The organism is Streptomyces sp. NPDC023573, from assembly GCF_055559735.1.
Genome location: NZ_JBVHKB010000003.1, coordinates 684,349 through 742,019, shown reverse-complemented (window position 1 = coordinate 742,019; position 57,671 = coordinate 684,349). Strand labels below are relative to the sequence as shown.

Below are 57,671 nucleotides of genomic sequence, written 5' to 3'. Positions count from 1 at the left end.
TGCGATATTTCATCGAAAGCGTCACCTTCGCCGCACCCGAGGAGATTCTCACCGCCCTACGTGAGGTGCTGGCGGAGGATTGGATGGCGATGCCGGTCTGGGCCCGGAATCTCGCTTACCGGCTCGTCTGCTTGCAGCGCCCGGACGATGCCGAACTGCTACGCGAAGCAGCAGCCGACCTGCTCTCCTTCGGTCCCGACTGGGACGAAGCCGCGGAAGAGCTGCGAGCTCGGGCAACCCGACTGGAAAGCTGACTCGATACGAGAAATCCCGGCCGACATCACACGCCGGGCAAGAGGACATCGGCGCTGAAGGGCCTACTGGTGGCTCAGCCCAGCGGGTTGTCGCAGGCGACCGTTGCCCCGACCATGGGAAGGCATGCCGCCACACTGACGGGAGGGGTGAGTTGACGGATCCCTGGGTGGCTCCGGCCGCCGACGCGGACGCGCGCCCCGGCGTCCGGCTCGGTGAGCTGCGTCGCGCGCACGAGGTGTTCACCTCCGACGGGCGGCTGGTGACGCCGGTGCGCTCCGTGGTCGGCCAGTCGTGGCGTCGCTCCGCCCGGGCGCGGGTCAGCCCTGACGGCGCGGCGCTGGTCGAGCTCGGCGCCGACGAACTCGGGCCGTACCGGGACACACATCCCCTGGCTCACGTCATGCCCGTGATTCGTGAACTCATGGGCGCCTACGCCATGGACGGCGAACATCTGCTCGCGGTCTGCGACGCTCACGGCAGGCTCCTCTGGGTCGAGGGGCATGCGCGGGCGCGTCGGCGCGCGGAGCGGATGAACTTCGTGGAAGGCGCCCGCTGGGCCGAGTCGGAGGCCGGGACGAACGCACCCGGCACGGCACTCGCGATCGACCGCCCCGTCCAGGTGTTCGCCGCCGAGCACTTCCTCCGGCCGGTCCAGCAGTGGACCTGCGCGGCCGCCCCGCTCCACGACCCGCACACGGGCCGGGTGCTCGGTGCCGTCGACATCACCGGCGGGGACGGGCTCGCGCATCCTCACAGCCTGGCGTTCGTACAGGCTGTGGCGCGTGCCGCCGAGTCCCAGCTGGCTCTCGTCGCCCCGCGGCCCGCCGACGGACCGGCGCGGCTCTCCGCGCTCGGCGGCGACGAGGCTCTTTTGGTGCTGGGCGGGCGGCGGATCCGGCTGAGCAGGCGGCACAGCGAGATCCTGGTGACGCTGGCCCTCCATCCGGAGGGGCTCGGCGGTGACGCCCTGCTGATCGAGCTGTACGAGAACGAGTCCGTCCCCCCGGTGACACTGCGGGCCGAACTCGCGCGGCTGCGGCGGCTTCTCGGGCCCGAGCTGCTGCACTCGCGTCCGTACCGGCTGGGCGTGCCGGTGGATACCGACTTCGACACCGTCACGCGCAGGCTGGAGTCCGGGGCGATGGCGGCTGCGCTCGGCGCGTACGCGGGCCCTCTGCTGCCGCGTTCGCAGGCACCGGCTGTCGTCCGCCTCCGACGCCGGATCGCCGGGCAGCTGCGGGCCGCGCTGATCGCGCGGGGCGACCCCGGGCTCCTCGCCGACTGGGCGTACAGCCCGTGGGGCTCGCAGGACCTCCCTGTCTGGCGGGCCCTCGCCGCGGCGGCGCCCCCGGAGCGGCGGGCCGCACTACTGGCGAGGGCGCAGGAAATCGACGCGGAGCAGCGCTCATAGGGTGGTTCACCGGGGCGGGCAGGCCGTGCAACGGGGTTGCAACGTCGCGCTGCCTAGCCTCACGACCCGAGGGCCGTCCAACGGCGGGCGGCACCGGATCCGGGAGGCCACAGAGATGACCCGTTACGCTGCGCCGGGCACCGAGGGCGCCATCGTCTCGTACGAGTCCCGTTACGACCACTGGATCGGCGGCGCCTATGTCCCGCCGGCCCGTGGCCAGTACTTCGAGAACCCGAGCCCCGTCAACGGCCGCCCCTTCACGGAGATCGCCCGTGGCACCGAGGCGGACGTGGAGCGTGCCCTGGACGCGGCCCATGCGGCGGCCCCCGCCTGGGGTGCCACGTCCGCGGGTGACCGTGCGGTCGTCCTGAACCGGATCGCCGACCGGATGGAAGAACATCTGGAGGAGCTGGCGGTCGCCGAGAGCTGGGAGAACGGCAAGCCGGTGCGCGAGACGCTGGCCGCGGACATTCCGCTGGCCATCGACCACTTCCGGTACTTCGCGGGTGCGCTGCGCGCGCAGGAGGGCTCACTCAGCGAGATCGACGACGACACGGTCGCGTACCACTTCCACGAGCCGCTCGGTGTGGTGGCTCAGATCATTCCGTGGAACTTCCCCGTCCTGATGGCCGTCTGGAAGCTCGCCCCCGCGCTGGCAGCCGGGAACGCGGTGGTCCTCAAGCCGGCGGAGCAGACCCCCGCGTCGATCCATGTGTGGATGAGCCTGGTCGCGGATCTGCTTCCCCCCGGCGTCGTCAACATCCTCAACGGCTTCGGCGCGGAGGCGGGGAAGCCCCTCGCCTCCAGCCCGCGGGTCGCGAAGATCGCCTTCACCGGGGAGACGACTACGGGGCGCCTGATCATGCAGTACGCCTCGGAGAACCTCAAGCCGGTCACGCTGGAGCTGGGCGGCAAGTCGCCGAACCTGTTCTTCGACGACGTGTGGGCGCTGGACGACGACTTCCGCGACAAGGCGCTGGAGGGCTTCACCATGTTCGCCCTCAACCAGGGCGAGGTGTGCACCTGTCCGTCACGGGCGCTGATCCAGCGCGGACACTACGGCGAGTTCCTGGAGGCGGGCATCGCCCGTACCGAGAAGATCGTGCCGGGGCACCCCTTGGACACCGACACCATGATCGGCGCGCAGGCCTCCACCGAGCAGCTGAAGAAGATCCTCTCGTACATCGAGATCGGACAGCAGGAAGGCGCGAAGGTCCTGACGGGCGGTCAACTCGTGGAGTACGGGGGCGAGCTGGCGGGCGGCTACTACGTCCAGCCCACGATCTTCGAGGGCGACAACCGTATGCGGATCTTCCAGGAGGAGATCTTCGGCCCGGTGGTCGCCGTGACGTCGTTCTCGGACTTCGACGAGGGCATCAGGACGGCGAACGACACGCTGTACGGGCTCGGCGCGGGCGTGTGGACCCGCGACACGAACACCGCCTACCGTGCGGGCCGGGCCATCAAGGCAGGCAGGGTCTGGACGAACTGCTACCACGCCTACCCGGCGCACGCCGCCTTCGGCGGATACAAGCAGTCGGGCATCGGCCGGGAGAACCACAAGATGATGCTGGAGCACTATCAGCAGACGAAGAACCTCCTGGTCTCCTACAGCCCCAGGAAGCTCGGGTTCTTCTAGGGCCGGAAGCCGGTTGCCTGGGGCGTTGTCGCGCTCCGGGCAACCAGTTCCCGGGACCGCTCGGTACGTCGGGAGCATGGAGGAACTTCGACGGCTCAGCGATGTCGAACAAGCCGCCTGCGGTCACGGGCCGTTGATCCGGGCCGCCCGGGGACAGGACGGCGGGAGCCTGGGCCCGGGAGGTTCACGCATACACCTTCACCTTCCTGAAGTGACGTGACGAGCCCAACGCCGCGCCGGTGCCGGTCCGCGCTGCGGGAGATGTCGTGCTCGTCCTTCATCCACCCGAGTCCCACTCCGGCTTGGAGACGGCCGTCGCTGAGCACGTCGAGCGTGGTCAGCATCCGGGCCGGATGCGGGGGCTCCCAGTAGAAGGTGCTGAGGGTGCCGGCGTTCAGCCGCACCCGGCTGGTAGCCGTCGCGGCGACGGTCCACAGCAGCACCGGGTCGAGGTAGCGCTTCATCTGCGGTGGGTAGGGCTGCTCCCTGCCCGGATAGGTGCTGTGCGTGTCGACCGGCTGGACCAGGCGATCACCGCCCCCCAGCGTGTCGTGGCCAAGGTCCAAGTGTGAAACCGAGCTTCGTGGCAAGCCCCTTCGGTGTTCCGTGAACCGTTCGGTCAGACGGGAAGCTCGATGACGCCGAGGGCGAAGTCCAGGTTGCCCACCCCGTGGTTGGCGAGGCCGACGGTGACCACGCCCGCTCCTTCCAGCCAGTGCGCCATCGTCAGGCCGCCGACGTCCAGCGGGCGCATCCCGAGGCTCTCGACGAACGCTTCCACCCGTGCCTTGGCCTGCGCGTCGTCGCCGGCGAGGAAGACGTCGGGCCCGCCCTTCTCCAGGACGTGGCGGAAGACGGTGTTGAACGCCTTCACCACGCCGGCGCTCGCGGGGGCCGCCTTGGCGACTTCCTGCGCGATCGAGGTCTCCCCGCGGTGGGCCAGCCCGTCGAACGTGGAGTTGAAGGGATTGCTGATGTCGACGATGACCTTGCCCGCGAGAGCGGCTCCGTAGTGGGCGACGGCCGGCACGACGCCGTCGTGCAACAGGGCCACGATGACGATGTCCCCGGCCGGGGCGGAGCCCCATTCTCCCGTCGTGGTGCCGCCGCCGAGAGTTCTGGCCAGGTCGGTCGCCTTGGACCGATCGCGGCCCATGATCTCGACGGTGTAGCCGCCCGTTATCGCCCGTGCTCCGATGGTGCGGGCCATGTTCCCGGTGCCGATGATGCTGATGTTGCTCATGAGGTGTCCTGTCCCTGGTCTTGGGTGTGGGTAGCCCGGTTCAGAGGGCGGTGGTGCCGCCGTCGGCGACGAGTTCCATGCCGTTGACGTAGCTGGAGTCGTCGGAGGCGAGGAAGAGGGCGGCGGTGGCGATTTCGTCGGGGCTGCCCATCCGGCCGCGGGGGATGAGGGACTCGAACTGGCGCTTGGTGGCCTCGTCGAAGAGTTCTGCCTGCTTGGCGGTGGCGACCTGGCCGGGGGTCAGGACGTTGACGCGGATGCGTCGGTCCTTGAGTTCGTTGAGCCAGACGCGGGCCCAGGCCTGCTGGACGGCCTTGCTGCCGGCGTAGACGCTCCAGCCGGGGAAGGCGCCGAGAGAGGCGTTGGAGCCGGTCATGAGGATGGAACCGCCGTCGTTGAAGAGCGGGAGGGCCTTCTGCACGGTGAACAGGGTGCCGCGGGCGTTGAGCCCGAACCAGGTGTCGAACTGGGCCTCGGTGATCTCGCCGAGCGGGGCGGGCTCGCCGCCGCCGGCGCTGGCCCACAGCACGTCGAGGCTTCCCTTCTCCCGCTTGACGGTGTCGTACAGGCGGTCCAGGTCGTCCAGGTCGGCGGCGTCGCCCCGGACACCGGTGACGTTGCGGCCGATCTGCTCCACGGCCTCGTCCAGGGCCTCCTGGCGGCGGCCGGTGATGAAGACGTGTGCTCCCTCGTCGACGAACAGCTTCGCACCGGCCAGCGCCATGCCGGTGGTGCCGCCGGTGATGACCGCGACCTTGCCGTCGAGCTTTCCCATAGTCGTTTCCTCGGGTCGGTGGTGCCCTGTGGTCCTGGCGTGACGGGGTTATGTAAACCGCCCTGTGTGCTTACGGTACGGGGCGGGTAGCCGGGGCGCAACTATGTACACCGACCGTTACCTGCCTGCGGTAGGATGAACCCATGACGGAGATGGAGAAGGGCCCCACGGGCCGCCGCCGCGGCCGGGGCGCCCGCGAGCGCATCCTCGGCGCGTCCCAGCAGCTGTTCCGCGAGCAGGGCATCAACCGCACCGGCATGAACGAGCTCTGCGCGGCGGCCGAGGTGTCCAAGCGCACGGCCTACCAGCACTTCACCGGCAAGGACGAACTCGTCGCCGAATACCTGCGCCGGTTCGACCCCTCCGTTCTGTCCGAGGTGTTCGACCGCACCGACCTCACACCCCGCGAACGACTCCTCGCCGCATTCGACATCCCGCCCACGACACCCCTGTGCCCCTACATCGCCGCCGCCGTCGAGCTCCACGACCCCCAGCACCCCGCGTCCCGGTACGCGCGCGACTACAAGAAGGCCGTCGCCGCGCGGCTCGCCGACACCGCCCGCGAAGCCGGAGCCGCCGACCCCGAACAGCTCGGCGAGCAGCTCGCACTGCTCATCGACGGCGCCGCGGCCCGCACCCGGGTCCTCGACGCCGACGCCTTCCCCACCGCCGCCGCGATCGCCGCCGTCCTCATCGACAGCGCCATCCCCGCCACAGTCGGCCACAACCGCCGACGGGACGAAGCGTCGAGTTGACCTGGCACTCCGGCCGGGTGGCAGAAGCCGCCGGGAGGCCGGCGACCGTCGACGATCCGCCTCCGTGGCCGGCCGGACAGATGCCGGCCCAGCACGCTGCGGTAGTGGTTGAACAGCTCGGCGTTCTGCCGGACAGATCGATGGTGCCCGGCGGCTGCGCGTGGCTCCGGCGCACCGGGCGTCGTTGACCGGCTCCGCGACCGGTCGGGGCCCGTCCCGGAGCCGCCGCGTGGAACCGGTCCGGTCAGCGGCTTCCGCCCCTTGGTCCCACCCGTGGGTTCACCACGCGTTCCATTACAGTGCGCCTTGATGAACGCGCGAGGACCCGAAGGCACCAGCCCAGCAGCGCCGGTGCTGCGTCTGCGCCTCTTCGGTGGGTTCCGGGCGACCCGCGACGGCGGCCCCGCGCTCGCCGAGCGGTGGCCGCGACCCGGTGCGAGCGCCCTGGTGAAGCTCCTCGCCGTCGTCCCAGGACACCGCCTCCACCGCGAACAGGTCATCGCCACCTGCTGGCCCGACGCCGATCGGCGGACCGCCGCGGGCAGTCTGCGCGTGGCTCTGCACAGCGCTCGCCACACCCTGGAACCGGAACTCCTCCCCCGCGCCGCCTCCTCGTACCTGATCTCCGACGGCGCGTTCCTCCGACTCGACCCCGCGACCGTGCGTATAGACGCGGACGAGGCCGAGTCGTCGGCACGGGCGGCACTCGCCGACGGCGGACCGAACGAACTGACGGCCGCCCTCGGACGGTTCACCGGTGAGTTGCTGCCGGAGGACCGCTACGCACGCTGGGCCGACGACCGGCGCGGCCGGCTCGCCCTGCTGCGCGAGCAGTTGCTGCTCCGCCTCGGCAGGGAGCACCTGGACCGGGGGGCCGCGGCCGACGCGGTCGCCGTCGCCGAGCAGGTCCTCGCGGCCAGTCCTGCCGAGGAGCTGGCCCACCGCATCCTCATCGACGCCTGGCTGCGCCAGGGACTGCGCCGGCGTGCCGTGCAGCAGTACCACGTGTGCCGCGAGGCCCTCGACACGGAGCTGGGGGTCCGGCCGGGGCCGGAGACGGAGCGGTTGCACAGGGCCGCCCTCGCCTCCGCTCCCGCCCCCGGCCCTGCCGCCCCTCTTCTCCCGGCCCCGCTCCGGGCCGGGGGCTCCGCGCCGCCGTTGCGTGGCCGCGATGCTGTGCTCGACCGGCTCCTCGCGGAGACCGGTCCTCCGGTCACGCTGCTCACCGGCGAGGCTGGTGTAGGAAAGACCCGCCTGGTGGGTGAGGTGGCGCGGCGGGCCGTCGCGGCCGGGACGGCCGTGCTGTGGGGCGGCGGCCAGGACGCGGAGGGGCAGACGCCGTACGGGGCTTTCGCGGAGGCGCTCGAGGGCTGGCTCGCCGGGCACACCGCTGCCGAGCGCGCGCGGGTCGGTGCCGAATACCCCGAACTGGCCGCGTTCCTCCCTTCACTCGGGCAGGTGGGGGCGACCGGTGAACGCAGCCCGGAGGAGGAGCGGGACCGGCTGTTCCGGGCAAGCACGGCGCTGCTCGGCGACCTTGCCGCGGTGCGCCCGGTCCTGGTGGTCCTCGACGATCTGCACGCCGCCGACAGCGGGTCGTACCAGCTGCTCGGCCATCTGGCCCGGCGGTCCGTGGAGCGGGGGACGGCGCTGCGGTTCCTGGTGACGTACCGCGAGGAGGAACTCCCCGAGGGTGACAGGCGCCGCTCGGTCGTGGCGTCGCTGCTCCGCCAGCGTCTGTGCGTCCGCGAGGAGCTGGGCCGGCTCGACGAGGAGGCGTGTCTGGCGGTGGTCCGCGACGCCGCCCCGGGACCGGCGCGCGCGGAACACGTCCGTCGCGTCTGGGAACTCTCCGTCGGCAACCCGTTGTTCGCCGTCGAGCTCGCCCGTGACCTGTCTGCCGGCGGCACCGGCGACCTCGCCCCCGAGGGGGTGCGGGAACTGGTTTCCGACCGGCTCGTACGGATCGACGCGGACGCCCGCCGCGTCGTCGAGGCGCTCTCCGTGGCCGGGGGCGAGGCCGCGCTGTCGGAACTGCTCGATGTCGCCGAACACGGGCTCCGGCCGCCGGTGTCCGGCGCCGCGGCGGCCGACGCCCTGGAGCGGGCCATCGCCGCCTCGCTCGTCGAGGAACGGCAGATCGTGGTGGCCGGGCGCCCCGTGGCCGGGGTGGCCTTCCGCCATCCGCTGGTCCGGCTGACGTGTTACGAACAGCTGACCGTGGTCCGCCGCAGGCAGCTGCACGCCGCGTTCGCGCAGGCCGTCCAACGACGCCGCCCCGACGCCGTGGACACCCTGGCCTCGCACTTCGCCCGCGCCGACGATCCGCGCGCCGCGGAGTACCTGCGCCGGGCGGCCGAGCGGGCCGCGGCCCTGTACGCCAACGACACCGCCGACCGCTACTACCGGGATCTCGTGGACCGGCTGGACATCGACGCGGCCCGGGCCCGGCTCGCTCATGCCCATGTCCTGCGGCGGATGGGCCACTTCGTCCAGGCGGCCGACACCGTGCGTCTCGCCCTGGCGGAGTTCGAGCGACGCGGCGAGCACGACGACGCGGTTCTCGCGGCGGCGCTGCTCGCCGAGACACTCGTCAAGGCGAGCGCCCCCCGGTCCGGCCGCAGGGCTCTGCGCGAACACCCGGTGACCGAGTACACCGCCCCCGAACCGGCCGCCGGCCACTTCCTGGCCCTGTCCGTCGTCCGGTGCGTCCAGGGACGGTACGCGGCCGGAGCAGAGGCTGCCCGGAGAGCTCTGGCGGCCGCGCGCGGCGTACCGGGAGCACGCGGTCAGGGGCTCGTGGCCCGCGCGTTCGCGCTGCAGGCCGCCAACCTGGGGCTGGCCGGCCGCTTCGACCAGGCGCGCGAGGCGGGTGACGAGGCACTGGCACCGGCCGAGGCGTACGGGGACCCCACCTTGCTCGGCTCGGTCCTGTCGACGCTGCGTGAGAACGCGCGGCGGTCGGGCAGGCTGCGCCAGGCCGTCGAGATCGGTGCCCGTGCGCTCGGGCTGGCCGAACAGTCCGGTGATCCGACCGCGGCGGCGTTCGAGCGGACGAACCTGGCCGAGCTGCGGCTCCTGCTGGAGGAGCCCGAGCCGGCCGGTGTCCTCGCCGAGCAGGCGGTCGCGGGCGCGGAGGCGTACGACGCGTGGTGCTTCCCCTACACGCTCGCGACGATGGCACGCGTACGGCTCTTCTCGGGAGAGACGGCGCAAGGCGTGGCCCTCCTGGACCGCGCCGAACGGGTCGCGGCGGCGCACGGAGACCGGCAGGCGGAGCACGAGGTACGCACGGCGCGTGCCGAACTGGCGCTGTACGCCCGCCGTCCCGACGACGCGCTGCGCGCCCTGGACGGGCACGCCGACGACGCTCCGGTACTGATGGCCTGGGCGGAGCTCCTGTCGGGGCGCACCGGCGCCGCGGTACGGCTCGCGCGCGCCGAGGTGGCGCGGGCCGAGCGCACCGGGGAGCGCCTCGCGGAGGTGGAGGCGCGGATCGTGCTCGGAACGTCCCTGTCCTGGCTCGCGCCGGCGCCGGAGGGCGCCACGGAGCTGACACGGGCCGAGTCGCTGGCCGGAGCACTGCCGTATCCGGCCGGGACGCGCCGGGCGATGTGGGCGAGGAGTCTGATGGACGAGACGCGGCATCGCTGAGCGCGTCGCAGCAAGCGCCGGCCCGTCCCTGTCGGCGAAGCGCCGGGATGCCGGAATGCTGCGTCGACAGTCACGACGAGGCATCCGGCATGCCACGCCTCCCCGCGAGGTCAGCGGTGCCTGGCGTCCCGTACCGTACAGCTGTCCGTGTCGGCCGGGCACCAGTGTGTCCGGCCCCCCACCAGGTGCAGTTCGAGGTCGGCGTCCGCCATTCCGTCGCGGTCGAGGGCGGAGCGCAACGCGCTGGGAGCGGGCTGCGGCGGGAGCCCAAGGACACCGATGACGACGGTGCCGTTCCGGGCCTCGACCGAGGCGAGCTGCCATTTTCCCGCCGCCGCCCACCTTTCGGCGACAGGCCTGGCGTCAGCGGCGAGCGTGCGATCCCGCGCGACGCTCACCGTGCCGCTCGTCAGGGGCACCGAGACCAGCAGGACGACGATCGCGACGGCCACCAGGGTCCATCCGCGGAACCGGCCGACTCGCAGCCCCGATTCCTGAGCCGCGCCCCGGATTCCGTAGAGCAGGAAGACGACTGTTCCGGTCGCCACGATGGCGGCCACGTTGGTCCCGAACAGCAGGGCGGCCTCGGCGGCGTCGTGGTACCGGCCGACCGTGATCAGCAGTCCGGTCACCGCGAGGGGCGGAACCAGCGAGATGGCGATCGCCACTCCGGGCAGGGTGTCGGAGATGTCGGCGCGGACGAGCGCGAAGGCGCCGACCGTCCCCGTGGCCAGAGCGGCGAGCAGGTCGATGAGGCGGGGGCTGATCCGCGAGGACACCTGGCTGTTGGAGGAGAAGGCGTCCGGCGGGGAGACGATCCAGCCGAGCAGCATGCCGATCACCACCACCGCCAGCGCCCCTCCGAGCACCAGCAGCACGCACCGTACGACCTGCGGCCGGTCGGCGAGAACGAGCGCGAGCGCGCTGCCGAGAATGGGGGTCATCAACGGAGCCACGATCATCGCGCCGATGACCGTGGCCGTCGAGTCCCCGACCACTCCGGCGCTCGCGATGACCGAAGCCAGCGCGAGCAGTCCCCAGAACCGTGTCGAGCTCGGGCTCCGCAGCGACCGGTCGATGAACAGGGTCTCCGTCATGCGGTGGACCGCGGTCACATCGACTGACGCCATGGCCGGTCCCCTCTCAGTGAGTCGGTCTCCGTCGAGCCGGCGCGAAACCGCTCCCGGAGACCTCGGGTCAGGGAGTGACGATCGGGAAGTCCTGGTCGCCCCCGTCGAGCACGGCGGCGAGCCGGCCGAGGACGGAGGCGTCGCCGTCGACCTGGATGCCCGCGTCGGCGAGCCGCTCCGGGGACAGGCCGCCGAGGGCGAGCGCCGGCAGGGCGCGGGCGGCAGTCCTCAGGGTGACGTCCGCGGTACCCTTCTGTTCCGCCGCGGAGTAGGTGAGTACGCCGTTGGCCAGACGGAGCCGGTACCGCTCGCCGGAGTCGGTGATGTGGACGTCGATGCTGAGAGTCTCCTCCCACGCCCTGGGGCCGTCGATCTGGATGGCGATCGCGTCGAACAGCATGGGCGGCGTGAGATTCGCGATGACGTCCGGCGACGCCGCGACCGTGGGGGTGCCGAACTGTCCCTGACGCAGCTCGGTGGCGCCGGACAGGTAGAAGTTGCGCCACGTGCCGTTCTCCGAGCCGTAACCGAGCTGCTCGTAGGTGTCGGCGAGCAGTTCGCGCGCCGCGGTGTGGTCCGGCTGGGCGAACACGACATGGCTCAGCACTTCGGCGGCCCACCGGAGGTCGCCCTGCTCGAAGGAGCCGCGCGCCTTGTCGACGACCGCGTCCGCGCCCCCCATGAAGTCCACGTACCGCTTGCCTGCCTCGACAGGAGTGTGCTGCCACAGGTGCGCCGGGTTGCCGTCGAACCATCCCATGTAACGCTGGTAGACGGCCTTGAGGTTGTGGCTCACCGAGCCGTAGTACCCATGGGTGCTCCACGCGTTCTCCAGCGCCGGCGGCAGCTGGAGGTGCTCGGCGATCTCGGTGCCCGTCCACCCCTTGTTGATCAGGCGCAGTGACTGGTCGTGCAGGTAGCCGTAAAGGTCCCGCTGGACGCTGAGGTAGTGCACCGCACGGTCCTGGCCCCAGGTGGGCCAGTGGTGCGAGGCGAATACGACGTCCGTTCCGTCGCCGAACAGGTCGATCGACTCGGTGAGGTAGTGCGACCACGAGTGCGGGTCCCGGACCACCGCGCCGCGCAATGTCAGCAGGTTGTGGAGGGTGTGCGTGGCGTCCTCGGCCGCGCACAGGGCCTTGAAGTCGGGAAAATAGATGAGCATCTCCGACGGCGCCTCCGTGTCCGGGGCCATCTGGAAGACCATGCGGACGCCGTCGACGACCTCTTCCTGACCCGTCCGCGTGATGTCCACGGTCGGTGGGATGAGGGTGATGGTGCCCGTCGACGTCGTCTGTCCCAGTCCGGCACCGACCTGTCCCTGCGGACCTCGGGCGAGTGCCGCCCCGTACATGTAGGCGGCCCGGCGCCCCATCGCGGTGCCGGCGTAGACGTTCTCGGCCACGGCGTGGTGGGTGAAGCCCGCGGGGGCCAGGACGGGCACCCGCCCGGCATCGACGTCATCCTGCGTGGTGACCCCCTTGACGCCGCCGAAGTGATCGACGTGCGAATGGGTGTAGACGACGCCGGTCACCTGCCGGTCGCCACGGTGCTCGCGGTAGAGCGCGATGGCCGCGGCGGCCGTCTCCTTGGACAGCAACGGGTCGATCACGACGACACCCGCGTCGCCCTCGACGAAGGTCACGTTCGAGAGGTCGAAACCGCGAACCTGATAGATCCCCTCGACCACCTCGAACAGCCCTTCTGTGGCCACCAGGCGGGACTGGCGCCACAGACTCGGGTTCACGGTGTCGGGAGCATCGCCGTCGAGGAACGCGTAGGTGTCGTTGTCCCACACGGTGGTGCCGTCCTCGGCCGTGACGGCGTGCGGTTCACGCCGCCCGATGAACCCTCGTGTCGCGTCGTCGAAGTCCTGTGCGTCGGAGAACGGGAGGCGCCGGCGCAGTTCCGCCTGCTGCTGAGCGATGAACGGCTGGGCCGGTTTCGGCGTCGAAGTCATTCGACCAGACTGCCCGTTTTGTCGCTGGAATCCCTCGCAGTGGAGGCGTGTCGATACGAATCCCCGTCCCGCCGGGAGGGTGGGCAGCCGTTCAGTGTGGACCCGTCGACGGCTCGCCATTTGGACCGGGCCGCCGAGGAGCGCGGTCAGCGCCACCCACGTGCTCGCGCGGTCCGCCGCCGCGTAGCGGTGCGGCTCGGTGGTGGACAGGCCCCCCGGGCCATGGGCCCGGGGGGCCTTCGCCGCCTCTACAGGCAGGGGCTCAGGCGAGGACCTTCGCCTTCGCTCTCTCGTACTCCTCCGGGTTCAGATCGCCGTTCCGCTTCATCTCGGCGAGCTTGGCCAGCTCCTCCACGTGCTCGCTGCCGCCCGGCCCGGCGGCCTTCCTCACGTACGAACGGAACGCCTTCTCCTGCTCCTTCGCCTCCGTGATGTCACGGTCCCGCATGCTCCGCCCCCGCAGGACAAGGTAGAGAAGAACCCCGAGGTAGGGCAGGACCAGGACGGCGATCAGCCAGCCCGCCTTGCCCCATCCGCTCAACGAGTGGTCCCGGAACAGGTCCGTGATCACCTTGAAGAGCAGGAAGAACCACATCACCCACAGGAAGAAGTACAGCATCGTGAGGAACAGATTCAGCAGCGGATAGTCGTCCATGGCCGTGGTCCTTCCACATCGCTCCGCGTCACACGGATCCGGATACCCAGCGATACCGACTCCCGGCAGGGGCCGCATCTCGGGCGCGGCCGGCCGGGGAAGGGGCCCACGCCGCGTGACCGCCAAGACGAGGCGCTCACGGCAGCCCGTCCTCGCGTTCCTGTCACCGGCCTCAGCCGAGCCCGGGGGCCGGTACCGGGCCCTGTGCCGGCTCCCAGGCCGCCGCGCACAGGGACTCGGCCACGGCGGCCGTGTACCGGGCGGCGGCGAGCCAGTGGGTGGCGAAGCCGTCGGTGTCGGCAGGCAGGAGGCGACCGAAGAGGTCGCGCTCACGTCGGGCCGCCGAGGCGCACAGGGCGATGAGGAGGCCGGCGGCCGTGGGGAGGCCCGCGCGGCGGATCCGGCGGGCCTCGGCGGTTACGTCGCCCAGCAGGCCGAGGGCGGCACGGCCCGCCGGGACGGTCTGCTCGACCCGGCGCTCCAGGAGGTACAGGGGGGATTGTCCTGCGCTCCCCCCGGGCTGGGGCGGTGCGTGGTGCACGGGGGCAGCCGGGTCCGGGAGGTCGGCTCGGCGCAGGCGGTCGAGGCCGAGGTCGATCGTGCCCTCCCCGGTGGGATGCGAGCAGGCGAGGAGGGTGAGCCGGGGGTGGAGGGCGGGCACCAGACGGCCGATGGTCCTCAGCCGTGTCCCCGGTGCCGTGGCCAGCAGCATCAGATTGTCGCGGTGGGCGAGCGCGGGGTCGTCGTCGGCGACGGTGAGCCGGACGTGGATGCCTCCCTCGCCCAGCGCGAGCAGGCAGGTGCCGCCCGGCTCCCTCACCGCGCCGAGGAGTTCCACATCCAGGAAGAGCAGGTCGCTGCCGCCGTCGGCCGGATCCGCGTAGCGGGAGGTGGACCGCAGGGCTCGGGCGGCCTGTTCGGACACCGGTGTCTCCCACAGGGCGGCGAGCGGCGGCTCCGTCCACGCCGCGCCCCCGGCGGTAACGGCCTTGACTCCCTTGCCGGCGCCCAGCCTGCCGTCCGGTGAGACCGTCGCCCCCGAGACCGCCAGACCGGCCCGGCCCAGCTCCCGGTGGGTGAGCGCGCTGTCCCCCAGCCGCACGGCCCGGTCGGCCACACCCAGCGCACGCCCGGCACCCCCCGGGGCCACGTCACCGACCGTGAAGAGACGGCCGCCGGCCCCGGCGACCCAGGTGCGGACGCCGCCGTGCCCCGAGCCGGTGACCACGGGTTCGGTGAACAGGCCGTACAGGCGCAGCGAGCCGTCCGGGCTGTACGGGCGGCGTACGCGTCCGCTGACGGCGGCCAGCTCCGCCCCGGACGCCGCCCCCACCCGGTGTGCGGTGCCCAGGAGTTCGGCCAGGGCCGTGACGAGGGCGGAGGTGCGGTAGGACGGGTCTCCGGCGCGGGCCGCGCGCAGCAGCGTGACGACGGACAGCGCTGCACCGGCGGCGCGCGGCAGGTGCTGGAGCCGGGCGGTGTGCGCGGCACGGAGGAGGGCCGACTGGGTGACGGCGCCGGCCCCGTCGACGCCGGCCTCCAGCACGGCGGCGGCCGCCGACCACAGGGCGCCGGCTGCTCCACGCTGGGCCGGGCTCGCCACCTCGGGCGAGGAGACGGAGCCGGGGGCGTCCGGGGTGGGGGCGCCGGGGGTGCGGGCGCCGGGGGTGGGCGCGGGGTCCGTCGCGGAGGCCGGTCCGGGTGACGCCCCGGTGGGTTCGTCGACGGGCTCCGGTGCCAGGTCCGCCGTGGGGGCGGCGCAGGCGGCGGCCGCGCGGTGGACACATGCCGGAGCGAGGAGACAACCGCAGGTGATGGCGTCCGCCGTCGCCACCACGCCGCCCGGGGCGTGCAGGCGCAACTCGGTGTCGTCGTCGACCGCGATCGTCACCGTGTCCCCGTCGCGATGCGCCGGGCGGGCTCCGAGCTTGGTGACCGCAGCGTCCAGCCGCTTGCGCAGCCGGGGTGAGAGGTCTTCCACGAGCGTGGCCGTGACCTCCGGTGCGACGCGTGGCAACCGGTCGGCGTTCATGCGGTCTTCTCCCCTATCCAGCGGGCCAGTTCGAGCGGACTGAGGGCTGCCACGGGCATGCCGGCGGCCACTAGCTGACCGGCCACGCCCGTCGAGTAGCGGGGCCGGCCGGCGTCGTCGAGGCTCGCGCACCCGAGGACGTGGCAGCCGGTGTTCACCAGGGCCCGCACCTCGGCCAGCAGCCCGCCGAGCGGCGCGCCCTCCTCGAAGTCGCTGATGACGACGACGAGCGTGCGGGTGGGCACCTCGATCAGACTGCGGGCGTGCCGCAGCCCGGCGGCGATGTGCGTGCCCCCGCCCACGCTCACCTCCAGCAGGAGGGAGAGGGGGTCGTGCACATGGCCGGTGAGGTCGACGACCTCCGTCGAGAAGGCCAGGAAATGAGTGCTCAGGGTCGGCACCCCGGCGAGCACGGAGGCGGTCAGCGCGGACCAGATCGTGGACGCCTCCATGGATCCTGAGACGTCGGTGACCAGGATCAGGCGCCAGTCGGCCGACCGGCGGGCGCGACTGCGGAACACCGGCTTCTCGGGTATCACCTGGACCGTTCCGTCGGCTGTCCGGCGTGCGGTGGCGAGGTTGGCGCGCAGCGTGCGCGGCAGGTCCAGGCGGCCCCCGGGGCGGCGGGTGGGCCGGACCGTCATCGTGCCGGTGAGGGCGGGCCGCAGCCGGGTGGCGAGCTGCCGGGTCAGTTCGTCGACCAGGCGGCGGACCAGGGGCCGGAGCGCGGCAAGGCGGGCTTCGGGGAGGCCGCCGGCGTACCGCAGGATCGTCCGGAGCAGTTCTACGGAGGGCGTGGCGGCCGCCGGGTCGAGTGCGGTGAGGACGTCCTGCCGCCCTGTCATGGCTGCGGCGGCGAGGACCTCCTCCCGGACGCCGGGGCCGAACAGCGCGGCAAGTTCCTCGGACCACTCGCGGACGCCGGGGAACGACGGTTCCCGGCCGCCGCCACCGCGGCCGGGGCCGGGCAGCCCGCTGCGGGAACCCTCGCCGTGTCCCGCGCCGTAGAGCTCGTCCAGAGCTGTCGCCAGGCGGGCGGCGCCGGACGGCAGTTGATCGGGGCGCCGGCCGAGCACGAGCCGCCACCGGTCGGCGGGCGCGACGGTCCGCGCGGGGGTGGCCTCGGGAACGGCCGCGGTGGAGGGTTCGGTGGTGGGTGCGTCGGTCGGGCGCGTCGTGACGGGGTGGCCGGACGGCGGCGGGAGCCGGTCGTCGTGTCCTGGTGGCGGAACGGGCAGACCGAGGCCGGCCAGGAGTTCACGGGCCGCGAGGTCGGCGGCCGTCCGGCGGGCCTGCTCGGCCGGGTCGTCGGCGTCGAGGGTGTCCACCCGTTCGCCCAGCCGCTCTTCGACGGTGTCCAGCAGCCGGTCCCGGGCGGCCGGGCTCAGGGTGTCGAAGCCACCGCGCAAGGCCGGCAGCCGGGCCAGGAACGCGGTGTCGTCCAATGCGACGATCCGGTGCAGCAACGGGTCGAGGGCTTCGGCGCCGACGGTCAGGAGCGGGCCCGCCACCGTCAGGACGCCGGTGAGTCGGGCGGTGAGCGCGCTCCGGGAGGTGCTGTCCACGGCGCCGTCCACCCAGGAGGCGACACGCCTCCCGAAGGTCTCGGCCTCTTCGTGGCCCGTGAGCACCCTGACTCCCCCGGCGGCTGCGGCGATCATCGGCGTGCCGTCGGCGGCCAGCCGGGCGAGGGCGTCGGTGAGCCGGATGCCGCCCACCCGGTCGGCCCGCTGGGCCAGTTCGAGCAGCGCGCGGGCGTCCTCGGGCTCCTCGGAGCCGGTCAGGCCGTGGACCTGGCGGACCGCGGCCGAGGTCAGGAGTTCCGCCGCGCGCGCGGTGCTGGAAGCACGGTCGGTGGGGATCGCCGACAGGGTTGAGGGGTCATCGGGCACGGTCAGGCCCGGGAGGTGGCCGGCATCGATGCGATCCAGCAGGTCGAGCCCTGCGAGGAGTTCGGGAAGGGTGCCGCTCGCGGGGAGTACGGCCGCCACTTCCGTCAGCCGTTCGCCGGCCAGGGCCGGGAGCCCGCACGCGGCGGCATCCGTGAGGCCCCGGACGACCTGGGCTGCCGTCGGGCCGCCCTCCGCGCGCTCGGCCGCGTGCCGCTGCCGCAGCACGCCCTCGGCCGCCTGGGCCGGGGTGACGCCGCGGACCCCGGCCGCGGTGAGCATCGCGGCTGTCGCCGGAGTCCACCGCACCTGCCAGCGCGTCGTGAGCCCTTCCGTCCCCGCCGCGCCGGTCACCCCCTGCTCCTGGGCGTAAGGGATGCCGCACACCGTCAGCCTGCGCAGCAGCAGTTCGCGGCGCAGGTCCAGGGAGGAGCGCGCCGGGTCGAGCCGGAGATCGCGCGGTGTCCTCCCGTGCGCGTCCTCCGGGCCGGGGAGGGAGAGCGCCGCGGTCTCGGCCTCGACGGCGGGGCCCAGTCCGCCGCGTGGAGCGGCGGGCGCGGGCCGTCCGGTACGGGTCCCGACGAGTACGCGTTCGAGGGCCTGGGCGACGGCGCGGCCCGTGCCATAGGTCTCGCCGCGCCCCAGCACCGTCTGCACGGCTTCCAGGAGTTCACCGCGGCCGGGGGCGGGCAGGTCGCGCAGACGGGCCAGGTCTCCGGCCACCCGCACGACCTCCCGGCCGTCCGCCGGGCCGTAGGGGTGGCCCTGTTCGCGCAGGGCGGCGCAGACGCGGACCGCGGTGCGGATCAGTGCCTCGTGCAGCGCGGCCGGGTCTCCGGCGGCGTCCAGTACGGTGTGCTGCCACTCCGGGTCCCGGATGCCCGCCGGGTAACCGGACCGTGAGTCGAGCAGTGGGTACGTGTACGGAACGAGGGAGACCGTGCACGCGGCCGGCTCGGCAGCGGCGGTCGCGTGGCCGTCCGCGGCCGGCTCGGACGCGGCACCCGACACGCCCGGCGTGTCCGGTGCGAGGCCCCCGGCGGCGGGCGGCAGCAGCGCCGGGGCGTGGAAGGCTCCCACCACCACGGCCGGCCGCCGACCGCTCGCCAGGGCCTCGGCGACATGCCCGCGCATACAGGCCTCGCGCGCCAGGTCCGTGCCGTGCACCCCGCTCCCCGCCTCGGCCTCCTGTCGCAGCGCCCAGCCGGTGAGCAGGGCGGCACGGCGGAGCGCCTCCGGTGTCGAACCGGGCGCCAGGGCTTCCACCAGCCGGTCCCACAGGTCGTCGCCGTCCCGGCCGGTGAGCCGCGACCGGAGCGCGACGGACAGTCCGTGCCCCTCCCCCGGCAGGGGTGCGGAGTCGGGGCCCGGGACCGGGGCCGGGATGTCCGGACCGGCCCCCGCCCACGCCCGGTCGGCCAGCGGCAGATCGCAGGCCACAGCCGGGACCCCGTTCCTGGCCGCCCAGCGCAGAGCGGCCAGTTCGGGCGAGAAGTCCGCGAACGGGTAGAAGGCCGGTCCTCGTTCGCCCGCCGGGGCGGGCCCCGGTCTGTCGGCGGGCACGGCGGCCAGAGCCACCGGGGCCTCGGTCTCCTCGTGGGCGAGCCAGCCCAGCCAGGACTGGAACTCGGCGGGCAGCTCGACGAGGAGGACGTCGGGGGCTGCCGCGTCCAGCAGTGCCGGGAGGGCGGCCGCAAGAGAGGGGGCGTGGTGCCGCACCCCGATCAAGAACGGGAGCCCGGGTCCGGTCGCCGCGAGGGCCGCCGCCGCGGCCTCCGGGGTGACCGGTCCGGCCGCGGGCCTGCCGGGCCCGGCTGCCGGGCCCTGGGCCAGGAAAGCGGCCGGCGCGCCGGCGGGCGGCGACACCTCTGCGGTGGACCGCGTCTCGGGGTTGGTCGGCTCGCTCATCCGTCAGTTCTCCAGCACCGCGCGCAGGTCCCACAGGGCACGCCAGGTGGCCGACCCCTGCTCCGCGCGTCTGCGCACCGGCCCGTCCCAGTAGCCCAGGAGCCGCGCCGCGTCGGCGGGGTCGTCCTTCCGTACGACGCCGAGCAGATGGCCGGGCACGAGGGAGAGCACGTCCCGGTCACCGGGGAAGTACGCGGCGGCCAGGCCCAGGGAGCCCGCGACGGAGACCGCCTCCGCCGTGCTCATGACCGTGGAGGGGCGCTCGACCTCCCAGCCCTCCGCGGAGCGGCCCTCGCGCAGGTCCCGGAAGGCGGTGACAAGCGCTTCGAGTACAGCGTCGTCCACCTGGTAGGAGGCGCCCACGCGTTCGACGGCTGCCCGCGACTGACGCCGGACGAGCGCGGTCTCGGCGTCCACGTCCCCGATGGGCCCCACGGTCTCGAAATTGAAGCGCCGCTTCAGTGCCGCGGACATCTCGGAGACGCCCTTGTCCCGCAGGTTGGCGGTGGCGATGAGCGTGAACCCTGGGGCCGCATGCACCTGGGACCCCTCGCCGCCGGCGAGCTCGGGGACGGCGATCCGCCGCTCGGAGAGCAGGGACACGAGAGCGTCCTGGACCTCCGGCAGGCAGCGGGTGACCTCCTCGACGCGGGCGACGGCCCCCCGGGTCATGGCGGCGAGTACCGGGGAGGGCACCAGGGCCTGCTCGGTGGGGCCCTGGGCGAGCAGCAGCGCGTAGTTCCAGCCGTACTTGAGCTGGTCCTCGGTGGTGCCGGCGGTGCCCTGCACGGTGAGCGCGCTGGTCCCGCAGACGGCCGCCGACAGCAGTTCGGAGAGCATGGACTTGGCGGTGCCCGGCTCGCCCACGAGGAGGAGTCCGCGCTCTCCTGCCAGGGTGACCACGCACCGTTCGACCAGGGCGCGCTCGCCGACGAACTTCTGCTCGATCACCAGGCGGCGCGGCACCCCGTCTCCGGGCCGGGCGTCCTTCGGCAGACCCAGTGCCTCGCCCGCGCTGCCCATCACGAAGGTGACGACGGCGCGCGGGGTGAGCAGCCAGCCGGGCGGCCGGGGGCCGGAGTCGTGGGCGGCGAGGAAGGCCAGTTCGGTGGCGTACCGGTCCTCGGGTGGTGTGATCTGGCGGTGCTGCAGGCCGGGCGGCGTCGCCTGGCCGGGGACGCCGCCCGTGGTGCTGTCCTTGGTGGTCGTGGTGTCGTTCGTCATCAGCGGCGGCCCTTCCGGGTTGCGCGGGTGTCCAGTTCTTCGAAGGCCGGGGCGTCGCCGCCGCGGACCCGTGCCCAGGCTGCTGCGAACAGCGCGGGCACGGGGAGGTCGGGCAGGGTCCGGGCGGGCCCCGCGACGGGATACAGGCGTTCCTTCCAGGTCTCCAGCGGCAGCCCGGGGGCGCCGCGTTCGATCCAGCCGCAGGGGAGGAACAGGGTGCGTCCGGCGCGGGAGCGCTTCGCCTCCACCACGAGGCCGGTGGCGGCGAGCTCCGCCCTGGCCTTCTTGGCCCGTGCCGGCTTCCACCCGGTCCAGCGGACGCAGTTGCGGTCCGTGGGGTCGGGCAGGGCCAGCAGCATCAGGTAGAGGGCGGCGGTGTCCGCGCTCAGGCTCAAGGCTGCGGCGGCCTCGGCCACCAGGTCGGGCACCGCGCGCGTCGGGTCCTGGGCCGGGTGGTGCGGGGAGCCGTCGGGGGCACCCCCCGAGACCAACGCGTCCGTCTCCTCTCCCAGCAGTGCGCGCAGCGCGAGCACATCGCCGGTGCTGTGAGGGCTGACGATGCCTTCGACAAGGCCGAACGCCGGGTCGTCGGGGCCTGTCAGGCCGGCCGGGCGAATCAGCAGCTTCTCGCTGCTTCCGTGGCCGGGGGCGAGAAGCAGCGCCGTGCCGGCCCGGACCAGACCGTCGGCGTCCGCCCCGCCGGACTCGGGGAGCCCGTGGGCGGCGCGGACCGCGGGGCCGATGGAGCCCCCCGAGTCGCTCCAGTCCAGACCGAGGTCCAGCACCAGACCCTGGTCGGCGAGGCGACCGCGCAGGGCCGCCAGCCCGACGGGCAGGTGCGCCCGCAGGGGGTGCCCGTACGGCAGCGTGTAGGCGAGGGTACGCAGGGCGGTCAGGGCTGCGTGGACCGCACCTCGTGCGCCCACCCGGCGCAGGGCGGGGCGGCCGGTGCCGCCCGGGATTTCGGTGCCGTGGGAGAGCCAGCTCCGGTGGCCGGCGTTGAGGACCAGGTCGACGGCGCCCGGGGTCGTACCGGACAGGTCGAGGTCCAGTTCCTCGGGGACACGGACGAGGGAGGCCAGGCGCTTCTGCCAGACCTCGGCAGCGGTTCGGACGTCGGGACCCGTGGACCACAGCTCGGCCGGGTCCGCGGGCAGCAGCGCCTTCAGAAGGGCGTGCCGGTCGTCACGGGGCAGGGCGGCCAGCCTTGCCTGGGTCGCCTCGAAGGCACGCGTCTTCGCCCCGAGCAGCGCGAGTGCCTCGGGGCCGGGCTCCTCGACGGCTGCCGACAGCAGGGCGGCGGACTGGAGGGGACCGATCCCGGTGGCCGTGTGGAACGCCTCTGCGGCCTCCGGACGCCAGGGTGCCGGGCCCTGTTCCCGTACCAGTGCGGTGAGCCGGGTGAGCCGGTCCCGGGGGATGCCCTCCCGGTGAACGTGCTCGTGGTCCATGGTGAAGCCGGCGACAGGGCCGAAGGTGCCGGTCGGGTCGTGGTCCAGGGCGAGCCAGCGTGCCGCGTCGTTCCGGGAGTTCCGGCCGCGGCTCGCGATGACCACGACGGTGCGGGCGCCCTTGCGCAACACCTGGCCGAGGCGGTGCACGGCCTCGGGGCGGCCGGATCCGGGTGCCCCTTCGACGAACGGCTCGACGAGCTCCACCTGCCGGACCGTGCCGGCCGGGTCTGCCATCGGGCCTGCGGCGAGAGTCTCCAGCAGTACGAGGAGACCGGTGCGGTGCTCGGGGGAGGTGGTCGCCGAGGCGGCCCGGTAGGCCAGTTCGGGCAGCTTGTCGAGGAGGGAGGTCCAGTCCGAGGCGTCGCTGGGCACGGTGTACTCGTCCCGCTGCCAACCGTCCACGGGGGTGAACGGAATCTTGGACGGCGTGGGCGGACCGAACGCGGGCTCGCCGCCGAACACGTGGTTGACGGCGAGGATCTGCCGGATCACGGTCCACCGGAGCCCGCCTCCCCACCAGCTGCCGTGCATCCGCTCGGATGCCCAGGCGGTCGCATGACGCACGGTCAGGTCGTCGGCGTGCTCGGGCTCGTGCTCGAAGAACATGCCCTGGACGTGGGCGGGGTTCCGGGGAGTGACCGGCTGGGCGGGCTGAGGTGGTTCCACATACCGGAGGACCGCGACAGCCCGGTCCACGGCGTTCCGGACGATTGCGGTGACGCCTGCGAGAAGCCTTGCGTCGGACACCTCGGGCAGCGCCCGGGCGACAGCCTCCTGGCTCAGTTCCCACGCCGACGGCCCGGTGTACTCCTCGACGGCCCGGAATGCCTCCGTGTGCTGGGCGACCGCATCGACGACCTTCTTGAACAGCTCGCTCGCGCGGGAGTCCGTCATGTCGCGCAGGGCGGCGGAGCCCCGCTCGTCCCTTGGGCGCAGAGCGTGCCAGTAGGCGACGGGAGGCAGGTAGGGGGTGCCGGCCGCGTTGTTCCCGCCGGAGGAGCCGGGGGTGACGGACCACAGGCTGCCGCCGATGCCGTCCGTGTCCTCCGGGTACGCCTCGACGGAGCGGTGACGCAGGACCATGACCGGCCGGGACCCGCCGGGCAGGGTGAGGGCGCCGAGCGGCACCGGAGAGCTGCCGTCGGGCAGCGGGTGCGGCAGGGTCACCGTGTGGCCGTCGGGGGTGCCGGCGACGGTCCGGTGCCCGTCGGCGGGGGCGGCCGTGCCGGGCTCGGCCACGGTACGGCGGACCCAACGGCCGAGGACCGTGCCGTCCGTACCGAACGGGGTGCTCTCCAGACCGGGCTGGACGGGCAGCACCTGGCAGTGTTCGGCGAGCAGCCGGCTGCCGTCCCGCACCCCGGAGCGAAGAAACGCGGGGAGGGACGCCCGGCCGTGCGTGCCAGCCGCCGGGTCGTACTCCAGCCACACCCGCTGCGTGCCCTGGTGGCCTTCCCGCCAGTGGCCGGTGCCGTCGGAGATGACGGCGCGCTGGGGCGGGAGCGAGGTGTCACCCGCGTGCAGGGCCTTGCCTCCGGTGGCGCGGCCACCGTGGGGCAGCGGCAGGCAGACCTGGTCCGACGGGCCGGAGCCGCCCCAGCGGGGGATCTGCTCGCCGCCGACGCCGAACACCTCGGCGGGGCGGTGCGACCAGTAGCCGCGCTGCTTGCCGTCCTCCCACCAGATGACCAGCAACTCGCCGTCGACGTACCGGAAGGCGAGCGTCCGCCAGTGGTCGACGGTGGCGGGCACCCGCAGGGTGTGCCGCAGGAGAACGCCGTCCGGGCCGATGACGACGGCCCGTTCGCGCGTGTTGAGGATCAGCGCGGGCCAGGCACCGGTGACGCCGACGCCCTCCGAGCGCCGGTGCCGCGGGCCCGCGGCGGCCTTGGCTGCCTCGGCGGCCAGCTCCGTGTAGGCCTCGTCCAATGCGGACCAGCCGAGTTCGTCGAGAACGCCGGTACGCAACGTGGAAGCCAGCAGTGGCACCACGTCGTGGCCCTCGAGGAGCCGCACGGCCTCCGGAGCGACGTCCGCGACCACGGCGCGGAACGAGGAGAGCCTGTTGAGGGCGGTGTGCAGCCCGGGGAGTCCTCGCGCGGCCGTGTACTCCTCGGCGCGGGCGGTCATCCACTCCCGCAGGATCTCGGAGAGCACCGGGTGCCCGGCCAGCTTCGCCATGCCCGCGTCGCCCAGCCGCTGACCGTGCCGGTCGCCGAGGCCACCGACGTCCCGGCTCAGCAGGGCGCGGAACACCGGCCGTGCGGCGACGGCGGTGAGATCCCGCGCACCGGGCGTGGTGTCGGTGAGCCAGGGGCCGCAGGAGACGCCGAGCGACCGTGCGCCCGCGTCCTGTTCGGCCGGCTCGGCGACGGGCACGCCGGAGGCCAGGCAGAGGTCGAGGAGGTCCAGATCGGCGGTGCGCTGCCAGCGGCCCTGGAACAGCTCGACGGGGTGCCCGTCGGCGCGCAGCCGGTCCGCCATCCGGGCGGCGAGGCCGAGGGTCTGCGGGCTGCGGCCCGAGGTGGCCCGGTTGCGCCGGCGGTGGGCCTCCCAGCGGGCGAGCCAGTCCGCCGGGGAGACGGCGGGGGCGCCGAAGGGGGCGGAGGCGTCCGGGAGGGCTGTCAGCAGGTCCTCGGCACCGGATTCGGCCAGCAGGGCGAGCCACTCGGAGTCGCCGTCCGTGTCCCGGCCGCTCTCCGTGAAGGTCTCCGGGAACAGGCCGAGGAGCCGGACCCGCACGTCACCGTCCCGTCGGGCAAGAGCGACGAGCGCGGAGCGGTAGGCCGTCCAGAACGAGGCGGGAGCGCGGACGACTCCGGGGGAGCCGATCAGATCGGCCACCAGCTCGCCTTCGGCGGCCTCCCGGTCCAGCCCGGCGGCCTTGACCAGCGTACGCACGTCCTGTGGGAGCGCCGCGTACGGCGGCATGCCGGCCGCGCAGCGCTCGACCAGCAGGCGGCGGAACTGCGCCCAGGCGTCCGCCGGTGCCAGCCGGGCGACCAGGTCCCGCACGTACTGTCGCAGCGCCTTGACCGTCAGCGCGCCGGCGAGGGCGAACTCGAGGAAGACGGCCCGCTGCCGGTCCTCGTCCACGACCAGCCCGTGCACCCGCTCGGCCTCGCGGGCCTTGCCGAAGAATGACGCGGCGTAGGTGGTGTTCTCGGCCTGGAGGAAGAGGCGCGCCACCTGCTCGTAGTAGGTGGGGAGGAAGTGGGGCACGGCCCGGCCGAGCCGGGTGCCGAGCGCGTCGAAGCCCTCCTTGGCCGCCCCCGCGCGGGTCCTGGCCTGCCGGCCCAGCCGCTCGATGTCCTTGACCAGGGCCAGGGCGTGATGCCCGTTGGCCGGGTCGTTGACCAGCGCCCAGGCCGGAAAGCCCAGCGTCTCGCGGCGCACCTGGCCCACGACAGGGGCCTCGGCGGCCCGGGCCAGCCCGAGGAACTCCAGGGCCAGGTCCTCTGCTTCACCGAGGGTGCCGGGCACGAGCCGGACCACGGAGCGGTCGCCGAGGGCGGTGTGCGTGTACGTGCGGGCGGTCAGCGCGTCGGCGTCGTCCCGGTCGGTGGTGCCGGCCGGAAGGATCGCACCCGCGTCCAGCAGGGCCGCCGCGCCGGCGGCGTATGTGCCCTCGCCCCGGGTCTGGGCGGGGAGGGACGCAGTGCCCGCCGCCGTGTTCGTGCCGGTGTCCGTCGTCGTGATGCTCATGCCGCCCGCTCCTCGTCCGCCACGTCGCGGCCGGCGTAGAGCGCCGCCGCCATGCGCATGCCCTCGGACCATGCGACGGGGCCGACCTCTGCCGCCGTCAGCGCGCGTCCCGCAGGGTCGGTCCAGCCCAGGGGGCCCGTCTCGGTGTCGTACTCGTCGTATCCGTCGTGCTCGCCGATCCAGATGCGCGCCTCGACGGTGGCGCCGTCCTCGACGACCGGGCAGACCGCGTATCCGCCGCGCGACCGGTACCCGAGCTGGGTGACCCGCCCGTGCAGGAAGCGCAGTTCCTTGAACACACCGCCGGCGTAGGTGTCGACGGAGGTGGTCTCCGGGGCGAGGCCCGGCGGGCGGCGCCACACCTCGCGGAACAACTGCTCCACGTTCTGCCTCACGCCCAGTTCGACCGCGAACTCCCGCAGGTCGTCGAGGTCGTCGAGGAGGACGGGGTGGGACACGCTGACGACGTCCGGGGTGATGCGGACCGTGTCGCCGTCCAGGTCGACGAGACCCAGGCCGCGGTCGGGATCGACATCGCGCAGGAACCCGGCCACCCCGCCGTCCGCGCCGGTGACCACCGCGTCCCGCAGGGCCGCCTGCCACGCCGGGTCGGGCCAGACCCGGGCCAGCACGGCCGTGGGAACGGGCAACGAACGCACCATCCACTGCTCGACGTCGGTCAGGCACCGCCGTTCGTGCCGCTCGAGCCACTCGGTCAACTGCCGGAGCCCGACGACCGCCGGGTCGTCCTTCAACTTGGCCGGGACGGACTTCAGCCGTCGGCCCTTCCCGTTGCGGCAGACCACCTTGCCCGCCTCCAGGGCGACTTCGTAGTCGCCCGCCGTAACCCACCCCATGCGCTGTTCTCCCCGTTTTCCCGGACGGCCGCCGGGCCGGCGGCACGCTGATGAAACCCGTCGGCGGCAACGCACCGTGACGAGTGGAGGAAACTCTAGGCGCCACCAGTGACAATCAGTTCGGGTACCTCCGCCCGTAGTACGGGCCCGCATCTCCGGAAGCCACCGGGGTCTCCGGCTCGGGTGGTCCGGACGACCCGGTACAGTGCGCGCCGGCAGCCTGGTTCCTTGAGGAGGGGAAGCGTGACGGACACCGACGAGGCCCGGTCAGCCGACGGGACGGCGCGTGCGCCCCGGCGGAGCCGACTGAACCGCCTGATGCGTTACATCCCTCTGATCGCCCCGGTCCTGCTGTGGGCTGTGCCCTGCTGGGTGCTGCTGCACGCCGGCCAGCACTGGCCGCTCCCCGTGACGCTGGGCGGCACCGCCCTGTTCGTCCTGGGTCTGGTCGCCATGCCGCTGACGATGGCGCGCGGTCACGGCCGGCGGCAGCAGGACCGGGCGGCGATCGTCGGGGACACCCTCCTCGGGGTCGGCTGGGTCCTGTTCACCTGGTCCGTCCTGCTCGGCGTCCTGCTGCGCCTCGCCCTCACCGTGACCGGCGTGGGCGACGGGCAGCACCGGGCCCGGGTCGTCACCTGGGCGGTCCTCGGCGTAGCCGCCGTGCTGCTCGCCTGGGGGTACGCCGAGGCCCGCCGGGTTCCCCGGGTGCGGCGGCTCGACGTACGGCTCCCCCGCCTCGGAGCCGGCTTGGACGGTACCCGGGTCGTCCTGATCACCGACACCCATTACGGCCCGCTCGACCGCGCCCGCTGGTCGGCGCGGGTCTGCGCGAAGGTCAACTCGCTGGAGGCCGACCTGGTCTGCCACACCGGCGACATCGCGGACGGCACGGCACGACGCCGCCGCGCCCAGGCCGCTCCGCTCGGCACCGTGCGGGCCACTCGGGCCCGGGTCTACGTGACCGGGAACCACGAGTACTACAGCGAGGCCCAGGGCTGGGTCGACCTGATGGACGAGCTGGGCTGGGAGCCGCTGCGCAACCGTCACCTGCTGCTCGAACGCGGCGGTGACACCCTTGTGGTCGCCGGCGTCGACGACGTCACCGCCGAGTCCTCCGGCCTGGCCGGCCATCGTGCCCACCTCGCCGGAGCCCTGGACGGCGCCGATCCGGACCTGCCCGTCCTGCTCCTGGCCCACCAGCCCAAGTTCGTCGACCGGGCCGCAGCCGAGGGCATCGACCTCCAGCTCTCCGGCCATACCCACGGCGGCCAGATCTGGCCCTTCCACCACCTGGTCCGCATCGACCAGCCCGCTCTCGCCGGCCTCAGCCGGCACGGCACCCGCACTCTTCTCTACACCAGCCGCGGTACCGGTTTCTGGGGTCCGCCGTTCCGCGTCTTCGCCCCCAGCGAGATCACCCTGCTCGTGCTCCGCTCCCCACTCCTGCCCGCGTCGCCGTGAACACCGGGCCGGTTCCGGCCTGCGGCGCCTTCACCGCTGGGCGTCGGCGACCCACTCCGTGAAGCGTTCCAGCAGGCGCCTGCCCGTCGGGTTCCGCTCGGACAGGATCATGACCTGGAAGACGTGCGGCATCGCCTCGTACACCTCGACGGACACCCGGGTTCCGGCGTCGGAGGCCGCCTGCGCGAAGCGCAGGGTGTCGTCCAGGAGCGCCTCCGCGGCCCCGACCGTGAACAGCAGCGGCGGAAGGCCGTCCAGGTCGCCGTGGATCGGTGACTGCGGGGCCTGGTCCGGCCGGGCACCGCCCAGGTACTGGCCGATGAGCCGGGTGAGCAGGGAGCGGTCGACCCCTGAGTCGTACGGGGCGTTGGCCTCGATGGACGGACTGGACAGGGTGAGGTCGGTGATCGCGGAGTTGGCGATGACGGCTGCCGGGAGGGCGGTATCCGACTCCTTGAGGGCGAGCAGGGCGGACAACGCCAGCGTGGCCCCGGAGGACTCCGAGAAGACGACGATCTTCGCGGCGGGCACCCCCTGGTCGAGCAGGCTCCGGTAGACGGTGACGACGTCGTCGAGCGGAGCCGGGTAGGGGTGGGCCGGGGCCAGGCGGTAGTGAACGACGAGCACGGGGCGGGCGGTCGCCTCCGAGATCCGGTGGGCCGTCAGGTTCATCAGCTCCGGCATACGGTGCTCGAATCCGCCCCCGTGGACGTAGAGCACCACGCCCTCCTCGACGGACGCCCCGCCCGCCCTCACCCAGACCGCGGTCACACCTGCGCTCCCGGGCAGCACCGGGTCCAGTCCGGCGTCGGCCGGGAGCGCGTAGGACCGGCCCCCGAGGCCGGCCAGCTCGGACATGACCGCGTCGGCGGCTGTGGTGGGGTCGGGCTCGGCGGGTATGCGTGTGATGTCCATGAGCAGAGAGCTATCAACTGGTCATGGGACACGGCAACGCGATTTGATGTCGTGCCGCGTCGGTGCGGCGTCCGCAGCGGTCGCGGGGCGCCCGTCCGCCGGCCGGCCGTCGGCGACTCCGTGGCCAAGACACCGCGGGTGCTGGACGCGCCGGCGCAGCCGGAGGCCCCGCACCCGCTCGGAGAGATCGCCCAGCCCTCGGGCGTGCCCGAGGCGAGCGTTCACCGCGTCCTCGGCACACTGATCTCCGAGGGTCACGCGGTGGGTGCCCTCTCGGTCTCCGCGCTGACGTTCCTCGTCTCCGAGGAGTTGCCGGCCTCCGCGGACGACGTATGAGAAATTCCTGCCCTCGTCCGGGCATCAGCACACGCGGGGGTGGCCCTCAGAGTGTGAGACGGTCGGCGATGGGCCGGGCGTACAGGATGCGGGCTCTCAGGGCTTTCGTCCGTCCGAACTGCTCCGCCATCTCACGGAAGAGTGTCACCTGACCGTCGATCTCCTGCTGAAGCTCGTTCTCCTTCTGCTGTGCAAGCTGCTCTCTCGTCTTGAGGGCGTCCTTGGCCTGCTGATTCCGGTTCGAGCTCTCCTCGATGTTCTTCCCCAGTTTCTTGATCTCCTTCCGGACCTTGGACAGCCCGTCCTCGGCCCCGGTGATCGTCCTTACGATTCCCTTCACACCCTCGACCAGTTCACCCTCGAGCCCTTCCGTCACGTTCCCCGAGTGCAGGTAGGCATCGATGTTTCCCAGGTCCTCCGGCTCGAAGCCCTTGGGCAGCGACTCCCTTTCCGGGTCCCGTCCTTCCCTCTTGAAGTGACTGTGACCCTCCTCGCCGTTCCGCCACTCGGCATGCTTGTTGTCCCGCTTCTCCCTTCCCGCGAGGGACTTCTGGAACTTGCCCGAGCGGGTCGGCGGTGCCTTGACCATGAGGCGTTCGTATCCCGGCGCGTCACCACCGGATTCCGTCTTGCCGTCCCCCTTGTCGTGCCACTTCGCCATACGGTTCCCGCCGTCGCTGCCGGGCTCCTCCATGTACATGACGTTGAAGCCCAGCAGGGCCATGGCTTCGAGGTTTCCGCTGCGGAAGCCCAGGTGACGGACTGTCGCATGCCGATGCAGGTAGTCGAAGACGAGGAACTGACCGGTGCGGGTGTCACCACCCCACGACGTGACGTCCGACCCTTTCCAGAACTCGGTCAGGTCGACCGTCCTGAAGTCGAAACCCGTACGGTATTGCGGCTGTTCAGGCTCCCCCTCGTCGACCTCGGGGCCGAAGCTCCTGGCCATGGTGGCGTACTTGCCGTTCGAGTCGTCCTGCTTCTTCCGCTTCGGCTTGGCGTCGCCCACGATCATCGCCGTGTCGATCCCGTTGAGACCGGCCAGGATCTGCCCCATCCCGAAATAGCTCGAATCGTGCTCGATGTGGACTTCGTTGTTCTTTCCGCTGAACCTGGACCAGAGGATCGCGATCTTCTGCCCTTCGGGCCGCACACCCTTTGTGTTCAGCCATTCCGCCACAGCCGCGTCCCTGTCGTGCTTCAGGTCCCGCTTCTCATCGAGCCCCCAGCCCTGCCGGATGTTCCCACGCATGGTCTCACTGAAATTCGCGGCCACGTAGTCGGTTGCGTTGGTGGGGAATTCGAAGTCACTGTCGGAGGGCTCTCGCCCGAATTGCCTTCTGTACACGTCCTCCTTGTCGTTCTGCTCGACCAGGCGGATGCGCTGGGGGGCGATTCCGGACTCCAGGTAGAAGGCCTGGAGACCGGCCGCCTTCTTCTTGTCCTCGTCCGAGGTGTAGCTGATGTAGACGTGCCTGGTCGTGTCATGCATCAGCGTCGCCGCGATAGCGAACTGGTCCCCCGAGGCATAGTGGGGCTGGACGAGGACCTTGGGGTTGACGAGGGCCTCGGAGTTGCTTTCACCCACGTCCCCGCTCTTCCGCGCACCGGGCGGTGCCGTATCGGTTCCGGCCGCTGTCCTCTGGACCGACGGGCGCCCGCCCTGGTGGAGCATCTTCGTGACGGCGGTGTTGCCCGCCGCCTGCTGGAGGCCCAGGATCCCCGGGAGCGGTGCCGCACTCCCGGCCGGCCTCCGCACAGGCACCCGGCGACTCGCGGCCTCGGTCCGACGGTCTTCATGCGCGTGCACCGAAGCTCCCCACCCCAGACAGGAATGCAATCCCTCCTGCGTACGCCATCACGGGGCGCCGGAGCCAGGCACTGACGGGCAGAGTGACTGATCGAACGGGCAATGAGTGAACGTACACGGCCACGGGAGTCCCACACCCCGTAGCGGACCGCGCGAGCGGGACGTCACCCTGTGAAGGTCTGACCATGAATGTTCGGGTTCCTTGATCAGCTCTTGCGGGCGCCACTTACCTCGGAGTAACTAACTGGTTCATGAACCTCTTCAGCCGCAGCTCCCTGCTCCGCCGCCCGGAGCCCCGTACGGAGGAGCCCGTCTCCGCGCCGGCGGCCGCGGGTACTTCGGTTCATCCCGATCGCCGTCTGGCGGCTCTCACCGGAGAGTGGATGATCGACCCCGCGCACAGCAGGATCGGTTTCTCCGTACGCCACGCCATGGTGACCACGGTGCGCGGCGCGTTCCTGGAGTACGAGAGCCGCCTCTACTTCGACGGACGTGACCCGGCGCGTTCCCGCGCCGAGATCTCACTGGCCACCGCGAGCGTCGACACCGGTGTCGAGCAGCGCGACGCGCACCTCGTCGGCCGAGACTTCCTGAACGCGGCGAAGTACCCGCGCATCAGCTTCGTGAGCACCGCCGTGCAGCTCATCGGCAAGGACGTCTACCGCATGACCGGCGACCTCACCATCCGGGGCATCACCAACCCCGTGGTCCTGGACCTCACGTACATCGGTTACGTCACCGACCCGTTCGGTTACGAGCGCGTCGGGTTCGACGGGACCACGACCATCAACCGTTCCGACTGGGGTCTCACCTACAACGCCCGTCTGGCGGAGGGCGGCGCCATGGTCAGCGAAAGGCTCCGCCTGCAGTTCGACATCGCCGCCATCCGCACCCCTTCGGCCGGCTGACCCTCTTCAGCCGGCCGGGCCACCGGCCTCCCCCCTGAACGTGCGGCGGTAGGCGCGCGGCGACACGCCCAGCGCCGCGTGGAAGTGCTGCCGCAGGGCGGTGCCGGTCCCGAAGCCGGCGTCGGCGGCGATCCGGTCCACCGGCAGGTCGGTCCGTTCCAGCAGGCGCCGGGCCCTGTCGACGCGTTGCTGGGTGAGCCACTGCATGGGCGTGAGCCCCGCCTCCTGCCGGAAGCGCCGGTTGAACGTACGCACACTCATCGACGCCTGGTCGGCCAACTCCTGCAGCTTCAGGGGGTGTTCCAGGTTGCGCAGCGCGTACTCCCGGGCCGGGCCCGTCGAGCACTGCTCGGGCGGTGTGACCGGGCGGTCGATGTACTGGGCCTGACCGCCCTCCCGGTGCGGTGGTACGACGGTCCCCCGGGCAACCCGGTTGGCGACCTCCGCACCGTGGTCGGTACGGATCATGTGGAGACAGAGGTCGATGCCCGAGGCCACACCGGCCGAGGTCAGGACGCCACGATCGTCGGTGTACAGCACGTCGGCGTCCACCTCGATCTCCGGGTAGAGCGTCCGGAACTCCTCGCACGACTTCCAGTGCGTCGTGGCCCGTCGCCCTGCCAGCAGTCCCGCCGCCGCCAGGACGAACGAGCCGGTGCAGATGGACGCCACCCGTGCCTCCCTGGGGACCCGGGCCAGCGCCCGCTCCACATCGATGCCGATCCGGCCGCGTTCCTGCGGCTCGTAGTCCTCCTCGGCGGCCGGTACGACGACCGTGTCCGCGTCCTCCAGCGCCTCGGGGCCGGTGGCCACGTTGAGGGTGAAGTCGGTGTCCGTCGGGACGACGCCCGGCCGGGGCGTACACGTGACGACTTCGTACAGGGGTTCGCCGGAGCTGGAGACCGCCTGACCGAACAGCCGGTGCACGATGCCGAGCTCCATCGGGAGCAGTCCGGGGCGCACGAGCACAACCACCCGGTGTTTCTTCCGGGTGGGGAGTGCCGTAGCCGTCATGGCCAGATTCTTGCAGAAGCCGTCCGTCTCGCCAGTGGTCGGTCCCCGTGGACACGTCGACGATCGAACGCATGGATGCAGTCAAGGGCCTCTCGCACCGCAGCCGCCTCGGGCACCGCGCCTGGTGGGTGGCGGCCGCCGCGCTGCTCGCCATCGTGGTGGCCGGCGCCTTCTCGACCCTGCCCGGCCTGCTCACCAGGCCCCTGCACCGGGAGTTCGGCTGGTCCCGGGGCTCGATCGGCCTGGCGGCCTCGGTGAACATGGTGCTCTACGGTCTCACCGCCCCGTTCGCAGCCGCGCTCATGGACCGCTTCGGCATCCGCCGCGTGGTGGTCGTCGCCCTCCTGGTGATCGCGTCGGGCGCCGGACTCACCACCGTCATGACCACGGCCTGGCAGTTCACCCTGTACTGGGGCGTGCTCGTCGGCCTGGGCACCGGCTCCATGGCGACCGCCTTCGGCGCCACCGTCACCCAGCGCTGGTTCGTACAGCGGCGCGGGCTGGTCACCGGGGTGCTCGCCTCCGGCAGCGTCTTCGGGCAGATGGTGTTTCTCCCCGCCCTGTCCTGGACCGTGGTCCACCACGGCTGGCGTCCGTCCCTCGTCACCCTCGTGCTCGCGGCGTGCGCCACGGCGCCGCTGATGTGGCTCGTGCTGCGGGACCACCCCGCCGATGTGGGCGGCGCCCCCTACGGCGCCGAGCGGCACGTACCGAAGCCCCTGCCCGTCGAAGGCGCCGGCCGCAGGGCGGTCGCCGTACTGCGCGACGCGGCACGCACCGCCCCCTTCCGGCTGATGGCCGGCGCGTACGCCATCTGCGGGGCCTCCACCAACGGCATCATGTGGACCCACTTCACGCCGGCCGCCCATGACCACGGCATGCCCGCCACCACCGCGTCCTCCCTGCTCGCGGCGATCGGGGTCTTCAACGTGATCGGCACCGTCGCGTCCGGCTGGGCCACGGACCGGCGCGACCCACGACGGCTGCTCGCGGTGTTCTTCGCCCTGCGCGGCCTGCTCCTGATGTGCCTGCCCCTGCTGATGAGCGCCACGGTGCAGCCGTCGATGATGGTCTTCGCCGTCACCTTCGGCCTGCTCGACCTCGCGACCGTCCCGCCGGTCATCGCGCTGTGCCGGGAGTCCTACGGGGACGACGGCGCCGTGGTCTTCGGCTGGGCCGGCGCGGCGCACCAGGTGGGGGCCGCCGTGGCCGCGTACGGAGGAGGAGCCGCCCGCGACGCCATCGGTTCCTACACTCCTGTCTGGTTGACGCTCGGGGCGCTGTGCGCCGGGGCGGCGCTGCTGTCGCTGCTCATCCGGCGCGTCGTTCCGGCCGACCGGACCGCCGGGCCGCGTCTATCCGCCGTGGACCACCTGTGACTCACCGAGCGCGTCCGCGAAGTCGCCTGCGAGGCGCGCGGCTTCGGCCGGGGTGAGGGTGGCGGTGGTGACGCGTACCCCGGGCGGGGAGGCGATGCGGAAGCGGGTGCCCGCCGCGGTCCACCAGCCGCGGGTGCGCAGGGCGTTGACGACGGCGGACTCGTCCCGGACGGGCACCCAGACGTTGAGTCCGCTGACCCCGTGGGAGGCGGTGCCGTGCTCCGCGAGCGCCGCACCGAGTGCGTCGCGGCGGCCGGGGTGAAGCGCCCGCCGAGCGGGCTCTGCCCGCGAGGGCTGCACACCAGGGCCCGGGCTCCCGTCCACAGTGCGGTGCGAAGCGACTCCGGGCGGATTCCCTCGTCGTCGACGGCCACCGGCAGCATGCGCAGGCCCAAGGCCGGTACGAGGTCGAGGAGATGGTGGAAGCCGGGGTCCTCCACGGCCACGGCGTCACCGGGCTTGAGCTCGGTGGACAGCAGCCTGGCGACGCAGTCCAGGGCGTACGTCACCGAACCGGTGCGCACGTCGTCCCTGTGAACCGGCGTCCTGGGAACTCTCCGTCGCCCCCGGCGCGGCTCAGGGCGCCCACCTCGGTGTCCACGGCCTGGCCCGGTCCGCGCAGCGCAGCCTCGGCCCCCTGGTCGTCGGGGCCGCCGTGAGCGCGGGTCCGTGGGCCTGGCCGGTGCTCGGTGCCACGCTCGCAGTGGCCTGCCTGGCACAGCACCGGCTCGTCGGACCACGCCGGGCGCCGCGAACGCGTCCCGGCCCTGCTGGACGCGGTGCTCCGCTTCAAATTGGACAACCGCCACCTGGCCTCGGCCCTGGAGGACGCGGGCAGTGGCAGCCCTTACGGGGCGGAGCACTACGCGTGGTGGCACCGCACGCTCAAGGAGGCGCTGGAACAGATCGGACCCGCCCCGCTGCCGAGTTCACCGCACACGCCCTCCTGGCCGCGACGCGTGCCGACCTGATCGAACACCTCGCGGCTGGACGGCATGTGACGCCGGATCGGATGAGGCAGGATCTGGCCCGCTGCACAACGGCGGTGCTGGACGGCCACGCGAACGGCTGATCGAACTCGCCTGCTGTCCGTGAGCCATGGGGCGTAAGTTGTGCGAGGAACGATTCACGCCCCGGTTGAAAGACGGAACAGTACTCATGACCGACGACGCGACAGTGCCCGGCTCCACGCAGCAGGGGATCGATACCTCGGTGCCGCACTCGGCCCGGATCTGGAACTACTGGCTGGGCGGGAAGGACAACTACCCCGTCGACGAGCAGGCCGGTGACGCGTACAGCGCCGTCTTCCCCGGCATCGTCACCGTGGCCCGCAGCAGCCGCGCGTTCCTGGGCCGCAACATCGCCCACCTGGTCACCGAGGCCGGCATCCGTCAGTTCCTGGACGTCGGAACGGGGCTGCCGACCGAGGACAACACCCACGAGGTCGCCCAGCGCCTCGCCCCGGAAGCGAAGATCGTCTACGTCGACCACGATCCGCTGGTCCTCGCGCACGCCCGCGCCCTGCTCACCTCGACCCCCGAGGGCGCGACCGCCTACATCGACGCCGACCTGGCCGACCCCGACCGCATCCTGTCGGCCGCCGCCGGGACGCTGGACCTGAGCCGTCCCACCGCCCTGATCCTCAGCAACATCCTGGGTCACATCGCCGACTACGAACAGGCGCGCTCGATCGTCTCCCGCCTGATGGACGGGCTGCCGTCCGGCAGTTACCTGTCCATCAACGACGGTTCCCGGGGTGTCGACGCCGATTACGAGCAGGCGCAGGACGCCTACAACGACACCGGGGCCATCCCGTACTTCCTTCGCCCCGTCGACCGGATCACGGCCTTCTTCGACGGCCTCGAACTCCTGGACCCGGGAGTCGTGTCGGTGCCCTTCTGGCGCCCGGACCCTTCCGCGCCCACACCCCGGCCGATCGGTGAGCACGGAGGTCTGGCCCGCAAGCCGTGACACAGGCGTAGTGCACCCTGCCCATGGGGGGGCAGGGTCGCCCGCAAGGCGTAACGCCGGTTCCCCCGGCGCCGATCACTCCGTTCGCGCACATGTCCGAGTGCGGACCGGCCGTGGCGTGTGTCGCGGCGGAATTCGTGCGCTGTTCCGGGCGGAAGAGACGAAGATCGGGGCCGCCCCCGTGGTCCCACCACTAATCTGTGGGGCCACGGGGGAGGAGACCGTCTCATGAAGCCACTTGGTGCTGCCGATCCGGTACGGATCGGGCCGTACGCGCTGGCCGGGAAGCTCGGTGCGGGCGGGATGGGTGAGGTGTATCTGGGGCGGTCGGCCGGGGGCCGGACCGTGGCGGTCAAGGTGGTACGCGCGGACCTGGCGCACGACCCCGCTTTCCGGGTCAGGTTCCAGCGTGAGGTCTCGGCGGCACGGCAGGTGTCAGGGGCCTTCACGGCTCCCGTCGTGGACGCCGACACGGAGGCCGAGATCCCCTGGATGGCCACGGCGTTCGTCGTGGGACTCTCGCTGCACTCCGTGGTGGCCGAGCACGGACCGCTGCCCGAGGACGCGCTCCGGATGCTGACGGCCGGCCTCGCGGAGGCCCTGCTCTCCGTGCACGGCGCCGGTGTGATCCACCGGGACCTGAAGCCGGCGAACGTCCTGCTGGCCCTCGACGGCCCGCACGTCATCGACTTCGGCATCGCGCGGGCGGCCGACGGGACGGTCCTCACCTCGACCGGCTCGGTCATCGGGTCGGCGCCGTACATGTCGCCCGAGCAGGCGGTCGGGCAGCAGCTCACCCCGGCGAGCGATGTGTTCTCCCTCGCCTCGACGGTCGCCTTCGCCGCGGGAGGCGCCAGCCCCTTCGGGGACGGTGCGGGGGCAGCCGTCCTCTTCCGGGTCGTCCACACCGAGCCTGACCTGTCCTTCGTCCCGGACAGCCTGCGTCCGCTGATCCGGCGCTGCCTCTCCAAGAACCCCCGCGAGCGGCCGGGCCCGCGCGAGGTGATCACCTACGCCGAACTGGCCGAGCGCGCCCGCCCGTCGGAGGGCTGGGCGGGCTGGCTCCCCGAACCGGTGGCAGCCGACGTGCTCGCGGTACGGGCGGTCCTCACCGCGCTTCCCACACCGGCCCCCACTGTGCCGCTGGCCGGCCCGCCCGCAGCCGTCCCCGGCGGACCCGACGGCCTCGGCTCCCCCGGCCGGCCTTCGGGCAGGCGCACGCTGCTGCTCGGGCTGGCCGGCGCCACGGTCGCCGCCGCCGGAGGCGGAACGGCATGGGCGCTCCTCCGGGACAGGGAGACCACCGGCGAGGGCAAGGGCGGCACGTCCGGGAAGGGGAAGGGCACGTCCTCACGCCCGGCGGCGGACGATGTCATGGACGCGAAGCTGGCCTGGCAGGTACGCCAGTCCATGGCCGGCACCCAGGTGCTCTCCTCGACCGGTGTCGTCGCCTGCGTGTCCCTGAACCAGGTCACGGGGATCGACGGGAACGGCAGCACGAAGTGGACGGTGAAGGCACAGGACCACGGGCTCGCCTTCTCCGCGGCCGGCACCACGCCCAGGCCGGTCGCGGGACTTCACGACGGCCGCCTCTACGTGGGTCTGAGCGTGATGCCCGATGCCACGCCGTCCGACCCGCAGGCCGCCACCCGGACGGCCCTGCTCGGCTTCCGGGTGTCCGACGGCAAGGACCCGCGCCTGGCCACGCTGACCGAGACGGGCGGCATGGGGATCGCCGCCTTCTGCGGCGTACGTGACGGCCGTGCTCACGTCATCGCCATGGCGAACCAGGGCACAGGGGCGTCGGGGTTCGGCGTATGGGCCGTCGACCTCGCCTCCCGCCGGACCGCGTGGTACGAGTCGGCGCGGACGACCCCTGCCTACTGGGCGCTGCCCGCGACAGGAGGAGGCGTGGTGTACGCCGGTACGGACCGAGTGGTCGCGCTCGGCGAGAGGGGCACGGTCGCCTGGTCGAAGGAGATGGCGACGGGCGGCCTGACCGCGGCCGGGCCCTGTCTCGTGCTGATCGACAGCAAGGGGGCGTTGTCCGCCCGGGAACCGGAGACAGGGCGGCAGGTGTGGAAGGCGGAGGGCATCGTCGGCGCCTCCGTCCGGGGTGACGGCATCGCCACCGACGCGAAGGGCACGGTCCTGTACGCGTTGTGGATCGATGACGACAACGGCGGTCTTTCGCTCCGGGCCCTCGACTGTGCGACGGGTGAGGTCAGGTGGAAGGCGCCGGTCCCCGCCGACGCCAAGGGCTCGTCCTACCTGGGCGCACGGCTGTTGCACGCGGACGGGAACGTGTACCGGATGGGGGCGGACGGAGTGGTGTGGGCCTTCAGCGCGGCGGACGGCAAGCCCCGGTGGAAGTACTCCGGCTGGAAGGGGACCAATCCGATGGATCTCGCCTGGAGCGCCGGTGACGGCCGGCTGTGCGTGTCCAAACCGAACACCTCGACGGTCGCCGCCCTGAACGCGAACGGAGCCTGACATGGCAGCGTTGGAGCCACTGGAACCGTCGGATCCGCGTCGGACCGGCCCGTACACACTGCTCGGCAGACTCGGCTCCGGCGGCATGGGCACCGTGTATCTCGGGCGCTCCGCCGGCGGCCGGACCGTCGCCGTGAAGACCGTACGGCCGGAACTGGCCACCGACGCGGGTTTCCGGGCGCGCTTCGGCGCCGAGGTGACGGCGGCCCGCAGGGTCTCCGGTGCCTTCACCGCTCCGGTGGTCGACGCGGATCCCGACGCCCTGGTGCCCTGGCTGGCGACAGCCTTCGTACCGGGTATCTCGCTGGGCGCCGCGGTGGCTTCCACGGGACCGCTGCCCGCGCCCGCGCTGGGGGCACTTGCGGCAGGCGTCGCCGAGGCCCTGACGTCGGTCCACGCCGCGGGTCTGACCCACCGCGACCTGAAACCGGGCAATGTGCTGCTGGCCCTCGACGGCCCGCACGTCATCGACTTCGGCATCGCGCGGGCCGCCGACGGTACGGCCCTGACGGCCACGGGCACCGTCCTCGGCACACCGGCGTACATGTCGCCCGAGCAGGCCACGGACGGTGAGGTGGGCCCGCCGAGCGACGTGTTCTCGCTCGGTGCGACGCTGGCGTTCGCCGCTCTGGGCAGAGGCCTGTTCGACGGCGGGCAGCCCGTGGAGGTGCTCCGGCGGGTGGTGCGGGGGGAGCCGGATCTCACGGGTGTGCCGGACAGTCTCAGGCTGCTGGTGGCCGCCTGCCTGGCGAAGGACCCGGCCGACCGGCCCGCCCCGCGTCAGATCGTCGAGTACGTGGAGGGGAGCGCGGCCCCGCGCACGGAGGGGCCGTGGCTGCCGCCCGCCGTGATGAACGCGATCGAGGAGGCGACGGCGGTGATGGCGCCGTCCGTGACCGCGCGCCGGCAGGACGCCGCCGGGCCGTCCGTGCCCCCGGGCCCGCAGGACGCCCCCGCGCCGTTCGTCCTGGCCCCGCCGCCGGGCCCGCCCGGCTACCCGCCGCCCTCCCCGCCGGGGCCGGCCACCGGACCCAGCCGTCGAGGACTGATCGTGGGGCTCGCGGCGGGAGCGGTGGCCCTGGCGGGGGGCGGCACGGCCCTGGGACTCTGGCTGGGAGGCGACGACTCCCCCGCTCCCCCGGCGGACGCGAAGCCCGGTGCACCCACCCCCGCCGCCGCCGACCGCCCTCTCGACACCGACGTCTCCGCCTCCCCGCTGTGGACGGCCGCGGTGTCCGAACCTCTTGTCCAGATCTCCGGCGAGGGCGGAACCGTCGTCGGCCTCAGCGCCAAGCGGGCCTGGGCGTTCGACCGGGCGGGCAAGCGCCTGTGGGGTCCGCTGGCCAACCTGCCCGACGAGGTGAACACGACGTTCGGCGGCCTGGTGGCCGCCGTCGGCGGCGGCTTCGTGTACAGCGTCGTACGCGACGGAGCCGGCGAGCAGAAAAGGACCTTGCGGGCCGTCCGTCTGGACACGGGGGCCGTCGCCTGGAAACTGCAGCTGACGCATCAGTCGGCCTCCGGCGTGACCGTGCCCGGCATCGTCGACGGGCAGGTCTACGTCACCGGCAACTGGCTGTCCCTCACTCTCGACCCCTCCCTCGATCCGAAGGACATCGCCAGGAACGGGACATTCGTGTGTGCCGTCGATCCCAAGAAGCGGAAGGTCGACTGGCAGATGGTGCTCAGGAGCACCGAGACGCAGGCGAACAAGGGCGACCTGTTCCTGCCGTCCTCAGGGTCGCGTCTGCTGTGGGCGAGCGCCAACACCGACGGGAGCGCGCCCACCATCGCGGGCCTCGACGCGGACGCCAAGGGCAAGGTCGTATGGGAGCAACCGTCGCCCGGTGGCGGGGCGAGCACCATGGACGTACTGTCCCAGGGGGTTTACGGGCCGTGGCGGGACGGGACGCACTCCTGGGCCGGCGGCTTCTTCCTCCATGTGACCGACCGGCTCTACGCCATCGACCCGGCCAACGGTCAAGTGGCCTGGAAATCACCGGAGGTCGCGTTCAAGGCCGTGGTCGCGAGCCCGGACGGGAAGACGGTCTACGCGGCCGCCGGCACGGGTGTCGCGATGGTCGTCTACGCGCTGGACGCCCACAGCGGCGACGTGCGCTGGGCGGGCTCCCTCTTCGACGAGTCCTCCGGGCTCCCGCATCTGCAGTGCGCCGACGACACGGTGTACCTCTGCACGGGCGACTGGCTGTGGGCTCTCGACGCCGGTGACGGCAAGGCCCGTTGGAAGGCCGAACTGAACTCCGCCGTGACCTACGGCCAGCTGCCTCTCTTCGCGGGAGACGGCCTCGTGTACGTCGTGGGCCCGAAGGGTCTCACGGCCTTCACGTCCTCCGGTAGGGCGACATCCTGAGCTGCCGACGTGGCAGCGCATGGTCATCGAGATAAAGCGCGTGTTCGACGAAGGATTGGTGCACATGTCCGAACAGTTCGCTTCCGTCCCGCAGGAGCCGGCGGAGGACCCCGGCGGCGACGCCGCATATCGGCGGCTGATCTCGCTGCTCGACGAGAGCGGCGCCCGGTACCGCGTCATCGACCACGTCCCGGAAGGGCGCACCGAGGAGGTCAGCCGGTACCGGGGGCACCCGGTGGCGCAGGGAGCCAAGTGCCTGGTCGTCATGGTCAAGACGGGCAAGCGCACCAAGCGGTACTTCCTCGCGGTCGTCCCCGGCGACGCGCGGGTCGACCTGCCGGGCCTGAAGGCCCTGGCCGAGGGCAGTTACGTGTCGTTCGCCTCGCCGGACAGGGCCGAGGCGCTGTCCGGGAGCGTCAGCGGCACCATTCTGCCGTTCAGCTTCCACCCGGATCTGGAACTCGTCGTGGATCCCGGGGTGCTGGAGCATGAGGAGATCTTCTTCAACGCCGCGCGGCTCGACCGTTCCCTGGCCCTGGACACGCGGGACTACCGGGACCATCTCCTTCGCGTGGAGGCGCGGATCCACCCGATCGTCGCGAAGCAGCCGGAGGCGACAGCCTCATAGGGGCGACAGCTGGCCATTGCGGGGATGTCCCCTTGCCGCCCCCGGGCCGCGTGCCCGATTACCGCGGGGGATACCTTGCGCGCTTGGGTCACTCGGCGGCCGCCGTCCGGCCGGTGGCGGGGCCCGGCAGCAGATGGGTCCCGTGGGGGCCGGGGCCACGGCCCGCCGGCAGGGGGACCACCCGCGTGCCGCCGGCGCCCGGGGGCGGGACGCCGCCTTCGGGCACCAGGACGGCCGTCGGTACGCGTCGCGCGAGGTCCCTGAGGGTTTCGGGGGTGATGCTCGCGTCATGCCCATCGGTCTGGCGCGAAGAACAGCCGGCGTAGTAGGCGATCGGCACGGCGTGGTCCCCGCTGACCACACACGGCGGTCGCACGCCCAGCCGGTTCAGCGCCCGGGCGACTGCGGCGAATTCCGCGGTCGTGGCGTGGCTCGTGCGGACGACATGGCTGAGCACGGAGAGCTGGACGGTGAGATGAGCGGCCAGGGCGAGCGTCAGCGCGGCGGCTCCAGCGGGGTGGCGCGAGCGCCGTGCCCGGGCGCAGAGGTGCGCCACGTTCTCCGCCACGGGTACGGCCAGCAACGCGTAGGCGGGGAGCAGGAATCGGGGAGCGGCGTATTCGACCAGGAACAGATACGGAACAGCCAGGGAGACGCCCGTCGCCGTCGCGAGCAGTGCCGTCGCGCCGCGGCCCGCACGCCGGGCCGCCACGATCCCGCCGGCCGCGAGGAGCGGCAGTGCCACCCACCACACGGCCGTGGCCGGGTTCTCCCAGCCGATGTCGCAGGGGCGGCACAGGGTCCGGCCGGCGAGCGATCGCAGGTGGTCGTCGACCGCGAAGTTCCACCCGAGTCCGCCCTGGATCTCGCCGGCCCGGTGCAGTCGGGAGCGGAGGCCGCCGTAGTGGGCGTACGCCTCGGCGGCCCAGGGCGCGCAGCCGGCCACGAGCCCGCCGACGAGCGCGGCGCACAGGCGCGGCAGGCGTCGGCCGGGTACCACGGAGACGGCGAGGGCCAGCGGCAGCGCGAGCCAGAAGCCGTCGGCCGGCCGCATCAGCGCGACCAGTGCCACAGCCGCCCCTGCGCCTGCCGTCTCCGCCGGTCCGGCCGTACCGCGCAGGGCCCTCACCACCCAGCCGGTCGCGGCCAGCGCGCCCAGGGCGCACCACAGGTTGGGCATGGCCGCGGGGCCGTAGAACAGGGTCGGCCAGAGGCCTGCGAACAGAGCGCCCGCGCCTACGAGCACGGGCGTCGGCAGCACCTTCCGCCAGATCCACAGGGCGAGGAGCAGGGCGGCGGCGGACAGCAGGGCGAGGTAGATCCGGAGCGCGGTGGTGGATGAGGTGAGCGCGGCGGCGGGAGCGACCAGGTAGGAGATTCCCCGGGCGCGGGGGGCGCTGAAGAAGGCGGGAGGGGCGTTGCCGCCGACCTGGCTGACGTAGACCGTCTCGTCCCACGCCAGCCCTGAACCCGGGACGACGAAAGCGAGTTGCACCACGGCGAAGACCGACACGACCGCTGCCAGCCACGGCAGCGGGCCCGACGGCCGCAGGCTCGGCCGAGCGGCCGGCGTCCTCCGTGACGGACTCAGCGGCGGACATTCGTACATGACCGCTCCTCTCTCCTCACCGGGGCCGCAGGACGGAGGTGCGCGGCCTTGGTCAACGAGAGAGGTACGCCGGGAGTCACGCGGGGCGGTGCTCCCTGACCGGCGGCCGGTGCTGTGCGCCATGGCCGGGACGGGGCGGGATGTCCCCCAGTTCCCCTGGGGGATGCCCCCCATATAAGTGGGGGCCTGGCTGCATCGCTGGGGGGACGCGCCGTCCCTAGGTTGTGGGGTGGAATCAGAGGACCGTCCCCGCATCCCTCCCGGAGGAACCCCGTGACCGCCCGAGCGCACCTGCCGACGAAGCGCACCGCCCATCCGCTGGTCGCGGCGTTCGTGCGCTTCGTCGTCTGCGGGGGCGGAGTCGGACTGGCCGCCAGTGGTGCGCTGGTGCTGCTGGGCGAGCGGATACCGCTGGCCCTCGCCAACGCCGTGATCACCGTCGTCTCCACGGTGATCGCGACGGAGCTGCACAGCCGGATCTCCTTCCGGAGTGATCGCAGGGGGTGGCGGGTCCACCTGCAGTCAGGGCTGACGGTCGTGGTGAGTTACGCGTTCACCACGGGCGCGCTGCTCGTGCTGCACGCCGTGCAGTCCGCTCCCTCCGTGCTGGTCGAGCAGACCGTCTATCTGTCCGCGTCCGCGGCGGCCGGTGTCGGGCGGTTCGCGCTGCTGCGGGTGATCGTCTTCGCCCCGTCCCGAGCACCGTCGGACGCTCCCGCCCTGACCAGGCCGGCGGTCGTGATCGCGGCCTGATCCCCGGGCTCACGAGGATGCCCTACGCGCCCAACTCCCGTACGGCCGTGCCATGGACGCAGAGCGCCCACAGCAGGGCACCGAGGGACGCGGTGTGCAGAACGGCGCGGACGGTGTTCCATGTGACCCAGCGGCCCTCGAACGCGGCGCGGGCTTCCCTGAGCCGGTCGGGGGCCGTGTCGAGCGGCACCTTGTCGAGTGTGTCGTTGAGCGGGACGTTCTGCGTGCCGGTGACGAGGAACGCGGCCCCGTACAGCACCAGGGCGGCGACGATCCACGGCAGGGCTCCGCCGCTGTGCCCCTTCGCGGCGAGGACCGTCGCCAGCACCAGCAGCGGGAGTGGCAGCAGGAAGGGGGTGAGGAACCAGCCGTTGAGGATCGTCCGGTTGATGTGCTGCATGCTCTGGACGAAAGCCCGGTCGTCGCCACGGGACAGGCCCGGCATGACGGCGTAGGAGAAGGCGCAGAACAGCCCCGCCATCAGAGCCGCTCCCCCGGCCGAGGCGAGAAGTGCCACGGTCTGCAGTGTTCTCATGCGTGCTCCGAATCCGGCGCTGCGGCCCACTCGACGAACTGGACGACGACCCCGTTGGGGTCGGTGATCTGGAACAGGCGCTCGCCCCACGGTTCTTCGCGCAGGGGCATCGTGATATCGACGCCCTCCGCGCGCAGCCGCTTCTCCTCGTCCTCCAGACCGGTGAGGGTGAAGGCGAGGATCAGTCCGGAGGCGTGCTGGTCGCGCTGAGCGGCGGGCAGGACGTCGATGCCGCGGCGCAGGAGAACGATATCGACCGCGGCGTCCTCACGTGCGAGAGAAGCGAAGTCCTCGGTGGCGGAGGTCACGCCGTACCCGAGGTGGGTGGTGAAGAAGGCCTTCGACGCGGCGACGTCGTCGACGGTGAGCGAGACGGTGGATGTGGTGATCCGCATACGGGCTCCTGAGCTGAATTCGTGCGCGCCGACGCCTATATGACCGATCGTCAGTTTTCGCGCGGAAGCATTTTTACTCTCGACGTAACTTTATGCGCGCCCAACGTAGAGTGTCAACGTAAAAATACTACGGGGGTAGGTTTCATCTGCACACAGAGCCGTCACACATATGCCATACGATGCGCACACCTGTTCACAGCTCTTCCGCTTGAGGATGCCCACGTCATGTTTTCCGGTGTCACGTCCCGTTCAGCGCGCGGCATATCCGCCGCCGTCGCCCTTCTCGCGATCGGCGCGGTGGGCTGCGCCGACGCCATCGACAGCGCCAAGGCCGGCGCCAAGAAGGCGATCCGTACGAGCTCGGTCTTCTCCCTCACCCCGGGCGACTGCTACAACCCCAACAGCGGGGCGACCGCGAGCCAGGAATTCAGTGTCGAGATCGTCCCGTGCGGGGAAGCGCACAAGGGCCAGGTAGTCGGCGAGTTCTCCATCGAGGGGGAGTCGGCCTACCCCGGCGACGACGGGGCGACGAAGATCGCGGACAAGCAGTGCCCTGTGGAGTCGCAGAAGTTCATGCCCGACACCTGGGCGGTCCCGGCGGGCGTCGGCCTCTTCTACTACCTTCCCACCAGCGACACCTGGAAGACCGGCGACCGGGCGGTGAGCTGCACGTACGCCAAGGAGTCGGGCACGTTCTCCGGATCGCTCGAGAGCAAGTCCCTGAACGCCGGCCAGTTGGCGTACCTGAAGGGCTCCAACGCCGTCTACGACGCGTTCTGGAACAACCAGCCCGAGGCGGACCAGATCGAGGACGACCTCGCCGGTTACAAGGAGCAGGCCGAGGCCGTGTCCGCAGCGCTGAACGCCCACGTGACCGACCTGAAGAGCATGGAGCAGCCGGAGACCACCAAGCTCCGCACCCGGCTGGAGGAGACCGCGGACGCATGGGAGGAGGCGGCCTCGGCCGGAAGCATCGACGACTTCTACATCGCCTACGATCTCGCCTTCACCGGCATCGACCCGAACGAGACGGTCGCCGCCCGCAAGGAGTTGAAGCTCGCCACCACCGTCCCGGCCGACGACGCCGAGGTCTGGGCGAACTGACCTCCCCGTCATCCGGCCCGCCCGCCGGCTGCGGCCGGCGGGCGGGCGGGACGGGCCGGCTCTCGCCCGGTCGGCGCAAAAAATTACGACGAGTATAAACTTCACTCATGAGCATCCAGGCGAGCACCGAGACCGTCGGACTCCGCGAGTCGAAGAAGCGCGAGACGCGGCAGTTGATCTCCGACCACGCGACGAGGCTCTTCGCCGAGCAGGGCTTCGAGCGGACGACGATCGCCGAGATCGCCACCGCGGCCCGGGTCGCGAAGAAGACGGTGACCAACTACTTCGCGCGCAAGGAGGACCTGGCGCTGGATCACCAGGACGAGTTCGCGGAGAGCCTGGCGCGCACGGTCGCCGGCCGCGCCGCCGGTGAATCGGCTCTCGCCGCGCTCCGTCGCGGTTTCCTGGCCTCCGCCGCGGCACAGGACCCGGTGGCGGGTTTCGCAGGACCCCGGTTCTCCCGGATGATCGCCGACAGCCCGACGCTCTCGACGTGCCTGCGGGGTCTGCACGACCGGCGCGAGGACGCTCTGGCGGAGGTGCTCGCCGAGGCGACCGGCACCTCTCGCGACGACATCACCCCCTGCACGGCGGCCGCCCTGCTCGGCGGGGTGCACCGTGTCCTGTTCCGGCGCATCCAGGAACTGACACTGGCGGGCAGGGGCAACCCCGAGATCGCCGCGGTCATCGGGGAGGAGGCCGCCACCGCCTTCGACTTGCTGGAGCCGGCCCTCGGTGGCTACGCGACCGCCCCTCACCCCGAGGCCGCACGCACGAGGAGCGACTCTTGAGCGACGAGCCGTCCCCCTTCCAGCTTCTCCCCGGCGCCGGCGGGTCTCCGGTACTGCTGCACGTCCCGCACTCCTCCCGGGTCGTCCCGGAGGGCGTGCGCGACGGCATCGTGCTCGACGACGTGGCCCTCGACGCCGAACTCGACCACATCACGGACTCCCACACGGCCGACCTGGCCGCAAGGGCCTCCGCGGGCTGCGCGGTGGCCCCCTGGCGCTTCGTCAACGGTCTGTCGCGGCTGGTCGTCGACCCGGAGCGGTTTCCCGACGACCGGGAGAAGATGCTGGCCGTCGGCATGGGCGCGGTCTACACCCGCACCACGCACCGGGAGCGGCTCCGCCCGGACGGTGCGGATCCGGAGCCGCTGCTCGACCGCTACTTCCACCCGTACGCCCGGGCGATGACCGCCGCCGTCGACGAAAGGCTGGCCTCCACGGGGCATGCCGTCGTCATCGACGTCCACTCCTACCCGGCCACCGCGCTCCCGTACGAACTGCGCGGCGCCGGCCCGCGGCCGCCGGTCTGTCTGGGCACCGACGGCTTCCACACTTCACCCGGGCTTCTGGCCCGGGCCGAGGCGGCGTTCGTGGGATTCGGCGGCACGGGGGTGAACAGCCCCTTCCCCGGTACGTATGTGCCGCTGAAGCACTACGGGACGGACCGGCGGGTCGGCGCGCTGATGATCGAGATCCGGCGCGACCTGTACATGACCGAGCCGGGCGGCCCGGCCGGCCCGGGGCTCGACGCGCTCGCCACCGCGCTGGCCACGCTGGTCGACGGGCTCATGGACGGGTGACGGCGGCGGCCACCTGGTCCGGACGTAGGACCGCGACGGCCTCGGGCGCGTACGGCGAGCGCGCCGGCCGCCCAGCTGTCCTGATCAACTCGGTTGTTACCGTGCCCCGTTGACCCGAAGGGATTCAGGCGGCCTATGACAGCGACAGCTTTCCGCATCGGTGGTGATCCAGAGGTGCAACGGCTCGGATTCGGGGCCATGCGCTTGCCGACCGAACCGGGGACCGCCCGCGAGACCGGTCTCTCGGTCGCCCGGCGCGCGGTCGAGTTGGGCATCACCCTGATCGACACCGCGCACATGTACGGCGGCAAGGCCAACGAGGAACTTCTCGTCGAAGCGCTGTACCTCCTACCCCGAGAACCTCCTGATCACCACGAAGGTCGGCATCACCCGGCCGGACGTCTCGGCCGACTGGAAGCTCGACGGCCGGCCGACCTCCCTGCGCGAGCAGGTGGAGCAGGGGCTGCGCCGCCTGCGTGTCGAGCGGATCGAGCTCCTCCAGCTGCACCGCATCGATCCGGAGACGCCTCTCGCCGACCAGCTCGGCACGCTCCGGGATCTCCGGGACGAGGGCAAGATCGGCCGGATCGGTCTGTCCGAGGTCACCGCCGACGAACTCGCCCAGGCACGGGAGACCGTCGAGATCGCGAGTGTCCAGAACCGCTACAACCTGCTCGACCGGGAGCACGAGTCCGTCCTCACCGCCTGCGAGGCGGCAGGGATCGCGTTCCTGCCGTGGCGCCCGGTGGCCTGGGGCGACTCCGGGCAGAACGCCGAGATCCTCGCCGTGGCGGCCGAGCTGGAGGCCACCCCCACGCAGGTCGCGCTGGCCTGGCTGCTCGCCCACTCGCCGGTCGTCCTTCCGATCCCGGGCACGGCCCGGATCGGTCACCTGGAGGAGAACGCCGCGGCGGGGAGTGTCCGTCCGACACCCGCCCACCTCGAGATCCTCGACCGGTTGGCCGCGCCGGAGCAGGGATCTGCCGGGGGCCGGTGTCAGAAGAAGACGCCGCACCTCAGCAGCACGTTGGCGTACGGCCGGGCCTCCCCCGACCTCACCACCAGCCGGGCGGACGCGGTGAGCGCCTTCAGCTGTTCGTGGGACACGTGGGTGAGGTCCGGAAGGCGGGCGGCCAGGAGGCGGGCGGCTTCAGGGTTCGCCTCCCGTATCTCCTCGGCCGCCGTCGCGCCCTCCACGGCCAGCTCGTCCAGCAGGCCGTCCAGGACCTCGGCGAAGGACGGGACGCCCGCCCGGAAGGCGAGGTCGACCACGCGGGGCCCCGGCGGGATGGGCATGCCCACGTCGCAGATCAGCACGCCGTCGCCGTGGCCCAGTTCGGCCAGTGCGCCCGCCAGGTGGCGGTTCAGGACCCCTGTTTTCTTCACAGCGCGGCGACCTCCTCCGCCGTCGGGAAGGACACCTGCGCGCCCTCCTTGGTGACGGCTGCCGCGCCGACCCGCACGGCGAACGCGGCGGCCTCGGTGAGGTCCTCGCCCAGCCCGAGCCGCCAGGCCAGGGCCGCGGTGAACGCGTCGCCCGCGCCCGTAGTGTCCACGGCGACGACCCGGGGGCTCGGTACGCGGACGGGGTCACCGCCCCGGGTGTCGGCGACCAGCGCTCCTTCGGCGCCCAGGGTGATCACCACCGATCGCGGGCCGAGGGCGGTCAGCCCGCGCGCCCAGGACTCCGGGGTGCCTCCCGCCCCCTCCCCCAGGATGGAGCGCGCCTCGTGCTCGTTGACCACCAGCGGGTCACAGACGGCCAGCACCTCGACGGGGAGCGGCGCGGGAGGGGACGGGTTGAGGACCAGCCGCGCACCCGGGGCGAGGGCGCGGGCCGTCTCCGCGACGGTGTCCAGCGGGATCTCCAGCTGTACGGAGACCACGCGGGCCGACGCGAGGAGCGGGCCTGCGGCCCTGATGTCCTCGGGCGTCAGCCGGGCGTTGGCGCCCGGGGAGACGACGATGCTGTTGTCGCCCGAGGGGTCGACGGTGATGAGGGCCACGCCGGTGGGTGCCCCTCCGACGAGGACTCCTCCGGTGTCGACACCCGCCTCCTGCTGCGAGGCGCGCAGCAGCCGCCCGTGGGCGTCGTCGCCGACCCGGGCCAGGAGCGCCGTACGGGCACCGAGCCGGGCGGCGGCGACCGCCTGGTTGGCGCCCTTGCCGCCGGGGTGGACGACGAGGTCGGAGCCCAGCACCGTCTCCCCCGGCCCGGGGCGGCGGTCGACGCCGACGACCAGGTCGGCGTTGGCGGACCCGACGACCAGGAGGTCGTACCGGGAGGCCGGGGAGACATCGGTCGCGTGCATCAGGGCAGTGCCTTTCGTGATCAGGAGAAGTCGGCGACGTTCTGCCGGGTGACGACCTTGACCGGCACCTTCACCATGTCGGCGATCTTCTTGCCGTCGGCCGCCTTGATCGCGTTCTGTACGGCGATCTTTCCCAGTTCGCCGGGCTGCTGGGCCACGGAGGCGTACAGCGTGCCCGCCTCGACCGCCTTCAGGCCGTCCGGGGTTCCGTCGAAGCCGACGACCGGGACGGACTTCCCGGCCTTGCTGCCCAGTGCCTTGACCGCGCCGAGCGCCATCTCGTCGTTCTCGGCGAAGACGCCGTTGACGCCCGGGTGGGACTGGAGCAGGTTGGTCATGACGTCCAGGCCCTTGGTGCGGTCGAAGTCGGCCGGCTGGGTCGCCACGACCTTGATGTCGGGGTACGCCTTCATGCCGGCGGCGAAGCCCGCGCCGCGCTCACGGCTGGCGGAGGTGCCGGCGGTGCCCTGGAGAACGATGATGCCGCCCTTGCCGCCGAGTCGGTCGGCGAGCGTCTTCGCGGCGAGCTTGCCGCCCGCGACGTTGTCGGAGGCGACGAGTGTCGCCGTCTCCGCCTTGTTGACCCCCCGGTCCGCTGCGACGACCGGGATGTCCGCCTTGTTGGCGTTGCGGACACCGGGGCCGACCGCGTCGGAGTCCACCGGGTTGACGATGACGGAGTCCACCCCGGAGCTGGTGAAGTTCTCCAGCTGGTTGGCCTGCTGCGAGGCGTCGTTCTGGGCGTCGGTGACGGTGAGGTCGATCCCCGCCTTCTCGGCCTCCTGCTGCGCGCCTTCCTTCATCTGGACGAAGAAGGGGTTGTTCAGGGTGGAGAGCGACATGCCCACCTTGGTGGTGGTGCCGGAGGAACCGGACTTGAAGAAGGTCACGGCGGCGATGACGGCGGCCAGGCAGACCACCGCGACGCCCAGCCGCATCGCGCCCTTGCGGCCCTTTCCGGGTGATCCCGGCGCGGCGGACGCGCCGCCTCCGGACGCGCCGGACCCGGCCTTGCGGCGCAGCGTGTCCAGCAGCACCGCGAGGGCGATGACGACGCCGATGACGACCTGCTGCCAGAAGGCGGACACGGACAGGAGGTTGAGGCCGTTGCGCAGCACCGCGAGGATCAGTGCGCCGATCAGGGTGCCGGACGCCTTGCCGACGCCGCCCGCGAGGCTGGCGCCGCCGATGACGACCGCGGCGATCGCGTCGAGTTCGTACCCCTGGGCCGCCTGCGGCTGTGCGGAGACCAGGCGGGAGGCGAGGACGATACCGGCCACGGCGGCGAAGAGGCCGGAGAGGGCGTAGATGGCCAGCTTCTGCTTCTTGACGCGCAGTCCGGACAGCCGGGCCGCTTCCTCGTTGCCGCCGATGGCGTACATGGAACGGCCGATGTAGGTGCGGGCCAGGATGAGTGCCGCTATCAGGCCCATCGCGATCATCACGAGGACGGGTACGGGCAGCCAGCCGCCGAGCGTGTCACCGAGGACGGAGACGGAGTCGGGGAAGGGGATCGGCCGTCCCTGGGAGATCACCAGGGAGAGACCGCGGGCCACCGACAGCATGGCCAGCGTCGCGATGAACGACGGCAGCTTGCCGTAGGCGACGAGGGCGCCGCTGACGAAGCCGCAGGCGATGCCGGTGGCCACGGCGATGATGACCGCGAGCCAGACGGGAACACCCGCGGACGTCGCCGACCAGGCGAGGACGGTGGCGGAGAGCGCCGCGACCGAACCGACGGAGAGGTCGATGCCCGCCGAGACGATGACGAAGGTGACACCGAACGCGAGGATCGCGGTCACCGCGGCCTGGACACCGACGTTCAGCAGGTTCTGGGTGGTGAGGAAGTCGCCGGAGAGCAGCGACATCGCCACCAGGAGGACGACCAGCGCGCTGAGTGCGCCGTTGTCGAGCAGGAGGCGGCGGAGGGTGTGTCCGGCGCCGCCCGCGCCCGTCTTGCTCGGATGCGTGTCAGTGGCCACGGGGGCTCTCCTCTGCGTTCTCTGTGTGCTCTGCGTGCTTGTCGGGGGCGATCACCGGCGCGGCGCTGACGGCGAGGGCCATCACCGCGTCCTGGGTGGCTTCATGGGCGGGGAGTTCTCCGGCGATACGGCCCTGGGCCATGACCAGGACCCGGTCGCTCATGCCGAGGACCTCGGGAAGATCGCTGGAGATCATCAGGACGGCGTGGCCGGAGGCCGTCAGCTCGTTGATGAGCTGGTAGATCTCGACCTTCGCGCCGACGTCGATGCCACGGGTCGGCTCGTCGAGGATCAGCACCCGGGTGTCGGCCAGGAGCCACTTCCCGATGACGACCTTCTGCTGGTTGCCGCCGGAGAGGGTACGGACGTGCTGGCCGAGGCCCGCCATGCGTACGCCGAGCTGCTCGGCGATCCGGGCCGCGGCGGTGCGCTGGCCCTTGACGTCGACGATGCCGGAGCGGGTCGCCGAGCGGAGGGTGACCAGGCCGAGGTTCTCCTGGACCGAGGCGTCGAGCACGAGGCCCTGGCCCTTGCGGTCCTCGGGCACGAGGCCGATCCCGGCGCCCATGGCGGCGGTCACATCGTGCTTGGCGAGGCGCTCGCCGCGTACGTCGACGGTGCCTGCGTCGTAGGGGTCCGCGCCGAAGACGGCGCGTGCGACCTCGGTGCGGCCCGCTCCGACGAGCCCGGCGAGGCCGACGACCTCACCTGCCTTGACGTCGAAGCTGATGTCGTGGAACACCCCGTCCCGGGTGAGCCCGCGTACGGAGAGCAACGACGTCCCCGTTTCCGGGCGTTCGCGCGGGTACTGCTGGTCGATGCTGCGCCCCACCATGAGCTGGACGAGCTCCGCCTCCGGTGTCGAGGCGGGCACCTGGTCGATGCTGCGGCCGTCGCGCAGGACGGTGACGCGGTCGCCGAGTGCGGCGATCTCGTCGAGGTGGTGGGTGATGAAGACGACGCCGACGCCGTCCGCGCGCAGCTGCCGCACGATCGCGAAGAGCTTGTCGACCTCCTCGGAGGTGAGGACCGCCGTCGGCTCGTCCATGATCAGGACACGTGCGTCCAGGCTGAGCGCCTTCGCGATCTCGACCATCTGCAGCCGGGCGATGCCCAGTTCACGGACCCTTGCCCTGGGCGAGACGTGCAGGCCGACGCGGCGCAGGAGCACCTCGGCGTCGGCCTCCATGCGCCCGCGGTCGATCATGCCGAAGCGGCGCGGCTGGCGGCCCAGGAAGATGTTCTCGGCGACGGTGAGATCGGGGACCAGGTTGAACTCCTGGTAGATCGTGGCGATCCCGAGCTTCTCGGCGTCCTGCGCTCCGTGGATGCGCACCTCCTGGCCGCCGGCGAAGATCCGGCCGCGGTCCGGGCGGTAGGCGCCGGAGAGCATCTTGATGAGGGTGCTCTTGCCCGCGCCGTTCTCACCGAGGAGGACGTGCACTTCGCCGCTGCGCAGGTCGAAGTCGACGCTGTCCAGGGCGACCACACCGGGGAAGGTCTTGCGTACGCCTTCGATGCGCAGCAACTCGACTGATTCGCTCACTCGTTGCTCCCGGAGGTGAAGGGTCGCTCGCCGCAGGAGCCGCGTACGACGAGGCGGGCGGGCAAGGTCACGGACTGCGGGGGGCGGCCCTCGACGATGTCGATCAGCGCGCGCACGGCGGCCCGGCCGAGGTCGCCGGTCGGCTGGGCGATCGCGGTGATCGGCGGGGCGGTGTGGAGGAACCACGGGATGTCGTCGAAGGCCGCGATCCCGATGTCCTCGGGGACACGCAGGCCGCGTGCGCGGATCGCGTCCAGGGCGCCGAGCGCCATGAGGTTATCGGCGGCGAACACGATCTCGGGCGGTTCGGGCAGCGACAGGAAGTTCTCGGTGGCCCGCCGGCCGCTCTCGGCCTGGAAGTCGCCCTGCCCGATGTAGGCGTCAGGCAGGGCGAGTCCGTGGGCCCGCATCGCTTCCCGGAAGGCCCCGACGCGTTCGTCGCCGGTGGTGGTGGCGGCCGGGCCCGCGATGATGGCGAGCCTGCTGTGGCCGAGGGCGTACAGGTGGGCGACCAGGTCCTGGATGGCCCGGTGCCCGTCCGCGCGCACGACGGGGATGTCCACCCCGGGGATCCAGCGGTCGACGAAGACCATCGGGGTGCCGGTGCGCGCCACGTCCAGCAGCAGTGGGGACTCGCCGTCGGCGGGTGAGACCAGGAGCCCGTCGATCCTGCGGTCCAGGAGCGTACGGACGTGGTGGTCCTGCTGTTCGAGCCGCTCGTCGGCGTTGCCGATGATCACGCTGTAGCCGAGTCCGCGCGCCTCCTCCTCGACGGAGCGGGCCAGCGCGGTGAAGTACGGATTGAGCACGTCGCTGATGACGAGGCCGAGCGTGCGGGTCTGGTCGGTGCGCAGCGAGCGGGCCACGGCGTTGGGCCGGTAGCCGAGGGCGTCGACGGCGGCGAGGACGCGTCTGCGTGCGTCCGGGCTGACGGAGGGATGGCTGTTGAGGACGCGGGAGACCGTGGCGACAGAGACTCCTGCCTGGGCCGCGACGTCCTTGATGCTCGCCATTTCCGGGACCACCTCCTTGTGGTTTCCGTAGCCTCGAAACCAGCGGAACCAGCCGTGGAATCGATTACACGGAAGATTGGAATCGATTACATGGCGGAAAACAACCCCATAGACGGTGGACGTGACCGGATCGTGATGCGCGACCCCCGCGCAGCGGACACACGGACCGGGGCTCCGGACCGGAACGCGGAGCCGCAGGTCGCAGAACGCAAAAAGACCCCAGATGAACTGGGGTCTTCGCTGGTGTCCGAGGGGGGACTTGAACCCCCACGCCCGATAAAGGGCACTAGCACCTCAAGCTAGCGCGTCTGCCATTCCGCCACCCGGACAAGGTGTCTGTCGTTCCGGGGTCCTCCCCGTGGCGACAAAGGAAACAATACCAGGGGTTCGGGGTGCCTCTCACCTGCGTTTCAGGTGGTCAGTGCGGTACGGGCCCGCACCCGGCACCCCTGTCGTCACGATGCGCACACTCCGTGGCGCACCGTGTACGCCGCGTGCTGCCGGGCTACCTTCGCGGGCATGAGCGGCAAGAGCGGCAGGAGCAGCAAGAGCGGCCCGAGTGCATCCGTCCCGCGGCCACCCCGCGCCCTGGCCTCCGTGCGGGAGCGGCTGCGGGACACCTTCTGGTGCGCGCCGGCGGCGGGGCTCGTCGGTGCCTTCGTTCTGTGGCTGGCCCTCTCCGAGCTGGACACCTGGATCGTCGCCTATCTCAAGGAGGAGGGAGCTTACGAGGAGCTCGGGGACCTTCTCACGTTCGCCGGGGACGCCCGCACGATCGTCACCACGGTCAGCTCCGCGATGATGACGTTCATCGGTGTCGTGTTCAGCATCTCGCTGGTGGCGGTGCAGATGGCGAGCGGACAGCTCACCCCGCGCGTCGTCCGGATCTTCGTACGGAGCAGGATCAGCAAGCTCACGCTGACGGTGTTCCTCGCGACCTTCGCGTTCTCGCTCCTGGTGCTGACCTCTTACGAGGGCGGGCCGGAACCCGATCCCCGCCGGGTGACGTCGGCACCTCTGCTCCAGAGCCTGGTGACGCTCGGGCTGGTCGGACTGAGCCTGCTGCTGTTCGTCGCCTACGTCTCCTCCACCCTGAGGCTGATGCAGGTCGGGCCCGTCCTGGACCACATCGCCCGTGAATCGCTCCGCGCGCTCGCCCGGCAGCCGGAAGGGGTGGTGGACGAGCCGTCCCTCGGGCCCGTCACCGCGCGCGTGGCGCACCTGGAGCGCGCGGGGGTGCTGCGAGGTGTGGCGGTGGCACGGCTGGTGAGGGCCGCGCGTCGGCACGGAGTCGTGCTGCGGCTGGTGCCCCGGACCGGCGACTTCCTGGTGCCGGGGACACCGGTGCTGGCCGTGCACGGCGGGACGGCTCCGTCCCGGCACGCCTTGCGCCACACGGTCTCCGTCGGGGTCGAACGCGCCCTGTTCCAGGACCCCGCGTTCGGTCTGCGGCAGCTGTCCGACATCGCGCTGCGTGCCCTGTCGTCCTCGGTGAACGATCCGACCACCGCCGTGCAGTGTCTCGACCGGATCGTGGAGTACCTGGCCGTCGCCGTGCGTCTGCCGCTCACCCCGCTGCACCACCGGGACCGGCAGGGGCACGTACGGCTCGTCCAGCACGTGCCGGGGTGGACGGACCTCGTCGACCTCGCCTTCGAGGAGATCCGGTGGTGCGCCGCCGCGAGCCCCCAGGTCACGCGGCGGATGCTGGCCGGGTTCGACGACCTGTTGCTGCTCGCCTCCGAGGAGCGGAGACCGCCGCTGCTCAGGCACCGCGTACTCCTCGTCGAAGCGGTGGAACGCACGGTGCCCGAGGCGGCCGGGCGGGCGTTCGCGCTGCGCCCGGACCGCCAGGGCATCGGGTGACCGGCCCGGGGACTACTCCTGCGAGCTGGGACTCAGGTCCTGGAGGCCTATGACCCGCAGCAGTTCGAGGCGCTCGTACGTCGGTGTGCCCGGCTGCGCCGAATGCACCACGAGCTGCTGACTGTGGCCGTCACTCAGCAGCACTTCGCAGTCGAGGTCGAGGAGGCCGACCACCGGGTGCAGGAACCGCTTCGGCGACGGACGGCGCGCCACGAGATCGTGCGACTTCCACAGCGCTTCGAACTCCTCCGACACGGCACGGAGTTCAGCCACGAGCGCGGCCGGGCCCGGGTCGTCGGGGCGGGCCCCGACGACGGCCCGCAGGCTCGCCGCGTGCGCGCGGGAGTGCTGCTCCTGGTATTCGGGCGGGGACAGCTCCCGTGCACCCGGCACCGTGAACCAGCGGCGGATCAGATTCGACCCGGTGTGGTCACCGCCGCCCAGGGCCACCGCCAAGGTGTTCTGCGCGAGCACCTCGCCCCAGTCGCTCACCACCATCGCGGCGAGGTCGTGCAGCCGGTCCAGGATCAGCAGCAGTCCCGGGCGGACGTGGCCGGAGGAGCCTCCCGGCCGGGGCGGCTCCTCCCCGGCCAGGTGGAACAGGTGGTCGCGCTCCGTGTCCGTGAGCCGCAGGGCGCGGGCGAGGGCGGTGAGCAGCTGGCGCGAGGGGTGGGAGCCGCGGCGCTGTTCCAGCCGTGTGTAGTAGTCCGTGGACATCCCGGCGAGCTGCGCCACCTCCTCGCGGCGCAGACCCGGGGTGCGGCGCCGTGCGCCCGCGCTCAGGCCCACGTCGCCGGGGGCCAGGCGGGCACGGGCGCGACGGAGGAAGTCGGCGAGTTCTGTTCTGTCCACGCCGTTCAGGATCCCTCGGATCCGGAACCGTATCCAGGGAGTGCCGGTCCCTGGACAGACGCGTCTCTCCCGCCACCGCCGCGGCTCCCGCACGGTGGACCCATGGCTACGAAAACGAGGAGGCGGCCATGCTGACTTTGGTGACAGGGGCGACGGGCCAGGTCGGGCGACGGTTCGTGCCGCGGCTGCTTCAGGGCGCGGCGGCCGGCGACGAGGTGCGGGTCCTGGTGCGCGACGCGGCACGTGGCGAGCGGTTCGCCGAGCTGGGCGCGCAGGTGCTG

The 57,671-nt window shown here is 72.2% G+C and carries 43 protein-coding genes, 1 tRNA gene and 2 pseudogenes (2 of these 46 only partly in view); 21 read left to right on the top strand and 25 right to left on the bottom strand.

All coding sequences use genetic code 11. The annotated features are described in order from the left end of the window. The 3 genes from ACZ32T_RS13675 to exaC all read left to right on the top strand — a co-directional run. A protein-coding gene (locus tag ACZ32T_RS13675) for a hypothetical protein (RefSeq protein WP_467366922.1) crosses the window boundary here: on the top strand, positions 1 to 254 show its 3' portion. Its footprint begins 79 nt before the window's first position; only the last 254 of its 333 coding nucleotides appear in the window; its start codon lies off the left edge, out of view; the stop codon is at positions 252 to 254. 152 nt (positions 255 to 406) lie between these two features. After that, positions 407 to 1,666, top strand: coding sequence for a GAF domain-containing protein (locus ACZ32T_RS13670; RefSeq protein WP_467366920.1), 1,260 nt, complete (start codon positions 407 to 409; stop codon positions 1,664 to 1,666). Between the two features lie 115 nt (positions 1,667 to 1,781). Next, positions 1,782 to 3,305, top strand: a complete 1,524-nt coding sequence (exaC, locus tag ACZ32T_RS13665) for an acetaldehyde dehydrogenase ExaC (RefSeq protein ID WP_467366918.1) — start codon at positions 1,782 to 1,784, stop codon at positions 3,303 to 3,305. A 95-nt stretch (positions 3,306 to 3,400) separates the two neighbouring features. Here the strand turns inward: exaC and ACZ32T_RS13660 are convergent, their stop codons facing one another. From ACZ32T_RS13660 to ACZ32T_RS13650, 3 genes are read right to left on the bottom strand one after another with little or no spacing between them, the layout of a single operon-like run. Continuing rightward, entirely contained in the window at positions 3,401 to 3,871 is a 471-nt protein-coding gene (locus ACZ32T_RS13660) for an LLM class flavin-dependent oxidoreductase (protein ID WP_467366916.1), read from the bottom strand. Between the two features lie 53 nt (positions 3,872 to 3,924). Then, a complete protein-coding gene (locus tag ACZ32T_RS13655; RefSeq protein ID WP_467366914.1) occupies positions 3,925 to 4,548 on the bottom strand; it encodes an NADPH-dependent F420 reductase in 624 nt (207 codons plus the stop codon). 40 nt (positions 4,549 to 4,588) lie between these two features. Further along, the gene (locus tag ACZ32T_RS13650; protein WP_467366912.1) at positions 4,589 to 5,323 is read right to left on the bottom strand and encodes an SDR family NAD(P)-dependent oxidoreductase; all 735 of its coding nucleotides are present in this window, start codon (positions 5,321 to 5,323) and stop codon (positions 4,589 to 4,591) included. Between the two features lie 143 nt (positions 5,324 to 5,466). On the opposite strand from ACZ32T_RS13650, the gene ACZ32T_RS13645 reads away from it, so the two are divergent. After that, a complete protein-coding gene (locus ACZ32T_RS13645) occupies positions 5,467 to 6,078 on the top strand; it encodes a TetR/AcrR family transcriptional regulator (protein WP_467366910.1) in 612 nt (203 codons plus the stop codon). 309 nt (positions 6,079 to 6,387) lie between these two features. Next, positions 6,388 to 9,732: an ATP-binding protein gene (locus tag ACZ32T_RS13640; RefSeq protein ID WP_467366908.1), complete on the top strand. Its 3,345-nt coding sequence runs from the start codon at positions 6,388 to 6,390 to the stop codon at positions 9,730 to 9,732. Positions 9,733 to 9,842: 110 nt separating this feature from the next. Here the strand turns inward: ACZ32T_RS13640 and ACZ32T_RS13635 are convergent, their stop codons facing one another. The 8 genes from ACZ32T_RS13635 to ACZ32T_RS13600 form a co-directional block, all read right to left on the bottom strand. Next, positions 9,843 to 10,862, bottom strand: a complete 1,020-nt coding sequence (locus ACZ32T_RS13635; RefSeq protein ID WP_467270000.1) for a DUF389 domain-containing protein — start codon at positions 10,860 to 10,862, stop codon at positions 9,843 to 9,845. A 67-nt stretch (positions 10,863 to 10,929) separates the two neighbouring features. Further along, complete coding sequence (locus ACZ32T_RS13630; protein ID WP_467269998.1) at positions 10,930 to 12,822, bottom strand: alkyl/aryl-sulfatase; 1,893 nt, start codon at positions 12,820 to 12,822, stop codon at positions 10,930 to 10,932. Between the two features lie 262 nt (positions 12,823 to 13,084). Next, positions 13,085 to 13,477: an SHOCT domain-containing protein gene (locus ACZ32T_RS13625; RefSeq protein WP_467269996.1), complete on the bottom strand. Its 393-nt coding sequence runs from the start codon at positions 13,475 to 13,477 to the stop codon at positions 13,085 to 13,087. 172 nt (positions 13,478 to 13,649) lie between these two features. Then, positions 13,650 to 15,509: a hypothetical protein gene (locus ACZ32T_RS13620; RefSeq protein ID WP_467269994.1), complete on the bottom strand. Its 1,860-nt coding sequence runs from the start codon at positions 15,507 to 15,509 to the stop codon at positions 13,650 to 13,652. Next, entirely contained in the window at positions 15,506 to 19,306 is a 3,801-nt protein-coding gene (locus ACZ32T_RS13615) for a vWA domain-containing protein (RefSeq protein ID WP_467269992.1), read from the bottom strand. The genes ACZ32T_RS13620 and ACZ32T_RS13615 overlap by 4 nt, the downstream gene beginning before the upstream one ends. Before the next feature lie 3 nt (positions 19,307 to 19,309). Next, complete coding sequence (locus ACZ32T_RS13610) at positions 19,310 to 20,530, bottom strand: ATP-binding protein (protein WP_467269989.1); 1,221 nt, start codon at positions 20,528 to 20,530, stop codon at positions 19,310 to 19,312. Then, positions 20,530 to 25,689 carry a hypothetical protein gene (locus ACZ32T_RS13605; protein ID WP_467366906.1) on the bottom strand — a complete coding sequence of 1,720 codons (5,160 nt, stop codon included), beginning with the start codon at positions 25,687 to 25,689 and terminating at the stop codon, positions 20,530 to 20,532. The genes ACZ32T_RS13610 and ACZ32T_RS13605 overlap by 1 nt, the downstream gene beginning before the upstream one ends. Next, on the bottom strand, positions 25,686 to 26,546 hold the full coding sequence (locus ACZ32T_RS13600) for a DUF4132 domain-containing protein (RefSeq protein ID WP_467269985.1): 861 nt from the start codon (positions 26,544 to 26,546) through the stop codon (positions 25,686 to 25,688). Before ACZ32T_RS13600 ends, ACZ32T_RS13605 begins: the two co-directional genes overlap by 4 nt. 243 nt (positions 26,547 to 26,789) lie before the next feature. Between ACZ32T_RS13600 and ACZ32T_RS13595 the strand changes: the two genes are divergently transcribed. Continuing rightward, positions 26,790 to 28,010, top strand: coding sequence for a metallophosphoesterase (locus ACZ32T_RS13595; protein WP_467366904.1), 1,221 nt, complete (start codon positions 26,790 to 26,792; stop codon positions 28,008 to 28,010). A gap of 30 nt (positions 28,011 to 28,040) precedes the next feature. Here the strand turns inward: ACZ32T_RS13595 and ACZ32T_RS13590 are convergent, their stop codons facing one another. Continuing rightward, positions 28,041 to 28,925 carry an alpha/beta hydrolase fold domain-containing protein gene (locus ACZ32T_RS13590; protein WP_467366902.1) on the bottom strand — a complete coding sequence of 295 codons (885 nt, stop codon included), beginning with the start codon at positions 28,923 to 28,925 and terminating at the stop codon, positions 28,041 to 28,043. Between the two features lie 120 nt (positions 28,926 to 29,045). Between ACZ32T_RS13590 and ACZ32T_RS13585 the strand changes: the two genes are divergently transcribed. Then, positions 29,046 to 29,261 carry a helix-turn-helix domain-containing protein gene (locus ACZ32T_RS13585; RefSeq protein WP_467269979.1) on the top strand — a complete coding sequence of 72 codons (216 nt, stop codon included), beginning with the start codon at positions 29,046 to 29,048 and terminating at the stop codon, positions 29,259 to 29,261. Between the two features lie 46 nt (positions 29,262 to 29,307). On the opposite strand, the gene ACZ32T_RS13580 is transcribed toward ACZ32T_RS13585, so the two are convergent. Next, positions 29,308 to 30,849, bottom strand: a complete 1,542-nt coding sequence (locus ACZ32T_RS13580; RefSeq protein ID WP_467366900.1) for a hypothetical protein — start codon at positions 30,847 to 30,849, stop codon at positions 29,308 to 29,310. Positions 30,850 to 31,322: 473 nt separating this feature from the next. On the opposite strand from ACZ32T_RS13580, the gene ACZ32T_RS13575 reads away from it, so the two are divergent. Continuing rightward, a complete protein-coding gene (locus ACZ32T_RS13575; protein WP_467269975.1) occupies positions 31,323 to 31,979 on the top strand; it encodes a YceI family protein in 657 nt (218 codons plus the stop codon). A gap of 6 nt (positions 31,980 to 31,985) precedes the next feature. Here ACZ32T_RS13575 and ACZ32T_RS13570 read toward each other — a convergent pair whose 3' ends face one another. Continuing rightward, positions 31,986 to 32,993 carry a GlxA family transcriptional regulator gene (locus ACZ32T_RS13570; RefSeq protein ID WP_467269973.1) on the bottom strand — a complete coding sequence of 336 codons (1,008 nt, stop codon included), beginning with the start codon at positions 32,991 to 32,993 and terminating at the stop codon, positions 31,986 to 31,988. 71 nt (positions 32,994 to 33,064) lie between these two features. Between ACZ32T_RS13570 and ACZ32T_RS13565 the strand changes: the two genes are divergently transcribed. Beyond that, on the top strand, positions 33,065 to 34,372 hold the full coding sequence (locus tag ACZ32T_RS13565; RefSeq protein WP_467366897.1) for an MFS transporter: 1,308 nt from the start codon (positions 33,065 to 33,067) through the stop codon (positions 34,370 to 34,372). On the opposite strand, the gene ACZ32T_RS13560 is transcribed toward ACZ32T_RS13565, so the two are convergent. Continuing rightward, positions 34,349 to 34,672: a hypothetical protein gene (locus ACZ32T_RS13560; protein WP_467366895.1), complete on the bottom strand. Its 324-nt coding sequence runs from the start codon at positions 34,670 to 34,672 to the stop codon at positions 34,349 to 34,351. The genes ACZ32T_RS13565 and ACZ32T_RS13560 overlap by 24 nt on opposite strands. Positions 34,673 to 35,121: 449 nt before the next feature. Between ACZ32T_RS13560 and ACZ32T_RS13555 the strand changes: the two are divergent. The 5 genes and pseudogenes from ACZ32T_RS13555 to ACZ32T_RS13535 form a co-directional block, all read left to right on the top strand. Further along, a pseudogene (locus tag ACZ32T_RS13555) lies at positions 35,122 to 35,444 on the top strand (TetR/AcrR family transcriptional regulator); the annotation flags it as partial. 86 nt (positions 35,445 to 35,530) lie between these two features. Further along, positions 35,531 to 36,343 carry an SAM-dependent methyltransferase gene (locus ACZ32T_RS13550; protein WP_467269967.1) on the top strand — a complete coding sequence of 271 codons (813 nt, stop codon included), beginning with the start codon at positions 35,531 to 35,533 and terminating at the stop codon, positions 36,341 to 36,343. Positions 36,344 to 36,571: 228 nt separating this feature from the next. Then, positions 36,572 to 38,836, top strand: coding sequence for a protein kinase domain-containing protein (locus ACZ32T_RS13545; protein ID WP_467366893.1), 2,265 nt, complete (start codon positions 36,572 to 36,574; stop codon positions 38,834 to 38,836). A 1-nt stretch (position 38,837) separates the two neighbouring features. Then, a complete protein-coding gene (locus ACZ32T_RS13540) occupies positions 38,838 to 41,207 on the top strand; it encodes a protein kinase domain-containing protein (RefSeq protein WP_467366890.1) in 2,370 nt (789 codons plus the stop codon). Between the two features lie 64 nt (positions 41,208 to 41,271). Then, the gene (locus tag ACZ32T_RS13535; RefSeq protein WP_467269962.1) at positions 41,272 to 41,835 is read left to right on the top strand and encodes a YbaK/EbsC family protein; all 564 of its coding nucleotides are present in this window, start codon (positions 41,272 to 41,274) and stop codon (positions 41,833 to 41,835) included. An 88-nt stretch (positions 41,836 to 41,923) separates the two neighbouring features. Here the strand turns inward: ACZ32T_RS13535 and ACZ32T_RS13530 are convergent, their stop codons facing one another. After that, the gene (locus tag ACZ32T_RS13530; protein ID WP_467366888.1) at positions 41,924 to 43,444 is read right to left on the bottom strand and encodes a hypothetical protein; all 1,521 of its coding nucleotides are present in this window, start codon (positions 43,442 to 43,444) and stop codon (positions 41,924 to 41,926) included. Between the two features lie 273 nt (positions 43,445 to 43,717). On the opposite strand from ACZ32T_RS13530, the gene ACZ32T_RS13525 reads away from it, so the two are divergent. Beyond that, positions 43,718 to 44,197: a GtrA domain-containing protein gene (locus ACZ32T_RS13525; protein WP_467366886.1), complete on the top strand. Its 480-nt coding sequence runs from the start codon at positions 43,718 to 43,720 to the stop codon at positions 44,195 to 44,197. Positions 44,198 to 44,219: 22 nt separating this feature from the next. On the opposite strand, the gene ACZ32T_RS13520 is transcribed toward ACZ32T_RS13525, so the two are convergent. Next, positions 44,220 to 44,732 (bottom strand): anthrone oxygenase family protein, encoded by a 513-nt coding sequence (locus ACZ32T_RS13520; RefSeq protein ID WP_467366884.1) that lies wholly within the window; start codon positions 44,730 to 44,732, stop codon positions 44,220 to 44,222. Next, the gene (locus ACZ32T_RS13515; protein ID WP_467366882.1) at positions 44,729 to 45,127 is read right to left on the bottom strand and encodes a VOC family protein; all 399 of its coding nucleotides are present in this window, start codon (positions 45,125 to 45,127) and stop codon (positions 44,729 to 44,731) included. The genes ACZ32T_RS13520 and ACZ32T_RS13515 overlap by 4 nt, the downstream gene beginning before the upstream one ends. A 225-nt stretch (positions 45,128 to 45,352) precedes the next feature. On the opposite strand from ACZ32T_RS13515, the gene ACZ32T_RS13510 reads away from it, so the two are divergent. The 4 genes and pseudogenes from ACZ32T_RS13510 to ACZ32T_RS13495 form a co-directional block, all read left to right on the top strand. Continuing rightward, positions 45,353 to 46,231: a septum formation family protein gene (locus ACZ32T_RS13510; protein WP_467366880.1), complete on the top strand. Its 879-nt coding sequence runs from the start codon at positions 45,353 to 45,355 to the stop codon at positions 46,229 to 46,231. Positions 46,232 to 46,338: 107 nt separating this feature from the next. Next, complete coding sequence (locus ACZ32T_RS13505) at positions 46,339 to 47,022, top strand: TetR/AcrR family transcriptional regulator (RefSeq protein ID WP_467366878.1); 684 nt, start codon at positions 46,339 to 46,341, stop codon at positions 47,020 to 47,022. Then, complete coding sequence (locus ACZ32T_RS13500; RefSeq protein ID WP_467366876.1) at positions 47,019 to 47,819, top strand: N-formylglutamate amidohydrolase; 801 nt, start codon at positions 47,019 to 47,021, stop codon at positions 47,817 to 47,819. Before ACZ32T_RS13505 ends, ACZ32T_RS13500 begins: the two co-directional genes overlap by 4 nt. Positions 47,820 to 47,954: 135 nt before the next feature. Next, positions 47,955 to 48,783: pseudogene (locus tag ACZ32T_RS13495) on the top strand (aldo/keto reductase); the annotation flags it as partial. Positions 48,784 to 48,815: 32 nt separating this feature from the next. Here ACZ32T_RS13495 and rbsD read toward each other — a convergent pair. The 6 genes from rbsD to ACZ32T_RS13465 all read right to left on the bottom strand — a co-directional run bounded on the left by rbsD (position 48,816) and on the right by ACZ32T_RS13465 (position 55,001). Further along, the gene (gene rbsD, locus ACZ32T_RS13490) at positions 48,816 to 49,205 is read right to left on the bottom strand and encodes a D-ribose pyranase (protein ID WP_467367000.1); all 390 of its coding nucleotides are present in this window, start codon (positions 49,203 to 49,205) and stop codon (positions 48,816 to 48,818) included. Then, positions 49,202 to 50,131, bottom strand: coding sequence for a ribokinase (locus ACZ32T_RS13485; protein ID WP_467366873.1), 930 nt, complete (start codon positions 50,129 to 50,131; stop codon positions 49,202 to 49,204). Before ACZ32T_RS13485 ends, rbsD begins: the two co-directional genes overlap by 4 nt. A 20-nt stretch (positions 50,132 to 50,151) precedes the next feature. Next, entirely contained in the window at positions 50,152 to 52,113 is a 1,962-nt protein-coding gene (locus ACZ32T_RS13480; RefSeq protein ID WP_467366871.1) for an ABC transporter permease/substrate-binding protein, read from the bottom strand. Then, positions 52,103 to 53,659 carry a sugar ABC transporter ATP-binding protein gene (locus ACZ32T_RS13475; RefSeq protein ID WP_467366869.1) on the bottom strand — a complete coding sequence of 519 codons (1,557 nt, stop codon included), beginning with the start codon at positions 53,657 to 53,659 and terminating at the stop codon, positions 52,103 to 52,105. Before ACZ32T_RS13475 ends, ACZ32T_RS13480 begins: the two co-directional genes overlap by 11 nt. Next, entirely contained in the window at positions 53,656 to 54,672 is a 1,017-nt protein-coding gene (locus ACZ32T_RS13470) for a LacI family DNA-binding transcriptional regulator (protein ID WP_467366867.1), read from the bottom strand. The genes ACZ32T_RS13475 and ACZ32T_RS13470 overlap by 4 nt, the downstream gene beginning before the upstream one ends. A 241-nt stretch (positions 54,673 to 54,913) precedes the next feature. Next, a tRNA-Leu gene (locus tag ACZ32T_RS13465) sits at positions 54,914 to 55,001 on the bottom strand. A 190-nt stretch (positions 55,002 to 55,191) separates the two neighbouring features. Here ACZ32T_RS13465 and ACZ32T_RS13460 point away from each other — a divergent pair. After that, positions 55,192 to 56,538, top strand: coding sequence for a DUF2254 domain-containing protein (locus tag ACZ32T_RS13460; protein WP_467269941.1), 1,347 nt, complete (start codon positions 55,192 to 55,194; stop codon positions 56,536 to 56,538). Between the two features lie 12 nt (positions 56,539 to 56,550). On the opposite strand, the gene ACZ32T_RS13455 is transcribed toward ACZ32T_RS13460, so the two are convergent. After that, positions 56,551 to 57,390 (bottom strand): helix-turn-helix transcriptional regulator, encoded by an 840-nt coding sequence (locus tag ACZ32T_RS13455; RefSeq protein ID WP_467269940.1) that lies wholly within the window; start codon positions 57,388 to 57,390, stop codon positions 56,551 to 56,553. Between the two features lie 128 nt (positions 57,391 to 57,518). Here ACZ32T_RS13455 and ACZ32T_RS13450 point away from each other — a divergent pair, with 128 nt between their 5' ends. Continuing rightward, a protein-coding gene (locus ACZ32T_RS13450; RefSeq protein WP_467366865.1) for an NAD-dependent epimerase/dehydratase family protein crosses the window boundary here: on the top strand, positions 57,519 to 57,671 show its 5' portion. The gene runs 702 nt beyond the window's last position; only the first 153 of its 855 coding nucleotides appear in the window; it begins with the start codon at positions 57,519 to 57,521; its stop codon lies beyond the right edge, outside the window.

Bases quoted from the DNA above. Each gene is read 5' to 3' on its own strand.
- exaC (WP_467366918.1), top strand. From the start codon at position 1,782: ATGACCCGTTACGCTGCGCCGGGCACCGAGGGCGCCATCGTCTCGTAC.
- ACZ32T_RS13655 (WP_467366914.1), bottom strand. From the start codon at position 4,548: ATGAGCAACATCAGCATCATCGGCACCGGGAACATGGCCCGCACCATC.
- ACZ32T_RS13650 (WP_467366912.1), bottom strand. From the start codon at position 5,323: ATGGGAAAGCTCGACGGCAAGGTCGCGGTCATCACCGGCGGCACCACC.
- ACZ32T_RS13645 (WP_467366910.1), top strand. From the start codon at position 5,467: ATGACGGAGATGGAGAAGGGCCCCACGGGCCGCCGCCGCGGCCGGGGC.
- ACZ32T_RS13640 (WP_467366908.1), top strand. From the start codon at position 6,388: ATGAACGCGCGAGGACCCGAAGGCACCAGCCCAGCAGCGCCGGTGCTG.
- ACZ32T_RS13635 (WP_467270000.1), bottom strand. From the start codon at position 10,862: ATGGCGTCAGTCGATGTGACCGCGGTCCACCGCATGACGGAGACCCTG.
- ACZ32T_RS13630 (WP_467269998.1), bottom strand. From the start codon at position 12,822: ATGACTTCGACGCCGAAACCGGCCCAGCCGTTCATCGCTCAGCAGCAG.
- ACZ32T_RS13625 (WP_467269996.1), bottom strand. From the start codon at position 13,477: ATGGACGACTATCCGCTGCTGAATCTGTTCCTCACGATGCTGTACTTC.
- ACZ32T_RS13620 (WP_467269994.1), bottom strand. From the start codon at position 15,509: ATGAACGCCGACCGGTTGCCACGCGTCGCACCGGAGGTCACGGCCACG.
- ACZ32T_RS13615 (WP_467269992.1), bottom strand. From the start codon at position 19,306: ATGAGCGAGCCGACCAACCCCGAGACGCGGTCCACCGCAGAGGTGTCG.
- ACZ32T_RS13610 (WP_467269989.1), bottom strand. From the start codon at position 20,530: ATGACGAACGACACCACGACCACCAAGGACAGCACCACGGGCGGCGTC.
- ACZ32T_RS13605 (WP_467366906.1), bottom strand. From the start codon at position 25,689: ATGAGCATCACGACGACGGACACCGGCACGAACACGGCGGCGGGCACT.
- ACZ32T_RS13600 (WP_467269985.1), bottom strand. From the start codon at position 26,546: ATGGGGTGGGTTACGGCGGGCGACTACGAAGTCGCCCTGGAGGCGGGC.
- ACZ32T_RS13590 (WP_467366902.1), bottom strand. From the start codon at position 28,925: ATGGACATCACACGCATACCCGCCGAGCCCGACCCCACCACAGCCGCC.
- ACZ32T_RS13575 (WP_467269975.1), top strand. From the start codon at position 31,323: ATGAACCTCTTCAGCCGCAGCTCCCTGCTCCGCCGCCCGGAGCCCCGT.
- ACZ32T_RS13570 (WP_467269973.1), bottom strand. From the start codon at position 32,993: ATGACGGCTACGGCACTCCCCACCCGGAAGAAACACCGGGTGGTTGTG.
- ACZ32T_RS13565 (WP_467366897.1), top strand. From the start codon at position 33,065: ATGGATGCAGTCAAGGGCCTCTCGCACCGCAGCCGCCTCGGGCACCGC.
- ACZ32T_RS13550 (WP_467269967.1), top strand. From the start codon at position 35,531: ATGACCGACGACGCGACAGTGCCCGGCTCCACGCAGCAGGGGATCGAT.
- ACZ32T_RS13545 (WP_467366893.1), top strand. From the start codon at position 36,572: ATGAAGCCACTTGGTGCTGCCGATCCGGTACGGATCGGGCCGTACGCG.
- ACZ32T_RS13540 (WP_467366890.1), top strand. From the start codon at position 38,838: ATGGCAGCGTTGGAGCCACTGGAACCGTCGGATCCGCGTCGGACCGGC.
- ACZ32T_RS13535 (WP_467269962.1), top strand. From the start codon at position 41,272: ATGTCCGAACAGTTCGCTTCCGTCCCGCAGGAGCCGGCGGAGGACCCC.
- ACZ32T_RS13530 (WP_467366888.1), bottom strand. From the start codon at position 43,444: ATGTACGAATGTCCGCCGCTGAGTCCGTCACGGAGGACGCCGGCCGCT.
- ACZ32T_RS13520 (WP_467366884.1), bottom strand. From the start codon at position 44,732: ATGAGAACACTGCAGACCGTGGCACTTCTCGCCTCGGCCGGGGGAGCG.
- ACZ32T_RS13515 (WP_467366882.1), bottom strand. From the start codon at position 45,127: ATGCGGATCACCACATCCACCGTCTCGCTCACCGTCGACGACGTCGCC.
- ACZ32T_RS13510 (WP_467366880.1), top strand. From the start codon at position 45,353: ATGTTTTCCGGTGTCACGTCCCGTTCAGCGCGCGGCATATCCGCCGCC.
- ACZ32T_RS13505 (WP_467366878.1), top strand. From the start codon at position 46,339: ATGAGCATCCAGGCGAGCACCGAGACCGTCGGACTCCGCGAGTCGAAG.
- ACZ32T_RS13485 (WP_467366873.1), bottom strand. From the start codon at position 50,131: ATGCACGCGACCGATGTCTCCCCGGCCTCCCGGTACGACCTCCTGGTC.
- ACZ32T_RS13470 (WP_467366867.1), bottom strand. From the start codon at position 54,672: ATGGCGAGCATCAAGGACGTCGCGGCCCAGGCAGGAGTCTCTGTCGCC.
- ACZ32T_RS13460 (WP_467269941.1), top strand. From the start codon at position 55,192: ATGAGCGGCAAGAGCGGCAGGAGCAGCAAGAGCGGCCCGAGTGCATCC.